The following is a 56,541-nucleotide window of genomic DNA, read 5'->3' as shown; positions in this document are numbered from 1 at the left end:
CGTGTTGGCAACGCCGAAGTGGGCCAGGATGAAGGGCAGGAAGCTGGCAACGATGGCACCGATGCCGATGAAGAAGCTCTGCATCGCATAGCCAGCCGGGCGCTGCCGCGGTGCCAGCTGGTCGCCGACGAAGGCGCGGAACGGCTCCATCGACACGTTGATCGAGGCATCCAGCACCCACAGCGTGCCGGCCGCGATCCACAGCGTTGGCGAGTTCGGCATCACCAGCAGGGCCAGCGTGGTCAGCACCGCGCCGATCATGAAGAACGGGCGGCGCCGTCCCCAGCGCGTCCAGGTGCGGTCGGACAGGTAGCCGATCACCGGCTGCACCAGCAGACCGGTCAGCGGTGCGGCGATCCACAGCCCCGGCACCGCCTCCATGTCCGCACCCAGCGTTTCGAAGATGCGGCTGGCGTTGGCGTTCTGCAGGGCAAAGCCGAACTGAATGCCAAGGAAGCCGAAGCACATGTTCCAGATCTGCCAGAACGACAACTGCGGCTTTGCAGGACGACTCATCGTGCGTCCTCTGCTGCCGCCACCGGCGCGACCTTCAGCGCCTGCACCTGGGCCTGGTTGAGCACGCCGTCGCGCCCGCCCTTGCCGCCGGTGTAGTGCGCGAAGTGCTGCAGCGCGCTCATGTTGAAGCCCTCTTCCAGGGTGACCGTGCAGCGCCCCTTGGGCACCGCGAAGGTTGCGGCGGTCGAGTCCTGCGCCGCCACGCTGTGCGGCAGCGTCACCGTGTGCCGCTGGAGCGGCTGGCCCTTGCACTGCACGGCCAGCTGTTTCACCGCCGCAGTCACACCGGTGTTGATCGGGCCGTTCGAGTTGGTGTACTGCAGGCGCAGGCGCACGTGGCCCGCCTTGGCGGCGTTGAACTGCCACTGCCGGCTGCCACGCAGCACCTGCTGCGGACCGACGCAGACCATCGGGCTGTGCAGTGATTCCAGCCCACCTTCGCGACGGGTCAGGCTCAGGCAGTGCTGCAGGCCATCATCGCCGACGCGCACCTGGCCCTTGCTGACAGTGGCCACGACACCGTCCTGCCACAGCACCTGTCCGGCGGCGACTGCGACGGTCCAGCCCTTGCCACTGCGCTTTGCCTGCGGCGCCAGCGGCGTGGCCGGCGCACGTGCATTGGCATCGGCGCGCGGCACATCACGGTTCGCCGCTGCCGGCGCGGCGACCAGCTGCACGGTCGTCGTGGCGCCGCGCGTGCGCGTCTTGCCCGCGACCAGCAAGCCAGCGCCCACCTGCTTCGGGCGCTCCAGCACATAGCGCTTGCCGCCCGACTCGAGACTGATCCGCTTCTGCTTTCCGAACAGCTCCGGCACCAGCTCGGCCGGCAGCTTGGGCTGCACGCGACCGTCGTCCTGCACGCCGAACACGCCCTCGGTCACCATCGACAGATAGCCGGCCACCGACCACAACTGGCGCTCGGAGTTGACCACCGGACCACTCAAGGCACCTTCGTCCACGTGCACAGCCTGGGTGACCAGCTCGTAGTTCTCCATGTTGGATCCAGCCAACGCCGCCCCCTGCATCAACGAGCGGATCTCGGCGGCAATGCGCGGCGCATCGTCCACCTTGCGCGCCGCGCGCAGCGAGTACGCGCTGACGAACGGCCAGATCGCGCGGTTGTGGTAGATCGGCTGCTGCGCCTCCTGCGGCCATACCACCGGACTGCCGGCAGCACCCATCGGATAGCCCGCCAGCGCACGGCGCGCGCGCTCAGCAGGCAGCACGTCGGCGAGGATGCCCAGCGACAGGCCGAGCAGATCGATCTTGGCGTACGGCACCGGATGCGCCGCTTCGCCGATGTAACTCATGTACTGGCCCATGTCTTCGCGCCAGAACCGTGTGTCGATCTGCACCGCCAGTGCGTCGGCCCAGCCCTTGTACTGTTCGCTGCGTTCGTCGCCCAGCTGCGCGGCCATCTGCTGCGCCAAGCGCAGTGCCTGGTAATGCAGCACGTTGGTGGACAGTGCGTAGGAGTCGCCGATGAAGCGCACGTCCTCGCGTGTCCAGTCCGGATAGGTCTGCTCGCGCCAATCGAGGAACGAGGTCTCACCGCGATACAGGCCCATCTGCGCGTCGAACACCATCGCTCGATCCTGCGCCAGCGTGCCCTGCAGCGCCTGCCAGACCTGCTCGGCAAACGCAGGGTCATCGACCAGGTGGCGTGCGGCCAGGAACCACACCACGCGGTCGCTGCTGATCGGCCAGCTGCCGCCGGAGCCGGTGTCCTGGGCCACGAACAGGCCAGGCGTATGCCCGTCGCGCGCCGCCGACAACTTGAACTGCAGTGACTGCCGGGTACGCTTCGGGTCCAGCTTGGCCAGCGCCAGGTCGGCAGCAAAGCTGACGTCGCGCGTCCACACGTACGGCCAGCGCGCGCCGGTCTGGAAGCACTCGCACGGCACCGGACGGCCTTCGTCGAAGGCCGGATCACGGATGGCATCCACCCGGTCCTGGTCCATTTCCTGCTGGGCCAGTGCGAACAGCGCGTCGAACATCACGCTGCCGGTCTGGCTGCGCATGGGCGCGGCGGCGATGCGCACCTCGCCGCGCCCTTCCGGTGTGCGCGTATGCAGGACGAAGCTGCCCTTGGCAGCGGCTTCGGCGCGCGCCTGGCGGCCGTCGAATGTCAGGTCGGCCGCGTGCGCGGTCGTCCCCAGCGCTGCCCCCAGGGCAGCGGTCAGGCAAATGATCTTCAGCATCGAAGCGGCAGACCGGCTTGCGCCCGTCGACCTCCCTCCCTCTCTGCACCGTTGTGGGTCCGCACTGCCGTTGCCGGCGTGCGGGCGCGGCACCTCCCTCAAGGTGCCTTGGCCCCATGGTAGACGCGGGGCTGTCGGCTGCGTCCAGCTGCATACGTATTCATGGCGCGCAGTACAGGCGCGCCTACCGTGCTGGCTTATGGTCCGGGTCTGTCAACGGCGCCTTGGGAGGGGAAATGCCGACGTCATCCACAACGGTACGCGCAGTGTTCGCGCACGCCTTCGGCCTGGTCCTGCTGGGATTGGCCACGCTGGCACAGGCGGCTGCGCCGCAGATCGCCAGCGTCGAATCACCGGACAAGGTACTGAAGGTCAGCCTGGTGCTGGACGGCGGAACCGCGCGCTACCGCGTCGAGCGCCTCGGCCAGACCGTGGTGGCCGATTCGAAACTGGGTTTCGAACTGCGCGATGGTCGTCTCGACCGCGACTTCAGCCTGCTGGCGCAGGAACGCCGCAGTGTCGACGACCGCTGGGAACAGCCCTGGGGCGAGCGCCGCCTCACCCGCAACCACTTCAACGAACTGACCGTGCATCTGGCCGAAACCACCGGCAGCAAGCGCCGGTTGGACGTGGTGTTCCGCGTCTACGACGACGGCCTGGGGTTCCGCTACGTGTTTCCCGAGCAACCAAACCTGCGCGAAGCGATCATCGATGACGAACTGACCGAGTTCGCCATCGCACCGGAGTCCACCGCCTGGTGGATACCCGCGGGCGAGCCGATCCACTACGAATACCTGTACCAGCGCACGCCGCTGCGCGAAGTTCCGCTGGTGCACACGCCGATGACCCTGCGCAGCCACGACGGCCTGCACGTGGCCATCCATGAAGCGGCCCTGGTCGACTACGCCGGCATGTGGCTGCGCCGCACCGAGGGCCAGCGCCTGCGCGCGCAGCTTTCGCCTTCGGCCGAAGGCTGGAAGGTACGCCGCGCCCTGCCCTTCGCCACGCCATGGCGCACCCTGCAGATTGCCGACCGCGCTGGCGGGCTGGTCGAGTCCGACCTGATCCTCAACCTCAACGAGCCCAATGCGTTGGGCGATGTGAGCTGGGTGAAACCCGCCAAGTACCTGGGCGTGTGGTGGTCGATGCACCTGGATGAAGAAAGCTGGGCGACCGGGCCGAAGCACGCTGCGACCACCGCCAAGACGAAGAAGGTGATTGACTTCGCCGCCGCGCACGGCTTCCGTGGCGTGCTGGTGGAAGGCTGGAACCCCGGCTGGGACGGCAACTGGGTCGGCAACGGCTACGACTTCGACTTCACCCGCGCCACGCCGGATTTCGACATCGAAGCGCTTTCGGCCTATGGGCTGAAAAAGGGCGTGCACCTGATCGGTCACCATGAAACCGGCTGTGCCATCGAGCACTACGAAGACCAGCTGGATACTGCGCTGGACCTGTACGCGCGGCTGGGCGTGGATCAGTTCAAGACCGGCTACGTCTGCGACGACGGTCAGGTTGATCGCCGCAACCCGGCCGGCGGCCCGCTGTGGCGCGAGTGGCACGACGGGCAGTTCATGGCCCGTCATCACCTGAAGGTGGTGCAGGAAGCCGCGCGCCGGCGCCTGTCGGTGAATCCGCACGAGCCGATCAAGGACACTGGCCTGCGTCGCACCTACCCGAACTGGATTTCGCGCGAAGGCGCACGTGGCATGGAATACAACGCCTGGGGCCAGCCACCGAATCCGCCCGAGCATGAGGTCAACCTGGTGTTCACCCGCATGCTGGCCGGGCCAATGGATTACACCCCCGGCATCCTCAGCCTGAAGGGCCGCCACGGCCAGGCCATTCCCAGCACGCTGGCCCGCCAGCTCGCCCTGTACGTGGTGCTGTACAGCCCCATCCAGATGGCCGCTGACCTGCCCGAGCACTACCTGCAGCACCGCGACGCGTTCCGCTTCATCGAGGACGTCGCGGTGGACTGGGAGCAGAGCCGCGTGCTCGACGGCGAGGTCGGCGACTACGTGACGATCGTGCGCCGCGACCGCAACAGCCGCGACTGGTTCCTCGGCAGCATCACCGATGAGAACGGCCGCGTGCTGCCCGTGTCGCTGGGCTTCCTGGAGCCGGGCGTGCGTTACCGCGCCGAGGTCTACCGCGATGGCGACGGCGCGGATTTCCGCAGCAATCCATTCGCCTTCAAGCGCGACACCCGCGAGGTCAGCAGCACCGATTCACTCACCCTGGTGCTGGCGCCGGGCGGCGGCCAAGCCATCCGATTCTCCCCGCTTTGAATATCCCGGTAGTGCCGGCCGCTGGCCGGCAACCATCCGCATCGCAACGATGCCGGCCAGCGGCCGGCACTACCGGAATGATGGTCTGGAATCGATTACAACCCTGCAAACGCCATTGAATACGTATGCAGGGTGATTCCCACGAAGAACGCGCTGCCTACCATAGCGGCGACGACAGCGGCCACCGCGTCGCACGTCCTCGACGTCATCGGGACGACCACGAATCGCACTACAACATTGCCTGGGAGGGGAAAATGTTGAACCACAAGCGCAGTGCGCTGAGCATCGCGTTGGCCGTAGTACTGACGCCGTCGCTGGCAGCAGCACAGTCCACGCAGACCACCGCAACCCCACCGACCGGCACTACCGCCACCAACCTGGATACCGTGCAGGTCACCGGCATCCGACGCGGCATCGAAAGCGCCATCGCGACCAAGCAGGACGCCACCTCGGTGGTCGAAGCCATCTCCGCCGAGGACATCGGCAAGTTGCCCGACGTCAGCATCGCCGAATCGATCTCGCGCCTGCCCGGCCTCGCCGCACAGCGTGTGGCCGGTCGTGCGCAGGTGATCAGCGTGCGCGGCCTGTCACCGGATTTCGCCACCACCCTGCTCAACGGCCGTGAAGTGGTCAGCACCGGCGACAACCGCGGCGTCGAGTTCGACCAGTACCCGTCCGAGCTGGTCAACGGCGTGACGGTGTACAAGACCCCGGATGCGGCACTGGTCGGCCAGGGCCTGTCGGGCACCATCGACATGCAGACCGCGCGTCCGCTCAGCTTCCCCGACCGCGTCATCGCGATCAGCGGGCGCTACCAGAAGAGTTCGCTGGGCCGCGCCGCCGACACCGACCCGTACGGCAACCGCTTCAGCGCCAGCTACATCGACCAGTTCCTGGACAAGACGCTCGGCATCGCCATCGGCTACGCGCACAGCGACATGCCGATCCAGGAAAACCAGGTCGGTCTGTACGAGCCGTGGACCACCGAGCACACCACCAACGGCAACCGCCCGGGTGTTGCCGCTGGCACCTATTTCACCGATGGCATCAAGGCGTTGCGCCGCACCGGCAACAACAAGCGCGATGGCGTGATGGCCACGATCCAGTTCCGGCCGAACAACAGCTGGACCAGCACCTTCGATGCGTTCCACACCGAAGCCGAGCAGATCGACACCGCCAACCAGTTCGAACTGAACCTCAGCAACTACAACGGCAACTACACCCCTGGCCTGCTGGTCAGCAATCCGCAGGTCAATGCCAATGGCACCTTCACCGGCGGCACCGCCAGTGGCGTGTACCCGCTGGTGCGCGGCATGTACAACAAGCGCAAGGACAAGATCGATGCGTTCGGCTGGAACAACGAGTTCACCTTCGGCAGCGTCAAGCTGGTCGCCGACCTGAACTACTCCAAGGCCACCCGTGACGAGCTGAACCTGGAAAACAACCTGCAGCTGACCCCGATGCCGCAGCTGGATACGGTCGGCGTGCAGTTCCGCCAGGATGGCTTCTCGCAGATCAGCCCGGGCCTGAACTACTCCAACCCGGACGCGCTGTTCCTGACCAACACCATCTACGGTTCTGGTTACGGCAAGGTGCCGAAGGTGGAAGACCGCCTGAAGGGCGGCAAGCTGGCCGCGACCATCGCCCTGCCGGAAGCAATGGCGTCCTGGGCACCGGACCTCGATATCGGCGTGAACTATGCCGACCGCCGCAAGGTGAAGACCCAGTCTGAAGGCAACATCCTGCTGGGCGCGCAGGGCGATGCCAACATCGCATCGGATCTGCAGTACCGCCCGGTCAACCTCGGCTTCGCCGGTCTGGGCACCATCCCGGCCTGGAACGTGCCGGGCGCGGTCGGTCGCTACATGACCTTCAATCCGGTCGACAACCTCGACTACCTGATTCCCAAGTCGTGGACGGTGCAGGAAAAGATCACCACCGCCTGGGCACGCCTGAACATCAACACCGACATCGGCGTGGTCGGCGTGCGCGGCAACATCGGCGTGCAGATGCAGCACACCGACCAGAGCTCGGACTCGCGTTACTGGGACAGCTCACAGGCGGCCGGCAACAACATCCAGCCCTACTCGGATGGCCGCAAGTACAACGACTGGCTGCCAAGCTTGAACCTGGCCTTCATGTTCCCGCACGAGCAGACCCTGCGCTTTGCCGCAGCCAAGCAGGTCGCCCGCCCGCGCGTGGACCAGATGCGGGCCGGCCTGGAGTTCGGTGTGGATACCGCTACCGGTCGCCCCGGCGGCAGTGGCGGCAATCCGCTGCTGGATCCGTGGCGCGCCACCGCGCTGGATCTGTCCTACGAGAAGTACTTCGGCGAAAAGGCCTACGTGGCCGCCGCGATCTTCTACAAGGACCTGAAGAGCTACGTCTACACCCAGTCGGTGGACAACTACGACTTCACCGGGCTGCTGGGCAACTATGTGCCGCCGCCGGGCATGGTGGTGCCGGTGCTGCCGACCGGCACCTTCTCGACCCCGGTGAACGGCAAGGGCGGTACGCTGAAGGGCCTGGAGCTGACCGCGTCGTTCCCGCTGGACATGCTGACCGACAGCCTGCGTGGCTTCGGCGTGCAGGCCAGCGCGACCTTCAACAAGAGCGACATCCAGATCCTGGATCCGGAAAGCGCGTCCAGCGTGGGCACCGACCCGATCAGCCTGCCCGGCCTGTCCAAGCGCGTGTACAACTTCACTGCCTACTACGAGCGTAGTGGCTTTGAAGCACGCGTGAGCCAGCGCCGCCGTTCGGACTTCATCGGCGAGATCGGCAACTTCAACGGCAACCGCACCCTGCGCTACGTGGTGGGCGAGAACGTGACCGATGCGCAGATCAGCTACACCTTCAGCGACAGCAGCAGCCTGCGCGGGCTGACCCTGCTGCTGCAGGGAAGCAACCTGACCAACGAGCCGTACCGCACCTACGCCGGCACGCGGGATCGCCCGCTGGAGTACATCGAGTGGGGCCGCACCTACATGCTGGGCGTGAACTACAAGTTCTGACCTGCACGGTACTGCCGGCCGCTGGCCGGCAATCACCCCACCGGTAGCGCCGGGCCATGCCCGGCGAGCCGATCAGTAGTGCCAGGCCATGCCTGGCAATCCCACAGGAAGCAGGACCGGAAACCCGCTGCACAGGCAGCGGGTTTTCTTTTGCGCGCGTGCCGACAGATGATCGGCAAGGCCCATCCACGCATGGCGTGGATCTACCCGATTGGCATCGCATCCATGCATGACCGGGATCCATTCGGCACACCCCAGGTAGATCCGCGCCATGCGTGGATGCCGATCACCGGAACATCGCCTCTCCAGTAGATCCACGCCATGCGTGGATGCTCTGCACCGGAACCGCGCCCACAAAAAAGGGACGGGGCGCTTCGGCCCCGTCCCCGCAAGTACCGCCACCGGAGAAATCGGTCAGCTGCGTCGTGCGCAATACACCGCGCGCGGCGGCAGCTGGAGTTCATTGCCCTGCACCGTCCCCGCATCCGGACCAGGTACGGCCACCTGCTGCCAGGTGCCCGCCGGCAGCGGATGGGTCACCGCCTCGGCCGACAGGTTGAAGGCCAGCAGGAGAGTTTCATCTGCAAGCATACGCTCGAACAGCAGCACTGGCTCGGCACTGTCCAGGAACCGGATGTCGCCGTGCAGCAGGGCCGGCTGGGTGCGGCGCCAGGCCAGGAAGCCACGGAACGCCGACAGCACTGAATCCGGATCCTGCGCCTGCACCGCCACCGCCGCAGCCTGGTGCTCGGCCGGGATCGGCAGCCACGGCTTGCCGGTGGTGAAGCCGGCCAGCGGCGCGTCGATCCACGGCAGCGGCGTGCGGCAGCCGTCGCGGCCCTTGAAGTTCGGCCAGAAGGTGATGCCATACGGGTCCTGCAGCGCCTCGAACGGCACCTCGGCCTCGGCCAGGCCCAGCTCCTCGCCCTGGTACAGACAGACCGAGCCGCGCAGTGAGCACAGCAGCGCCACCAGCATCCGCGCCAGTCGCGGGTCGGCCGGATGCCCGCCCCAGCGGCTGACCGCCCGCTCCACATCGTGGTTGGACACCGCCCAGCACGGCCAGCCCTGGGTCATCGCCGCTTCCAGTCGCGACACCGTGTCGCGGATGTAGCCCGCGCTGTAGTCGTTGACCAGCAGCTCGAAGCTGTAGCCCATGTGCAGGCGGCCATCCTGGGTGTATTCGGCGGTGGTCGCCAGCGAGTCCTCCGAAGAGATCTCGCCCAGGCTCACCGCCCCCGGGTACTCGTCCAGCAGGGCCCGCAGCTGCTCCAGAAACGGCAGGTTCTCCGGCTGGGTGTTGTTGTAATAGTGGTACTGGTAGGCGTACGGGTTGTCCGCGCTGAAGCCGCGGCCGACGCGCTTGTCGGCCGGCTTGGGCGGGTTGTCGCGCAGCTGCGCGTCATGGAAGCAGAAGTTGATCGCATCCAGTCGGAAGCCATCCACGCCCCGGTCCAGCCAGAAGCGCACGTTGTCCAGGGTCGCCTGCTGCACCTCCGGGTGATGGAAATTCAGGTCCGGCTGGTCCACCAGGAAGTTGTGCAGGTAGTACTGCTCGCGGCGCGGCTCCCACTGCCAGGCGCCGCCGCCGAACAGCGACAGCCAGTTGTTGGGCGGGGTGCCGTCCTCGCGCGGATCCACCCACACATACCAGTCCGCCTTCGGGTTGCTGCGGTCCTGCCGGCTCTCGCGGAACCAGGCATGGTCGATCGAGGTATGGCTGAGTACCTGGTCGATCATCACCTTCAGGCCAAGACCATGCGCCTTGGCCAGCAGCCGGTCGAAGTCGTCCAGGCTGCCGAACAGCGGATCGACATCGCGGTAGTCGGCGATGTCATAGCCGAAGTCGGCCATCGGCGATCGGAAGAACGGCGAGATCCAGATCGCATCCACGCCCAAGGCGGCGATATGGTCCAGGCGCTGGATGATGCCCGGCAGGTCGCCTACCCCGTCGCCGTTGGCGTCGAGGAAACTGCGCGGGTAGATCTGGTAGATGACGGCTCCGCGCCACCATGGATAGTGCGACATCGACAGCCCCCCTCCGGGCATGCGGGACCCGCTGCAAGCGGGCTGAAAACCAACTCCCGCAAGCTTAGCGGGGGCCCACGACGATGGCGCTGCCTGCATACGTATTCACGCCGGACACCGTGGTCGGCGGCGTCCGGCGGCGGCCTGGGAACCGGTTTCCTCCCCAATTCACAGGCAACGCCTATAATCAGGGATGAGCCTGAAAGCCTGATCGCATGACCATCACTGAAGACACCCGTCCCGCCCTGGGCCTGTCCCAGATCCAGTCGCTTGCCGCAGCCGACATGGCTGCCGTCGATGCCCTGATCCGCCGCCGGCTGTCCTCGGATGTGGTGCTGATCAACCAGATCGCCGACCACATCATTTCCGCGGGCGGCAAACGCCTGCGGCCGATGCTGGTGATGCTGGCCGGCCATGCGGTCGGCGGCGCCGGCCCCGAGCACCACCAGCTGGCTGCGATCATCGAGTTCATCCACACCTCCACCCTGTTGCACGACGACGTGGTAGACGAATCCAGCCTGCGGCGCGGCCGCAGCACCGCCAATGCACTGTGGGGCAACGCGCCCAGCGTGCTGGTGGGCGACTTCCTGTACTCGCGCAGCTTCCAGCTGATGGTCGAGCTGGACCGGATGTCGGTGATGCAGATCCTGGCCGACACCACCAACCGCATCGCCGAAGGCGAAGTGCTGCAGCTGCTGCACGTGCACAACCCGGACACCGACGAAGCGGCCTACCTGCGCGTGATCGAGCGCAAGACCGCGGTGCTGTTCGCCGCCGGTACCCGCCTGGGTGCACTGGCCAGCGGCGTCGATGAAGCCACCCAGCAGGCCCTGTACGACTACGGCATGCACCTGGGCTACGCGTTCCAGATCGCCGATGACGTGCTGGATTACTCGGCCAACGCCGACGAGCTGGGCAAGAACCTCGGTGACGACCTGGCCGAGGGCAAGGCCACGCTTCCGTTGATCCACGCCATGGCCCATTCGGATGAAGCCACCCGCCAGCGCCTGCGCGAGATCGTGCAGAACGGCGACGCCTCGGCGATGCCGGAAGTGCTGGCTGCGATTCACGCGACCGGTGGCCTGGACTACAGCCGCCGCCGCGCCGAGGAATATGCCGAAGCCGCCGAACGCGCGCTCGACGGCCTGGCCGAGAACGATGCCGTCGCCGCCCTGCGCGGCCTGGCGCGCTACGCGGTACAGCGTTCGCACTGACGGCATTCGGTAGTGCCGGCCGCTGGCCGGCATTCCCGATAGCACCCGCAGCATCGGGAGGTTGTCGGCGAGCGGCCGGCACTACCTCTGTATCGCGTCAACGCGTCTCGAAACGCTCCTCGAAGAACTCATCCAGTGCCTTCCAGGCGCGCTTGGCGGCGCGTTCGTTGTACTGGCAGCCGGGCGGGCTGTTGGCATCGCGCTCGGCAAAGCAGTGCACCGCACCGCTGTAGTTGGTGAACTCCCAGTCCACCTTGGCCGCATCCATTTCCTTCTGGAAGCTGCCGATATCCTCGGCGGTCACGCTCTTGTCGTCGGCACCGTTCAGCACCAGCACCGACGGATGGCTGCCGCCGGCCTGCGCCGGCAATGGCGAGCCGAGCCCGCCATGCAGGCTGACCACACCCGCCAGCGGCGCGCCGGCGCGGGCCAGTTCCAGCACCGTGGTACCACCGAAGCAGAAGCCCACCGCGCCGATCCGGCTGGCGTCCAGCGGCGCCTTGCCCGCTTGTGCCTTCAGTACGTTGACCGCCTCCAGCGCCCGCGCCCGCAGCAGTGGCCGGTCGTTGCGCAGCTTGGTCGCCACCGGACCGGCCTCGGCATCGGTCTTCGGTCGCACGCCCTTGCCGTACACATCGGCCACCAGCACCACGTAGTCATCGCCAGCCAGCTGCTTGGCCTTTTCAATCGCCGATTCGTTCACGCCCTTCCAGTTCGGCACCATCACCAGCCCTGGGCGCTTGTCGTGGTCGCCATCGTCATAGACCAGCACACCACTGAAGGTCGTGCCCTGGTGCTTCCACTCCACCGGCTGCGTCTTCATCGCCGCCCACGCTGGCATCGCCGCCAGCCCCAGGATCACCGCCACACCGCAACGCCAACGGTTCATGAGCTTGCTCCAGAAAAAGGGGACGGAGGGGATTAAGCCGTAATCGCCCCTCCCGCGTCGCATTCTGCATTGGCTGCGTGACGCAGGTGTGGTTGGATACCACCTGATCCCCTCCGCCCCTTTTCTGCATGAACCCTGTCGAACGCTTTCTCTCCGGCCTGATCCCGCGCTTGCCCGAAGACGATGCCCCGCAATGGGCATGGACCGAAGGCGCCAGCGACGCCGATCTGCAACGCCTGCGCGCGCAGTGGCCGCAGGTTCCCGCCAGCCTGGTCGAGCTGCTGTCGCGCGTGGACGGCACGCACTTCCGCCAGTACCCGAAGGGCGAGGTCTGCGTGCTGATGCTGGGCTCGGACGTCGGCGACTATCCGTACTACCTGCGCTCGGTGGCGCAGATCTTCGAAGACCAGCAGCAGTGGGACGACAGCATCCGCTCCATCTACGAAGAATGGCTGGATGAAGAACCGGAGATCCTCGGTGCCGGCATCGATGCCGACCTGCCGATGAGCCGTCGCCTGTGCTTCTCGCACTGCATGAACAACGGCGGCACCTCGATGCTGTACCTGGATTTCGATCCCGCACCCGGCGGCAGCGTCGGCCAGGTGGTGCGCTATCTGCACGACCCGGACAGCTATGCAGTGATCGCACCCAGCTTCGATGCGTACCTGCAGCAGTTGATTGATCGCGATTACGCGTTCATCAACGAAGACGAATGAAGGCAGCCGAGCGTGAGCTCGGCTCTACAGTAGATCCACGCCATGCGTGGATGCGACACCCCGGATTGCCGGCCAGCGGCCGGCACTACCGTCAGGCGATCCCGATCCCCGGAATCGCGCTGATGGTGTCCGGGTCGAACCCGGCCAGTTCGGCGAAATGCCGCCCGCGTGCAACGTAATCGCGGTAGGCGCCATAGCTCGGCGCCCCCGGCGACAGCAGCACCACCCCACCCTGCTCGCCCAGTGCGCGACGCGCCAGCGCCATCGCGTCGGGCAGATCGGCAGCAGCATGCAGGCCGAAACGGCCGGCGTCGGCCAACGGCTGCAGCATCGCGTGGATGCGCGGGCCGTTGCTGCCCATGGTCACGATCTCCACCGGCGGCACGTCGTGCGCCATGTGCTGCATGAAGTCGGTCCAGTCCAGGCCGCGATCATGCCCGCCCACCAGCAGCGCGATGCGCTGGCCGGCGAAGCACTCCAGCGCAGCCAGGCTGGCATGCGGCGTAGTGCTGATCGAGTCGTTGATGTAGGTGAGGCCATCGGCCTCGCCAATCCGCTGCAGGCGGTTCGGCAGCGGCCGGAAATCCTGCACGGCCGGCGCCAGCGCCACCGCATCCAGGCCCAGCGCCTCCAGCGCGGCCAGCACCGCGCACAGGTTGCCGCGGTTGTGGCGGCCCGGCAGTGGCGTGTTGCGGGTATCGAACACCGCCTGCTCGCCGCGATGCACGATGTCGCCGCGCATATGCCAGCCCTGCGGCTGGTTGAACCAGACCACCTCGCTGGCGGGCAGCGACAGCGCCGCCAGATGCGGGTCTGCGGCATTGAGCACGGCAACGCGCGGCGCGGCCCCGGTCACCAGCTGCAGCTTGTCTTCGATGTAGCGCTGTTCACTGCCGTGCCAGTCCAGGTGTTCCGGGAACAGGTTCAGCACCACGGCTACCTGCGGGTGCGCACCGCTACGCGCGACCTCACTGGTCTGGTAGCTGGACAGCTCCACCGCCCAGTACGCAGGCGCGGGTTGCGGGTCCAGCACTTCCAGCAACGGCAGCCCGATGTTGCCGACCAGGCCCGTGCGATTCCCGGCTGCGCGCAGCAGGTGCGCGACCAGCGCGGTGGTGGTGCTCTTGCCCTTGGTGCCGGTCACGCAGATGGTGTCGCGCACGGTGCCATCGTCGTCGGCATGTTCGGCAAACCACAACGCCGTGCCACCGATGAAGACGGTGCCCTGTTCCGCCGCCGCCAACGCGATCGGCAGATACGGGCTGATGCCTGGCGACTTGATCACCACCTCGAAGGAAGCCAGCGCTTCGGCTGTGGGTTCGCCGCGTACATCCAGCGCGCCCTGCGTTTCCGCACGCGCGGCCTCGACCTCACCGGCCGGACAGAACAGGCTCAGGCCAAGCGACGGCAGGCGCGCACGCAACACCGCAAACGCAGCCCGCCCCTCACGGCCCCAGCCCCACAGCGCAACGCGCTTTCCTTCAAGCTGCGAAATCTTCACGCACCCGTTCCCACAGCGTCGCCGGAATACGATGTTCGCCCTGCAGCTGCATCAGTGGTGCCAGCTCCAGTTCTGCCGCATCCAGCTGCGGCCGGATTTCATTGCAGAAGCGCTTCACCAGCGCGTCTTCCTTCCACTCCGGGCGCTGTGCCAAAGTCGCCATCGCCGCACGCGATTCGCGGCCTTCGCCCACGCATTCGAACGGCTTGTGGTCCTGGAATTCCAGCAGCGCGTCGAAGCCACCGGCCTGCTCGATGTCATCCAGCAGGTTGCGGCCAAAGATGCGCACCAGGCGGGTCTTCGGCATGAACGGGGCCAGCGCCAGGAACACGAAGTGGCACTTCGGGCAGACGCCGCACCAGCGGTTCACCGGGCGCTCGCCAAGGATGTGGAAGTTGCGGTTGCAGCTGGAGAAATGCGCGTCGTAGAAATCGCTCTTGGCGAACTGGCGGGCCACCGCCAGCTCCGACATCGGCCGCAGCAGCGAGTAGTACTGCAGGTCGGCGGCCACCTGTTTCTGCACGTACATACCGAAGCCCTGCTCGAACGCCCAGCCCTTCGACCACTGGTGATTGACCTCGCCGGTGCCCGGAATCTGGCTGCCGTAACTGGCTGATCGTTCGTTGGAGAACACCACCTGATCCACGCCCTGCAGCAGCGCGGCCAGCACCATGATCGCCGAATTCACCGCGGTCACCGGGATGTGGCCGTTCCATGCGCCCTGGCGGTTGAGCTCGAACAACTCCGGCGCCAGCGCGCGACCGAGGTTCAACGTCGGCAGCCCGGTGCGCTCGGCACAGGCACGGATCAACTGCGAACCACCAATCCAGGTCACCGTCTCGTCCACGCCGGCGCGACGCAGCGCTTCGATGCTGACCAGCGAATCCTTGCCGCCACCGATGGCCACCAGCGCATGCGCCTGCAGGCCCAGCACCGGTGCCTGCACCGTTTCACCCTGCACCGGCAGGCGGAAACGCCCACGCAGGTTCAGGCCGTTGCGGTAGGCGAACTCACCCAGGCCGTTGAGGTAGATGGTCTCCACCAGCGCCGCGGTATCGGCATCGATGCTGTAGCTGTCGATGCTGACCGTATCGGGCACACCGGCCTTGTAGTAGCTCACACCGGCAATCAGGTGCAGCAGCCGCAGCGCGCGATGCACGGCGTCGGCACGCGCCGGCTCCAGCACGAACGGGGCGCCGGGCACGGTAACGGTTTCCACCATTTCCGGGCCGTCATCGAAGGCGTAGACCAGCTTGGCCACGCCGGTGTCCGCGGCGAATTCGCAGCGGACGAAGCGGAAGCGGGAAACCTGGTGTTTATCGAAAGCAGTCATGGTGAATCCAGTTCAAGCACGGTCAGGCACGTGCCCGCGCGCAGGCGCGGGACGTGTCGGTGGGCGGGTGCAGGGCGCGGAAGGAGGCGATCATTCGATCACGTCCTCGCGCGGCATCGCCCGTTGGTTGTAGGTGTTGGACATCACATAGCCGTAGGCACCGGCGTCGGCGATCAGCATCACATCGTCCGGCGCGGTCGACACCGGCAGCTTGCGGCGCTTGCCGAACACATCGCTGGATTCGCAGATCGGGCCGACCACATCGAACGCCGCTTCGGCGTAACCGCCCTGGCGGCTGAGGTTTTCGATGTCGTGCCAGGCGTCGTACAGGGCCGGGCGCATCAGCGTGTTCATGCCGGCATCCAGGCCGACACGGCGCACGCCGTCCTTCTCCACCACCTGGGTGGCATGGGTCAGCAGCACGCCCGATTCGGCCACCAGGAAGCGGCCCGGCTCGATCGCCAGGCGGAACGCCGGGTGCAGCGCCTTGACCTCGGCCAGGCCCTCAGCCCACGCCTCCAGGTCGAACGGCTCGTCTTCGTCGCTGTACGGAATCGGCAGGCCACCACCGATGTCGATGGTCTGCACGCTGCCGATGCGGCGGGCGAAACCGGCCAGCTCATCGCACATCAGGCGCCAGTGCTGGGCGGTTTCCACGCCACTGCCCAAGTGCGCATGCAGACCGACCACGCGGGTGCCCAGCTCGGTGGCCGCGCGCACGAACTCGTCCACGCGCGCGATCGGCAGGCCGAACTTGGATTCCTTGCCACCGGTGCGGACCTTGGCGTGATGGCCTTCGCCACGGCCCAGGTCCACGCGCAGCCACAGCTCGCGGTTGCGGAACAGGTCCGGCCAGCGTTGCAGGGCTTCGACGTTGTCGACAGTGACAGTCACGCCCAGCGCGAACGCCGCTTCGTACTCGCTGCGCGGGCAGAAGCTGGGGGTGAACAGCACGCGCTTGGGCGACAGTTCCGGAATGGCCTGGAACACATGCTTCAGCTCACCGTGCGACACGCACTCCAGGCCGAAACCTTCGGCTTCCAGCAGCTGCAGGATGGCCGGATGGCTGTTGGCCTTGATCGCGTAGTAACGCTGGTCGATCGGCTTGATCGCCGCCAGCGCACGCGCACGTGCCCGTACCGTCGGCAGGTGATAGACGTAGCGCGGGGTGCCGGCATCGGCCAGCTGCAGCAGGTGCGCACGCTGGCCACGCCACCACGGCGTACCGCGCGGGCGCACGGTGCCGGCGATTTCGCGCCAGCGCGGGCCGAACACTTCGGTCTCTTCCACCGGCATCGCGCCGCTGTCGATCAGCTCGGCGTGCAGAATCGGCAGCAGGCCATCGGCATCGGCCTCGTCGATGACGAAGGTCAGGTTCAGGTCGTTGGACGACTGCGAGATCATGTGCACGCGCTCACGACCGAAGGTCGCCCACACGTCCGACAGCTTGTGCAGCAGCGAGCGCATGCCCAGGCCGACCAGGGTGATCGCCGCGCACGGCACGATCACCTTGACCTTGCAGATCTGCGACAGGTCGGCCGACAGTGCGGCCAGCACATCGGTGTTGACCAGGTTCTCGGACGGGTCCAGCGACACGGTGACGTTGGTCTCGGCCGAACCGATCAGGTCCACCGACAGGCCGTGTTTCTTGAACAGGCCGAATACATCGGCGAGGAAGCCGACCTGCTGCCACATGCCGATGCCTTCCATCGATACCAGCACGATGCCGTTGCGGCGGCTGATCGCCTTCACCCCCGGCACCGGCGCGGCGTTGCCGTCGATGCTGGTACCCGGCAGTTCGGGGCGCTCGGTGTCGAGGATCGCCATCGGCACGCCGGCATCGCGGCACGGCTTGATCGAGCGCGGGTGCAGCACCTTGGCGCCGGTGGTGGCGATTTCCTGCGCTTCGTAATAGTCCAGGCGGGTCAACAGGCGCGCATCCGGCACGTCCTTGGGATTGGCGCTGAACATGCCCGGCACGTCGGTCCAGATCTCCACGCGGCTGGCGCCGAGCAGCGCACCGAAGTACGCCGCCGAGGTATCCGAGCCGCCGCGGCCGAGAATGGCGGTACCGCCGTCGGCATGGCGCGAGATGAAGCCCTGGGTGATCAGCAGGCGGGTGGGCTGCGCACGGAAGCGCTGCGCCCATTCCGCATCGGCACGCCACTGGCAGTTCACCGACAGGCGCTGCGACCAGTCGCTCTGGTTCGGCTGCGGCGGCAGCGCGTCCAGCCACTGGCGCGCATCCATCCAGCCGAAATCCAGGCCGCTGGCACGCAGGTACGCTGCACCCAGGCTGGAAGACAGCAGTTCACCCTGGCCCAGTACTTCGGCCTGCCAGTCCAGCGGTCGGCTGGGCGCACGCGGGTCGTCCAGCAGGCCCTGCAGCGCGGCCAGGCGCTCGGCCAGCACCTCGGTGCCCAGGCCCAGCTCTTCCAGGAAGCCCTGGTGGCGTTCGACCAGCGCAGCCACGCGATCACGGCTGTCCGGCGCGCCATCGGCAATCGCGGTCAGTTCGTTGGTGACCCCGGACAGTGCCGAAACCACCACCAGCACGCGCGCGCCAGTCTCTTCCGCCCGTTTTTTCGCCAGCTTCCCGATCGTGTCCCAGCGGTGGCGACGCGACACCGAGGTGCCGCCGAACTTCAGTACGATCCAACGATCGACAAGGGGGGAAGCTGACATGGATAGGCTATGTGTAATGTGGGGAAGCCGCCCTTGGGGGCGGAACCTTCGATTCTAAGCCCAATACACCCGTCAATGACCGCCTACCGCTACCTGCAGCTCGATGTCTTCGCCCACCACCCCGGTACCGGCAACCCGCTCGGTGTCGTGTTCGACGCGGATGGGCTGTCAACCGAGAGCATGCAGGCCCTGGCCGCCTGGCTGAACCTGTCCGAGACCGTGTTCTTCCTGCGCCCCACCGCTGCCGGCGCCGACTACCACGTCCGCATCTTCACCCCCGCCAGCGAGCTGCCCTTCGCCGGCCATCCCAGCGTGGGCGCCGCCTGGGCCGCGGTCACCTGCGGCCTGGTGCAGCCGCGCGACGGGGCCTTGGTACAGCAATGCGCGGCCGGCCTGCTGCCGGTGCAGGTCACCGGCCCGACCGACGCGCCCATCGTCCAGCTGGCCAGCCCGGTGGCGCGCCTGCTGCCGACAGCCCCAGGCGCCGTTCCTGAAACCCTGCGCGCCGCTACCGCCGAAGGCCAGTGCGCCGAACTGTGGGACAACGGCCCGCGCTGGTGGCTGCTGCCGGTGCGCGATGCCCACGCCGTGCGCACGCTGGTACCGGACATGGCGGCCCTGCGCGACTGGAGCATGGCCACCGATGCGCTCGGCGTAGCCGTGTTCGCGCTCGAACCCGGTGCCGACCATGATCTGGTGGTGCGTGCGTTCTGCCCTGCGGATGCGCCCAACGTGCCCGAGGATCCGGTGACCGGCAGCGCCAATGCGCTGATCGGCGCCTGGCTGCGGCAGCGCAATGCCCTGCCCGGCGAAAACGGCAGCTACGTCGCCAGCCAAGGCCGCGAGGTTGGCCGCGACGGCCGCGTCCAGGTCACCGTCGATGCGCAGGGCTCGGTATGGATCGGTGGCCAGGTGCAGCCGGTGATCGACGGCCACATCCGCTGGTAGCGCCGGGCCACGCCCGGCGGCATGCCGCGCTGCGCGCTCGCGGGGGCATGCCCCCGCGCTACCCTATGCGGCCTGTTTCCTGGAGTTCCCGCCTGATGTCCGCACGCCGTTTCCTGCAGCTGGATGTGTTTTCCCCGCGCCCGGGCGCTGGCAATCCGCTGGCTGTCGTGCTCGATGCCGAGGGCCTGGACGATGCGGCAATGCAGGCCATCGCCCGCTGGACCCGCCTGCCCGAAACCACCTTCGTATTCCCGCCACAGGCGGCCGGCGCCAGCTATCGGCTGCGCATGTTCAGCCCGCAGAAGGAAGTTCCGTTCGCCGGCCATCCCAGCGTTGGCACTGCCCATGCGGCGCTGCAGGCAGGCATCGCCGTGCCGGTCAACGGGGTACTGGTGCAGGACGGCATCGCCGGGGCGCTGCCACTGCGGGTGACCGGCGAAGGCGCACAGCAGCGCATCGCGATCCGTACGCCGCGTGCACAGCTGGCCGAGACCGCGGTTGCCGACGATCCGCGCCTGCAGCCTGCCCTGCAGGGCTGGCCGCTGGGTGCGCTGCCGCCTGCGCGCATGCAGGGCGGACGCAGCTGGTGGGTCGTGCAGGTTGCGGACGAAGCCGCGTTGCGCGCCCTGCGCCCCGATTGGGATGCGATCGCCACGCTGGCTGAATCGACCGACAGCATGGGTGTGTTCGCCTATGCCTTTGCCGATGGCAGCGAAGGCTACGATCTGGCCGTGCGCGCCTTCGTCGGCAATGGACGCCGCTTCGAGGATGCGGCTTCAGGCGCGGCCAACGCCGTGCTGGCGGCTTGGCTGGATCTGCGTAATGCCCTGCCGCGCGGCCGCCAGCCCTTCGAAGTCAGCCAAGGCCGCGAAGTCGGCCACGATGCGCGCCTGACCCTGTTGGTCGACGAAGACGGCGAGGTCTGGTCCGGCGGTCAGGTGCAGACGGTGATTTCCGGCACCATCGACTGGTGAACGCATGGAGGTAGAGCCGGCTGCTGGCCGGCTGCCACCTCACGCTATGTTTCATGGGGTTGCCGGCCAGCGGCCGGCACTACCCTCTCAGCCCAGCTCGGCTTCCAGGCTGATCGGCACTGCGCTCAGTGCCTTCGAAACCGGGCAGTTCTGCTTGGCGTCATCGGCGATCGCGCGGAACTGCGTCGCATCGATTCCCGGCACCACCGCCTTCACTTTCAGCCGGATCTGCGACAGCTGCGGGCCGCCTTCCATCGACAGATCGACCTTGGCTTCGGTATCCAGCGAGGTCGGGGTGAAGCCGGCTTCGCCGAGTTTGGCCGACAGTGCCATGGTGAAACATCCGGCGTGCGCGGCGGCGATCAGTTCCTCGGGATTGGTGCCCTTTTCATCACCGAAACGGCTGTTGAAGCCGTATCGGGTTTTGTCCAGCAGGCCGCTCTGTGGCGTGCTCAACTGGCCCTTGCCCGACTTCAGGTCGCCTTCCCAATGCGCGGTAGCGTGTCGCGAGATTCCCATGTCCTGCTCCGTTGTGGCTGCGATGAACCAATACCCTGGCACGCGCCGCGTTAGCCCTGCGTCGCTCCGCCGCATGCGCCGCGCCTGTCCCGAGCCAGTGAGTGGACACTTCTTCGCCACCAACCCGGCGCTTTTTCCCTTGTTTTCAGTCATTTCGCCAACCCGACCGCAAACACGAACACTGCGGTGCAGTGCACCACGACACCCGTTTCCCGCACGACCGGCCATGTACTGAATCGGCCTGGATATGAAAAAACATGCACTTTCAGCGCTCCAGGCTATTGGCGGCGCCCAAGAGTTGCCCTACATTGCGCTTGCCGACGGGGTTCGGCGCCGACCAAACAACCAACCGTTCACGGAACAGGAAACCATGGCAAAGACCGCTAAGAAGGCTGCCCCGAAGAAGGCAGTGAAAAAAGTCGCGACGAAGGCTGCTGCCGCCAAGCCGGCCGCTCCGAAGCCGATCAAGGAAGTGCTGACCAAGTCGGGCCTGGTTGCACACATCGCTGAAGTCTCCGGCGTTGTCGCCAAGGACGTCCGCGCTGTGCTGGCCTCGCTGGAAGGCGCTGTCGCTGCTTCGGTGCACAAGAAGGGCGCAGGCTCGTTCACCCTGCCGGGCCTGCTGAAGATCAGCACCGTCAATGTGGCAGCCAAGCCGAAGCGCAAGGGCATCAACCCGTTCACCAAGGAAGAGCAGTGGTTCGCCGCCAAGCCGGCCACCACCAAGCTCAAGGTTCGCCCGCTGAAGAAGCTCAAGGACGCTGCGCTCTAAGCGCGCGCCCTGCAGCGGATACCTGACGGGACGGCCTTGGCCGTCCCGTTTTTTTTGCCCCGCTCTCCAGCAGATCCACGCCACGCGTGGATGCCCTCCCCTGCGACCCCGCAACACAGCGTTTCCCGCGCCCACGCAATCACCTGCACAGGCCCGCCGCCCATGGCCTCGCCCCTGTTTTTCCAGTGCAGGAACGAACCCGGTGGAACACTGCGTGCAGCCCCGGCCATCGCCGCCGGTCAATGCCTTGCCTATGGTGGACATATTCCTCCCCACCAGCGCGAGCACCCCTCATGGCCAGCCCCTCGACCCGCTACCGGATCTCGGTGACCCCGATCGAAAAGGACGGGCACCAGTGCACCGGGCGCTGCACCATCGAACTGGAACACCGCGCCAGCCGCGACCTGATGCGCCTGCTGGAATCAGCCCCGCGCACGGCAGGCCTGAGCGGCGACGAACGTGCCACGCTGGTGGTGGCCACCCAGTTGCTGCGTGACATCGTGCAGCGCCATGCGGACACCGACGGCCATGCACTGGCAGCCATCGCCGCCCAGGTTCTGCCGGCATTGGATGCGCTGGAGCAGCTTCCCTCTTCGCGCTGAGCCGGCCCCGCCCGCTACACTGCCGCCTCCCAGGTCGCCTCGGGGAGGAGGCAGACATGCGTGGTTTTCTTTCCTTGTTGATCCCGTTGCTTGCGGTGGGGTGTTCCAACCCGTCCGCTCCAACCGATTCCAGCACGTCGGACTCAGCCGCCGCTGCAACCGCCCCTGCCGTGCCTACGACGAAGGCGGCATCGGAGGCCGACACGGTCGAGGCGATCCCCATCGACCCGCTGTATGGCGCCGTTGCCATCGGCAGCGAATCGCCCGCGGGAATGCTCAACCGCTACATGCTCGACCTGCTCAACCAGAACAAGGCGCGCAGCGATGCGGCCTGGGCCTATGCCCCGGCCGACCCGCGTCACGCTGACGACGCCGTGCTGCGCCTGTTGCCCGACGTGCGCAATCTGCGCTTGGACAGTGATGTGGCGCTGCCACGCGACGATGGCCAACCGCCGCGCCTGCTGGAAGTGCCGGTGAAGATCCGCGCGGTGACCGCCGAAGGCACCTTCCGCTACCACGGCTGGTACCGCGTACAACCCAGCGCCGACGGCCACGCCTGGCAGATCCAGTCGGCCAGCCTGCAGCCAACGCTGGACTGAACCGTTGCAGCCGTGTGTACCCGCGATTCAGCGGGCAAAGCTACTCTGTAGACCTCTCTGATCCTTCTTCCGGTCACCGCCATGCGCCTGCGTTCCCTGATGACCCGCCTTGCCGCCTCGACCGTGCTGATCGCTGCCGCGATCGGTGCGCAGGCCGCCCCTTCGATCTCCGGCCGTGAACTGGCGGTTGGCGCCAGCGACGTGCAGCAGTATCTGGATGGCAGCTTCCCGCGCACCCAGGACGCACTGGGTGGCCTGATCGCGCTGACCATGAGCCACCCGCAGCTGAGCCTGCCGGCAGGCGAGCGATTGAACCTCGGCATGGACGTGGCGCTGGCCACCGCGGGCGGCAACCCGGCCAAGCTGGGCACCGTGAAGCTCAGCAGCGGCCTGCGCTATGACGCGCAGACCCAGGGCTTCCACCTGCAGCAGCCGACCGTAGATGACTTCACCCCGGCCAACCAGGGTGGCCGTCTGGACTCGCGTACCCGCGGCCTGCTGAACGCATGGCTGAGCGACTACGCCCAGCGCGAACCGATCTACAAGCTGGACCCGGCCGTGGCCGGCCTGCTTGGTGCCCTGCAGGTGCAGTCGGCGCAGGTGAAGAACGGCAAGCTGGTGGTGACCTTCAACCAGAACCTGGGCAACCTGGTGCCGGCCGGCGTGCTCGGCAAGTAAGGTCGTGCTCGGCAAATAAGGTAGTGCCGGCCGCTGGCCGGCAATCCTTTCACGCACGTGCCGGCCAGCGGCCGGCACTACCAGACCCGGATCAGCGCTTAGGCTGCAGCATCGTGCCGGTGCACTTGGGCGAACCGCAACGGCACTCCCAGATCTTCTTCAGCTTGGCGGTGTGCCGTTCGGCCAAAGTGATGCCGTAGTTGTAGGTCAGCTCTTCGCCAGCCTTGATATCGCGCAGCGCCTCGATGAAGACCTTGTCGCCACGACTGTCACCGTCCTCGTTTTCCTCGATCACCGCCTCGCAGTTCGGGTCGCAGCTGTGGTTGATCCAGCGCGCGTCGTTGCCCTTGTAGTTGGCATCGATCACCCAGTCGTCGTTGAGGGTGAACAGGAAGGTATGGCCACTTTCCACATCGCCACTGTCATCGGCATCGACATCGCCGTGGCTGCGCAGCAGGCCCTTGTACTGGATCACGCGCTCGCCCTGCTTGATCGGGGCCACGGAAAACACACCGTTGCCGTGGATGGCGGACTTGCGGGCTTGGATCTTCTTGGGCATCGGCAAGAGACGTTTGCAGCGAAAGGAACGTTGATTCTCGCCCATTCCGGGTGATTGCGAAAATCACCCCCATGCCCCAGCATGTCGCCCCGTCGGCCGCCCTCGGCCGCCGACCTGCAGCGGGCCCCAAGCGCCCGCTGAATGGCCGGGTTGGATGCCGGCGAATAAAAGCGTACAATTTCAGTCCGCTTTAAGAACCACTCGCATCCCATGTTGCGCGTCACCAAGCTCACCGATTACGCCACCGTCGTACTGACCGTACTCGCCGCCCGTCCGGGCGAGGTGCTCAGTGCCACCGAGCTGGCCGAATTCACCGGTCTGGAGCCGCCCACCGTCAGCAAGGTGCTCAAGCCACTGGCCCAGGCCGGCCTGGTTGAAGGCCTGCGCGGCGTCCGCGGCGGCTACCGGCTGACCCGCCCATCGATCGAGATCTCGCTGTTTGAAGTGGTCGAAGCCATGGAAGGGCCGTTGGCCCTGACCGAGTGCAGCCACGATCACCACCAGTGCGGCATGGCGCCCAAGTGCGGCGCGCGCAGCAGCTGGCGGCTGATCAACGACGTGGTCTCCGAGGCCCTGCGCGATGTCAGCCTGGCGCAGATCCTGCCCCCTCTTCCCCTTGTCGACGAAGAACAGCGCCGCACCATCGCTGTCGACGTCGTCTCCTGATCCGTAGGCAGCCCCCCATGGCCACCGAAACCATCGAAACCGTCGCCAGCGACGACACCCCCAACCGCGAGATCCACGAGCAGCTCGGCCGCAAGTATGCAGCCGGCTTCATCACGGACATCGAATCGGACTCCCTGCCGCCGGGCCTGGACGAGGACACCATCCGTGCCCTGTCGGCGAAGAAGGAAGAGCCGGAATGGATGACGCAGTGGCGCCTGGACGCCTACCGCCACTTCCTGACCATGCCGATGCCGAACTGGGCCAAGCTGCAGATCGCCCCGATCGACCTGCAGGCGCTCAGCTACTACTCCGCGCCGAAGGGCCCGAAGTACGCCTCGCTGGATGACGTGCCGAAGGAACTGCTGGACACCTACGACAAGCTGGGCGTGCCGCTGCACGAACGCGCCAAGCTGGCCGGCGTGGCCGTGGATGCGGTGTTCGACTCGGTCTCGGTGGGCACTACCTTCCGAAAGGAACTGGCCGAGAAGGGCGTGATCTTCTGCTCGATGTCCGAAGCCATCAAGGAACACCCGGAACTGGTGCGCCAGTACCTGGGCACCGTGGTACCGGTCGGCGACAACTATTTCGCTGCGCTCAATTCGGCGGTGTTCTCCGATGGCAGCTTCGTGTTCATCCCGAAGGGTGTGCGCTGCCCGATGGAACTGAGCACCTATTTCCGCATCAACGCAGGCCACACCGGCCAGTTCGAGCGCACGCTGATCATCTGCGAAGAGAAGGCGTACGTGTCCTACCTGGAAGGCTGCACCGCGCCGATGCGCGATGAGAACCAGCTGCATGCGGCGGTGGTCGAGCTGGTGACGCTGGACGATGCAGAGATCAAGTACTCCACCGTGCAGAACTGGTACCCGGGCGACGAGAACGGCGTCGGCGGCATCTACAACTTCGTCACCAAGCGTGCCGAATGCCGTGGCGCGCGCAGCAAGGTCACCTGGACACAGGTCGAAACCGGCTCGGCGATCACCTGGAAGTACCCGTCCTGCGTGCTGCTGGGCGACGACTCGGTCGGTGAGTTCCACTCGGTGGCGCTGACCCATCATCGCCAGCAGGCCGACACCGGCACCAAGATGATCCACGTCGGCAAGCGCACCAAGAGCAAGATCATCAGCAAGGGCATCAGCGCCGGCCGCGGCCAGAACACCTACCGCGGCCTGGTGACGATCGACCGCAATGCCGACGGCGCGCGCAACTACACCCAGTGCGATTCGCTGCTGATCGGCAAGCAGTGCGGCGCCCACACCTTCCCCTACATCGAGGTGAAGAACCCGGGCGCCACCGTCGAGCACGAGGCCACCACCTCGAAGATCTCCGACGACCAGCTGTTCTACTGCCGCGCCCGTGGCATCAGCCAGGAAGACGCGGTGTCGATGATCGTCGACGGCTTCTGCAAGCAGGTGTTCCGCGAACTGCCGATGGAGTTCGCGGTGGAAGCCAAGAAGCTGCTGGAAGTCTCGCTGGAAGGGTCGGTGGGTTGACCCGCCTGCTGCCTTCGTTCTGATTATTCAGCCACGCATGGCGTGGCTCTACTGGATTCGTATCATGCTGAAGATCGACAACCTCCACGCCCGCATCGGCGACAAGGAAATCCTCAAGGGCCTGTCGCTGGACGTTCAGCCCGGCCAGGTGCACGCCATCATGGGCCCCAACGGCGCCGGCAAGTCCACCCTGGGCAATGTCCTGGCCGGCCGTGACGGCTACGACGTGACTGAAGGCAGCGTGCAGTTCGAAGGCGTCGACCTGCTCGACCAGGACCCGGAAGCGCGCGCCGCTGCCGGTCTGTTCCTGGCATTCCAGTACCCGGTGGAAATCCCGGGTGTGAACAACACCTACTTCCTGCGCGCCGCGCTCAACGCCCAGCGCAAGGCGCGCGGCGAGGAAGAACTGGATTCCATGCAGTTCCTCAAGCTGGTGCGGCAGAAGCTGGCCGTGCTGCACCTGAAGGACGAACTGCTGCACCGTGGCGTCAACGAAGGCTTCTCCGGTGGCGAGAAGAAGCGCAACGAGATCTTCCAGCTGGCCGTGCTGGAGCCGAAGCTGGCGATCCTGGACGAAACCGATTCGGGCCTGGACATCGATGCGCTGAAGAGCGTGGCCGACGGCGTCAACGCACTGCGCAGCGCCGACCGCTCGTTCCTGGTCATCACCCACTACCAGCGCCTGCTGGACTACATCAAGCCGGACGTGGTGCACGTGCTGGCCGATGGCCGCATCGTCAAGAGCGGTGGCCCGGAACTGGCGCTGGAACTGGAAGCGCACGGTTACGACTTCCTGAAGGACCGGGTCGTGCCCGAGGCGGCGGTCTGATGAGCGCCCTGCTCGACTCCATGGCCCAGGCCTTCTGCGGCAGCGATGCGCGCCGCGAAGTGCTCGACAGCGTGCTGCGCGACGGTCTGCCCGGCGCACGCAGCGAAAGCTGGAAGTACACCTCGCTGCGCCAGCTGGAGCGCCGCAGCTTCGCCGCCGCACCGTTGGCCCCGGCGCTGCTGGATGCCGCCGTGCTGGAGGACATCCCGGCGCCGCGCCTGGTGTTCGTCAATGGCCGCCTCAACGACGCGCTTAGCGACGTGCAGGGCCTGCCGGCCGGCGTGCAGCTGGAAACGCTGTCTTCTGCGCTGGCCGCTGGCGAGGACGCCGTGCGCTTCCTCGGCCGCCGTTACGAGCGCAGTGACGACGTGTTCGCCCGCCTCAACGCCGCCCTCGCCGATGAAGGCGTGGTGCTGCGCGTGGACGACGGCATGCAGGTCGAGGTGCCGCTGCAGCTGGTGTTCGCCAGCGTCGCCGGCGACACCGATCTGGCCTGGCACCATCGCCACCTGATCGAACTGCGTGCCGGCGCCAGCCTCGGCGTGGTCGAGCACCGCTTCAGCGTCGGTGATTCGGCGCACCTGGACAACACCGTGCTGCACGCCCATGTCGCCCGCGATGCGGTGCTCAAGCACGCCCGCGTGCAGGCGGGCAGCGCGCGCCAGACCAGCTTCCTGCGCACCGACGCGGTACTGGCCAAGGACGCGCAGTACCACCGCGTGGACCTGGAGCTGGGTGCCGCGCTCAGCCGCCATGAACTGAACGTGCGTCTGGAAGGCGACAACGCCCAGCTGACCGCCAATGGCGTGCTGCTCGGCACCGGCCGTCGCCACGTCGATACGCGCCTGGGCATCGACCACATCGCCCGCGACACCAGCGCCGAGCTGCAGTGGCGTGGCGTGGCCGCCAACCGCAGCCGCGTGGTGTTCCATGGCGGCATCCAGATCCGTGCCGGCGCCGATGGCACCGACGCCAACCTGTCCAACAAGAACCTGCTGCTGTCTGCCGACGCCGAGATCGATACCCAGCCGACGCTGGTGATCGACGCCGACGAAGTGAAGGCCGCACACGGCGCCACCGTCGGCCAGCTCGACGCCAACGCGTTGTTCTACCTGCGTTCGCGCGGCCTGCCGCAGGCCCAGGCGCAGGCGCTGCTGAGCGCCGCGTTCTGCCACGAGCCGCTGAAGGTGCTGCCCGAAGCGCTGCGCGAGCAGCTGGCACGTCGCTTGGACAAGGCACTGGCTGAGGCGGGCGTGGCATGAACCTGTCCACCCCGCGACCGATCGAAGCGCCTGCCGATGCCCCCGACTGGGCGCGCGTGCGCCTGGACTTCCCGCTGCTGATGCGCGAAGTGCACGGCAAGCCGCTGGTCTATTTCGACAACGCCAACACCGGCCAGAAGCCGGTGCAGGTGATCGGCGCGGTGGACGAGTTCTACCGCCGCTACAACGCCAACGTCAGCCGTGCGGTGCACGCGCTGGGTACCGAGGCCACCGACGCCTACGAGGGCGCGCGCAACAAGCTGGCCCGTTTCCTCAACGTGCGCAGCAACGATCTGGTGCTGTGCAGTGGCACCACGTTTGCGATCAATCTCGTTGCCTACTCCTGGGCCCTGCCGCGGCTGAAGGCCGGCGACGTGATCCTGGTTTCGCGCATGGAGCACCACGCCAACATCGTGCCGTGGCAGCTGGTCGCCCAGCGCACCGGCGCCACCATCCGCGTGGCCGAGATCACTCCCGACGGCGCGCTGGACCTGGATGCGCTGCGCGCGGCGATGACCCCCGAGGTCAAGCTGCTGGCCGTGGCCCATGTCTCCAACGTGCTTGGCACCATCAACCCGGTGCGCGAGATCTGTCGCGAAGCCCGCAAGCGCGGCATCGTCACCGTGGTCGACGGCTCGCAGGCCGCACCGCACCGCAAGGTCGATGTCACCGCCATCGGCTGTGACTTCTACGCCATCACCGGCCACAAGATGTGCGGCCCGACCGGTACCGGCGCGCTGTGGGCGCGCCGCGAACACCTGGACGCGATGCCGCCGTTCCTGGGTGGCGGCGAGATGATCAAGGAAGTCAGCTTCGACGGCACCGTGTTCAACGATGCCCCGCACAAGTTCGAAGCCGGCACCCCCAACATCGCCGGCTTCATCGGCCTGGGCGTGGCCGCCGACTATCTGCAGAACGTCGGCCTGGACCACGTGGAAGCGCGCGAAGCCGAGCTGCTGGCCCACTTCACCGAAGAGCTGCGCGGGGTCGACGGCCTGCGCATCATCGGCGAGGCACCGGAAAAGGCCGCAGTGGTGTCGTTCCTGATCGACGGCGCACACGCGCACGATCTGGCCACCCTGCTGGATCTGGAAGGCGTGGCCGTGCGTTCCGGCCAGCACTGTGCGCATCCGCTGCTGCAGTACTACGGCGTGGCGGCGACCTGCCGTGCGTCGTTGGCGTTCTACAACACGCACGAAGAGATCGAGCGGTTCATGACGGCGTTGACGAAGGTGCGGAAGTTGCTGGGGTGAGGCTTCAGTAGCCGCTGGAAAGATACGAACGCCACGGGAGATCGTGGCGTTCTTTTTTGTCGGCTTACTATGCCGAGCTGCAGCACCAAGACCGCAAACGTCAGCTGCCCGATCTGGCACTGTGCAGCGACACGACCTCCGCGATCAATCCGGTGACGTCTGCCGCGGCAGTAGGCCGGGGAGGATCCTGATCTCGCAAGCCGCAGTCCATGCGACCACATGAGCCCCCGGGCGGCGGTTGCGTGTCCACCCGATCAACGCATGCCCTTCAAGCATGAAAAAGTACAAGCGCTGCGCATTGCTGCAGGCTCATGGACAGTATTCATCCAAGGGCCATTTCACAACCCTGCAGTCACTTCAAGTCTTCCAGATCCAGCGCCACTTCCCCGAAAGCGGCACGTGGCACTGGCCCGGGGATCCGCAGAGATCGGACATCAAGCGGAGCATGGATTTCGCCGAGAAGCAGATCGTCAGTCGACGCATCCTTTTTCCTCAGCTTGAACGTCCCGGCTACGGACACCCACGAATACGCATGCTGATCAAACACGCGGCGCTGTAGATCTACTGGCCCTCGGATTCGAACCTCAGTCTCGTCCGTCACTCCAGCCTCGAACGACTCTTCGCTTGAGCTCAATACAAAGAGTCCCCGACTCACCCCGAGATACCCCTCCACCCGAACGGATTTGCCGTCGTACCGGTCGGGATTCGTTGCGAGCGCTCTGAAGCTCACTCGACAAACCGGACGATCACTGACTCCACACGCAGTTGTGCGGGCCACCTGCCCTTCCTCCTGATGCCCACAACCGGTTAGAAGGATCAACACGATGAAAGCCGTGCAGAGCATTTTATTAAACATTATCTCGGAATCCTCCACCCTTTCAGAAACAGCCACGTCACTGACGCAGCACCTTCACAGCGGCACTCGCATTCAACGGCGCGGGAGGCCTTCGAGATAGGGCCCGAGGCCAACAACACCCTCGCCATCACCGATCAGATCCCCTTTGACAATCGTGCATGAAGCTCCCATTGCTCAGCTAACAGAACCGCGACGCCTGCAGAGCTTTTTCAACGTCCTCACGCCCCCCTGTTCGAGCACGTCAAGTACCCCAATCGCGCACAGAGGTGTGGCCCCAGCCACTCTGACGCCGTAGAGGTCCAGGCATCCCATGCCGCAGTCGGAACCCCGTATCAAGCCAGCCCAGAACCCGATCGGCGTTGCATCAGGATTCCAGACAGGATTCCAGCAGTACTCAGAACTGATACTGAGCCTTCTTCCCGAGGAGCAGCGCCATGAGCGGCCCCAGCATCACGCGGATACAATCCACAGCGAGCGCCCTGCCGTGTTGCCCCATTTTTCGTGCGACCCGCGAATAGCCAAAGAATCCAGCGAATCGACCTTTGAGTGCCGCCTTGATGTATAGACGCTTGGCCGCCAAGCCATCCGCGGGCGAACACTCCTCGTAAAATTTTGCAAATCCAAGAATCAGCTCGGGAGCCACCTCAAATTCCGCGGCGCTTTCCAGGTAACGAAGCGCTCTCGAAAAATCGCCCAACTTCATGGATACCCTTGCCAGATTTGAAAAAGCAATCGAACAAGGGGCGATGAGCGAGACGCGCCGATAGCTGTCAAGGGAGGCAGCCAAATCCATATCCACCCCCGCCCCTCCATCCTCATAGACCATCCCTCGGCATAGATATCCATCCAAGCGCTCGGACTCATCTTCTGAAGAAATCATGGCTTCAGCCAACAGAAGAGCTTGACGTGCGCTCCCCTCGGATAGCAGGCCCATTGCGGACTTGAATTGCTCGCTAGCCCGTCTCACGGATTCTTGCTCTCTTTCATTCTCACTTTACTCTCACGAATCGCTCCTTCTTTAGCCTGCTGCAACCTCTCACTCTGCTGAATTCTCTGGAGGGTTGGCGGCTTTCCAGAAGTGCACACGGTGAGCGCAATGCAAGCGCTATACAGACTCTCCCTTGCCGTATTCGATCGTATCACTGCCGAGCCAGCTACGACTGGTGCCCAACTACCGGAGCAGCGCTTCCCGCCAGGCCTGCGGCCGGCGGCCGGCGGCGATGCGGTAACAGTCAAGGCCGGCAAGGTAACTGTCCGAGTGAGCTCACCAGCCGCGATGGCATTTGGAATAGAAGTGTCGCGGCGCAGAACTTCAGGATCGGGGTCAGATTCCGTTCCATCGCGAAAGGAATCTGACCCGGGCTTGTTCGCTAGCGGGTGACGTCTGTGACCTTGCAGACACCTTTTCCGATCTCCACTTCGATGCCTGCCTGCAGATTTCGCGTCAGGTACACATCGCCGTGGCAAGCAACCTCGCGTCCCGCCTCCAGATAGCGAACAGATACTGACGAATCCTGCTCGATCGCAAGCGTCACCGATACCTGTGCATCTGCATTGATCGATCCGATTTCATCGATTCGACCGCCTGCGTCCACCCGCACCGTATCAATGCGGTGGGAGCCCACATTCTTCACGACCACGACGGTGTCCGTCAGCCATCCGCACGCCGAAATCGTGAGAACTGCTACTGGCAGCACTGACCGCCGTAGCATTCGACATGCGATGGCCACGCGATCCCCGCCACACTTCACGCCTATCATTGACTCTCACCTCCCTGCGAATCTACGTCGTACTGCAGCATGGAACATGCACTACCGTCCGCGCATGCCTCGGTGTTGCCTTCTATAGCCTATGGATGATACGCAAAGCGCCGCGGGCCACTAACCGAGATGCCCCTTGCCGAACGGAGCGCCGGGCACCGCCGCCGACACAATCCCGGTCAGCTCAACGGCCTGTTCCGATGGCAGCATCGTCGGCGCAATACCGTCCACCCAGATGCTCGCAGCCGCCCAGGGATCCTGTACCGGCGGACCAGGATGCAGCGCAGACATTTCAAATCCGTCCACAAAGCCACCTCGCACGCGCACCGACCGCCCCTGGTAGCGCGTCGGATGCGCGCGCAGCTCCTCCTGCGCTACCGATAGTGCGCGGACCGGGTCGAAACCCGGGCACCCCATACTCGTGGGCGCAACACTGCCAAATTCGCCACCTCTTGGCATTCGGGCCAGAAGCAGCACGGCCAGTGCGGTCAATGCCAGCGCAGCTCCCTTCGACACATGCATGCACTGACCCCGTGGGGAATTCGATGAACGGCAAGGATAGCCCCTGCCGACGGGTCCCTTTCCCACGTGCAGGGCTCTGACCCCGGCCATTTGCGCTCGCCCGCGCCCCACCTAAAATGCCCCCATGAGCACCCTGACCTTCCGCGCCGCCACGTCGGCCGACATCCCCGCCCTGATCACCCTGGTCACCTCGGCCTACCGTGGCGACGCCAGCCGCGTTGGCTGGACCACCGAAGCCGACCTGCTGGACGGCGCCCGCATCGACGCCGAAGGCATCCAGGGCGACCTGGACCGCCCGCGCTCGACCATCCTGCTGGCCGAACGCGACGGCCAGCTGGTGGCCTGTGCCCACGTCGCCGATGCTGACGGCAAGGGCTACTTCGGCATGTTCTCGGTCGATCCCAGCCAGCAGGGCGGCGGCGTCGGCAAGCAGCTGATGGACGCTGCCGAAGCCCACGCCGCGCGCGAATGGAACGTGCCGGTGATGCAGATGACGGTGATCGACGTGCGCGACGAACTGATCGCCTTCTACGAGCGCCGCGGCTACCAGCGCACCGGCATCAAGAAACCGTTCCCGTATGGCGACGAACGCTTCGGCATCCCCAAGCGCGACGACCTGCGCTTCGAGATCCTGGAAAAGCCGCTGGCCGGAGCCACCGCGTGAGCGAGGCCTGGACCTTTGTCTGCGCCGGCGCCGAACTGCTGCCCGGCGAAATGAGGAGCGTGTTCGACGAAGTCACCGGCACGCCGATCGTGGTGTTCAACCTCGACGGCGACCTGTATGCGCTGGAAGATCAGTGCACGCATGAGGAATTCGAACTGTCCTCGGGCGAGTTCAATACCGCTGAGGGCAGCGTCGAATGCGTGCTGCATGGCGCGCGCTTCGACGTGCGTGACGGCCGCGCCCTGTGCGCGCCGGCCTATACGGCGGTGCCGAAGTTTCCGGTGAAGCGCGAGCACGACGCGGTGTGGACCCGCGACGACCGCGGTTGAAGTAAGGGCATCCACCCATGGGGTGGATCTACTGGCGGGCACCTGGAAGGCCTTTGAGGGGCCCTGCGGGCCACGCGGAACCGGATGCCGGACCCGTACATGCGAATCATTATCGTTGATGTTATCCTACGTAACATCTTCGTAATGCCCCTGCCTGCGCCATGGCTTCGTCCGCGCCCATCGCCACGCTGTGCCAGCTCGCCCGTCAGGGGTGGCCGCTGCTCGTGGCCGCGCTGCTGACGCTGCTGCTGGGCTGGTCGGCGCTGCACGAAGGACGCGGTGGCGGCCACGCCGCCAACGCAGGCTGGCAAGCGCATCTGCACGATATCGAGCAGGTCGCCCCGCTGCCGGCCCCTTCCGGCGACGAATGCCCGCACCACGCCGCCCCCGCCCCGGAACCTCCGGTGGATGGTGAAGGCGGTACGCCCTGCGCCGGCACCGCCCCGCCGCGTGCTGCGCTGGTGGCCCACATCCCGTTGTGGCACTCCGATGCCCTGCGTTGGCAGCTGCACGACCCCTCGCTGCGCCTGAATCCCGGGCACGCACCTCCGGCACCGCACGCCATCTGAGGCGCCCTGCGGCCGTTGCCGCGCGCCTGATTGCGTTTCCGGCCAGCCGAGCATGGCTCGGCTCTACAGAACCCACCTCCTGCCTGCCGCCGCGCGCCCAGCCGTGCTGGCCGGCCCTCGCTCATTCCCTATCCAAGCCACCGCCAACCTACCCATGACCCACATCAAGACCCGCAAGTACGCACCTCGCGTTTCGGTACTGGCCACCGCCACCCTCGCCGCCGGCTTCGCGCCGCTGGCCGCACAGGCGGCCGACGATGCCGGCGCCAGCAAGGCCACCGAACTGGACAAGGTCCAGGTGCGCGGCAGCTGGTTCAATCCGTCCTCGCCGAAGTTCACCGCCGCCCTGCTGGACACCCCGAAGTCGGTCTCGGTCGTCTCGGAAAAGCTGATCGCCGAAACCGGTGCGACCAACCTGCAGGATGCGCTGCGCATGGTTCCGGGCATCACCTTCGGTGCCGGCGAAGGCGGCAACCCGACCGGTGACCGCCCCTTCATCCGCGGCTTCGACTCGCAGAGCAACATGTTCGTCGATGGCCTGCGCGACGTCGGTTCGCAGACCCGCGAAGTGTTCGACCTGGAGCAGGTGGAAGTGGTCAAGGGCCCGAGCTCGGCCTACGGCGGTCGTGATTCCGGTGGTGGCAGCCTCAACCTGGTCAGCAAGACCCCGAAGCTGAAGAACGAGACCACTGCCAGCATGGGCATCGGTACCGACAGCTATGCACGCGGCACCGTGGATGCCAACTACGTGCTGGGCGATGGCATCGCCGCGCGCCTGAACCTGATGAAGCACGAGTCGGACATCGCCGGTCGTGACGCCGCCAACGTCAGCCGCTGGGGCATCGCGCCGTCGATCGCGTTCGGCCTGAACGGCCCGGCGCAGCTGATCGCCAGCCATTACCACATGCAGAGCGACGACCTGCCCGACGCGGGCGGCTTCCCGTACGGCAACCCGAACGGCGCACCGGTGTCGAAGTGGGTCGACGGCCGCCCGATGGTGCCCGACCGCAACAACTACTACGGCCTGGTGGATCGCGATTTCCAGCGCACCCGCGCCGACATCAGCACCCTGGACGGCAGCTACGACTTCGGCGCCCACAAGCTGCGCAACATCGCGCGCCTGGGCAACACCAGCAACGATTACCTGTGGACCCAGCCGGACGACAGCCAGGGCAACCCGAACAACTACGGCACCTTGTGGCGTCGTACCAACAGCCGCGCGGTGGACGTCAAGAGCTTCGCCGACCAGCTGAGCCTGACCGGCGCGTTCCAGACCGGTGCACTGAAGCACAGCTACAGCGCCGGCCTGGAATACAGCGACGAGAAGATGACCCGTGGCAGCTACCTGATGACCCCGGGCACCAACAACCCGCTGACCAACAGCAGCAAGTGCCCGACCACCGGCGCTGCCACCGGCTACAACTGCACCAGCTTCGACAACCCGAACCCAAATGATCCGTGGGCGGCCACCCATGCGGTGTACCGCAGCGACAAGGCACTGGACGTCGAGCAGCGCACCAAGACCAAGTCCGCCTATCTGTTCGACACCATCGAACTGAACGCGCAGTGGATGATCAACGTCGGCCTGCGTTACGACGACTTCTCCACCAGCCTGACCACCCCGGTGGCCGGCAAGGCGCCGACCCGCGTGCGCAACGACAATGACTTCCTGAACTACCAGGCCGGCATTGTCTTCAAGCCGACCGCCAACGGCAGCATCTACCTCTCCTACGGCACCTCCTCCACCCCGCCGGGCATGGACGGTGGCGACGGTTCCGATGGCCTCAGCGCGACCGTGGCCGACCTCAAGCCGCAGGACACCAAGAACCTCGAACTGGGCACCAAGTGGGACCTGTTCGACAACCGCCTGAACCTGACCGCGGCGATCTTCCACACCGTGATGGACAACGCGCGCGTGACCGTGGACAACGGCACCAGCCAGAACGCCGGCAAGAAGGAAATCAACGGCGTGGAAGTGGGCTTCACCGGCCAGCTGACCGATGCCTGGAGCCTGTACGGCGGCTACACCTACCTGGATTCGGAACTGAAGGACAACGGCTTCGTCTGCGCCGTGTCCGGCCGTACCTGCCCGTCCAACGTCTACGTGCCCTCGCCGTACAACGGCAACGTGTTCCCGAACACCGCCAAGCACAGCGCCACGCTGTGGACCACCTACCGCTTCCCGTTCGGCCTGACCGTTGGCGCCGGTGCCAACTACTCCGACAAGCAGTACGGTGATGTGGCCAACACCAAGTGGATCCCCAGCTACACCCGCTTCGACGCGATGGCCAGCTACGCGATCCAGGACAACATCAGCCTGCAGTTGAACGTGCAGAACCTGGCCGACAAGACCTACTTCACCAAGGCCTATGCGTCGCACTACGCGAGCATCGCTCCGGGTCGTTCGGCCACCCTGGCACTGAACGTGAAGTTCTGATGTAACCCGCAGCACCCACACGGTGGCAGGATCTCCTGCCGCCGTTTTTTGTTTCCGGCGATACTCCGCGCATGGCTTCCAACACCCCGTTTGATTCCGACGCCCTGGCAGACCTGCTGCTGCGCGACCCGCAGTCCGCCTTCGCGCACGTGCGCGATGCGGCACAGGCCGGGCAGGTCGAGGCGCAGCTGCTGCTGGCGCAGATGCACATGGAAGGCAAAGGCACGCCCGAAGACGTTGCTGCGGCCCTGCTCTGGTACGAGACCGCAGCCAACAACGGTGCGCCGATGGCGATGAACATGCTCGGCCGCTGCCATGAGCTCGGCCAGGGCACCACCGCCAATCCTTCGCTTGCCGCGGTCTGGTACCGGCGCGCGGCCGACACTGGTCTGGATTGGGGCCTGTACAACCTCGCGAACCTGCTGGCCACCGGCCGTGGCGTGCCGCAGGACCGCGCACAGGCGCTGGCGCTGTATACCCGCGCGGCGCATCTGGGCCACGCCAAGTCGATGAACCTGCTGGCCCGGCATCTGGAGGACGGACTGGACACCGTACGCGATCCGCAGGCGGCGCTGGCGTGGTATCGGCGCGCGGCCGAGGCCGGCGATTTCCGCGGCCAGGCCAATTACGCCTCGATCCTGCTGCAGGCCGGTGAAATCGAACAGGCCGTGCACTGGCTGCAGTTGGCGCTGCAGCACGGCAGCCCCGCCTTCATCGCGCATATCGTGCCCGAGCTCGCCGCCTCCCCCCACCCGCAGGTGCGCGCCCTGGTCGCACCGTCTGCTTGCTGAGGACTTCCGCATGCTGCTGCACATCCCCGACATCCTCAGCGCCGAACAGGTCGCCGACACCCGCCGCAGGCTCGATGCGGCAGACTGGACCGATGGCCGCGAGACCGTCGGCCACCTCGGCGCGCAGGCCAAGCACAACCAGCAGCTGCCGGAAGCTTCGCCGCTGCGCCGCGAACTGGGCGAAACCATTCTGGTCGCGCTGGCACGGCATCCGCTGTTCTTCAGCGCAGCGTTGCCGCTGAAGTACCTGCCGCCGCGCTTCAACCGCTACAGCGGCGGCGGCACCTACGGCTTCCACGTCGATGGCGCGGTGATGAACCTGGCCAACGGCGAGCAGCTGCGCTCGGACATCTCCTGCACGCTGTTCCTGTCCGACCCGGACGAGTACGACGGCGGTGAACTGATCATCAGTGACACCTACGGCGAGCATGAAGTGAAACTGCCGGCCGGTGATCTGATCGTGTATCCCTCCAGCAGCCTGCACAAGGTCAACCCGGTCACCCGCGGTGCGCGCGTGGCCTCGTTCTTCTGGGTGCAGAGCATGGTCCGCGACGATGTGCAGCGGCGCCTGCTGTGGGAGATGGATACCTCCATCGAACGCCTGCGGCAGACCGATGGCGATGCCGACGCGGTGCTGCAGCTGACCGGCGTGTACCACAACCTGCTGCGACGCTGGAGCGAGGTCTGAGCCGATCAGGCCACCCCGGCGACAACTTGGCAATCATTCTCATTTGCAACGGCTAACGGGTCTCATTACAATCACGCCCCGTTGACGCCGGATGTTCCGGCCAGCCAGGGATTTCCGCTTGCGTCGCCCGTTCCGCCCTCGCCCGTTTCGGCTTGTACAGCTCGGCACCGCCATGCGCGGCCGTCGGCCTGCGCTGGCCAGCCTGCTGGCGTGGGTGGCGATGTTGACGCTGTTGCTGGGCACCCTGCCCTTGCTGCCAGTGGCCCACGCTGCTGCCGCTCAGGCGCTGCAGCAACCGCTGGAAGAGCGCGGCGGCGAAGGCCCCCTGCAGGAAGAAGCGCCGGCCAAGCTGCGGCGCTGCGCATCGGCACCGGCCAAGTCCACAGACAAGCCTGCGCCGCCGCTGCTACTGGCCAGCCACTGGCTGCGCACCGAACTTGATCTCGTTCCCTCCGCGTCGGCTCCATCCAGCGCGCGTTCGCACTGGCCATTGGCTGCACCAGACATGCCGTGGGCCGATGCGCCCGGGCGTCGCCAGCAACGCGGCCAAGCGCCGCCGCTCGCCTGATCCACGGCACGCCGTGACCGCCTGAGCGGTTGCACCGGCTCGCCGCAGCCTGCTTCACCTCTGCCGCCCCTGATCGGGCCATCCCTGCCCTGCCGCGCGCGCTCCGCGCCCGGCATCGCGCTGTCTTGCATTCTTCGAGGTATCTGCCATGGCCCAGCGCCATCGTGTCCGTTCGTCCCTGTCCCGCCACCTGTTGACCAGCGCCGTGCTGGCCGCCGTCGCAGCTCCTGCCTACGCCAGTGGTGACGCCAGCGGCGCGCCGCAGACGCTGGACAAGGTGGTGGTGACCGCCTCCGGCTTCGAGCAGAAGGTGGTCGATGCACCGGCCAGCATCAGCGTGGTCAGCCGCGAAGAGCTGAGCAAGCGCCCCTACACCAGCCTGGTCGACGCCCTGCGCGACGTCGAGGGCATCGACGTCGGCCTGGAAGCCACCGACAAGAACGGCCGCGCCACCATCTCCATGCGCGGCCTGCCGTCCGAATACACCCTGGTGCTGATCGACGGGCGCCGCCAGAGCAACGCCGGCCAGCTGTATCCGAACAACTTCGGCGGTGGCCAGTTCGCCTACCTGCCGCCGCTGGATGCGATCGAGCGCATTGAAGTAGTGCGTGGCCCGATGTCCACGCTGTACGGCTCGGATGCGATGGGTGGCGTCATCAACATCATCACCCGCCGCAACCAGGACAGCTGGCACGGCGCAGTCACCCAAGGCTTCACCGTGCAGCAGGACGATCAGTTCGGTGATGCGCGCAGCACCGACCTGTACCTGAGCGGCCCGCTGGTGAAGGATCGCCTGGGCCTGGCCGTGCGCGGCAGCTACTACGACGCCAAGGCATCCAATCCCGAATGGGATGCACTGACCCTGCCCGACGGCACGCTGTGGGAACGCAGCATCGGTTTCGGTGGCGGCGGCAAGTCGGTGGCCAACACCAACTGGAACACCGGCGTGCGCCTGAACTTCCATCTCAACGACGACCACGAGCTGTGGCTGGACTACGACGTCTCTCGCCAGAAGTACGACAACAGCGAGGGCCAGACCGGCACGCTCGACAGCCTGGCCAGCCTGTGGCGCGTCGGCAACGCGGTGGTCCCGAACCCGAATGGCAGCGGCACCGTCACCCGCCGCGTGGTGCAGCCGCGCGTGGGCTACACCGCTTACCAGCGCTATGAGCGCGACCAGCTGTCGCTGACCCATCAGGGCCGCTACAGCTTCGGCACCTGGCAGACCTCGCTGACCCACAGCAAGAGCAGCAACCTCGGCCGCTCGCTGCCGCTGACGCTGGACGAGCGCGCCGGCCTGCAGACCCTGTGGAACGACGTCTGCCGCCGCACCGGCGCCGCCAACAACTGTGCCGCCGGCCGCAACAACGCCCTGGGCGCACTCAACGCCAGCGAACAGGCACGGCTGCAGGCGTTCCTGCCGCGTCCGCTGCGCACCATGGAGCTGGAAGGCTACGTGCTGGACACGATGCTCGACCTGGACTTCGGCGCGCACAAGCTGACCGTGGGCGGCCAGTACAACGACACCGACATGGTGGACGGCGTGTTCGGCATGGACGGTGCCGGCTACCGCAGCAACACCAAGCAGAAGCACCGCATGTGGGCGCTGTTCGCCGAGGACAACTGGTCGCTGACCGACACCCTGACCGCCACCTTCGGCCTGCGCTACGACGACCACAATATCTTCGGCAGCCACCTCAGTCCGCGCGGCTACCTGGTCTGGAATGCCACCGATGCGTGGACCTTCAAGGGCGGCGTCAGCACCGGCTACAAGACCCCGCGTCCGGACCAGCTGTTCCCCGGCATCACCGGCTTTGGTGGCCAGGGCGTGCTGCCGCTGGTGGGGTCGCCGAACCTGAAGCCGGAAACCAGCACCAACTACGAGCTGGCTGCGTATTACGAGGGCCAGCGCTGGGGCTTCAACGTCACCGGCTTCATCAACAAGTTCGAAGACAAGATCGCCAGCGGCGGCACGTTCCCCAACTGCGAGGTGGCACCTGCAGGCAGCGGCTACTGCGTGGACATCGGCCCGGGCTGGGCCTCGCTGGGCTACAGCACGTTCACCCAGAGCGTGAACATCGACAAGGCGGAAACACGTGGCGCAGAACTGGCCGGCCACGTCGATCTGCTGGACAACCTGCAGCTGCGCGGCAACTACACCTGGACCAAAAGCGAGCAGACCGCCGGTTCCGGCAAGGGCCTGCCGATCACCGGCACCATGCCGGCCAAGCACATGGCCAACGCCAGCCTCAACTGGCAGCTCAACGATGCGATCAGCCTGTCGTTGATCGGCGAAGGCCGCTACGACCGCTACCGCGACACGATCCTCGATGCCGCCGGTGCCAGCCACACCCGCTACTACGAGGACTACACGATCTTCCACCTCGGTGGCAGCTGGAAGGCCACGCAGTGGCTGACCGTCAACGCGCGGGTCAATAACCTGTTCGACAAGAACTTCGTCTCGCAGTCGTGCCTGCTGACCAGCCCCAGCGAATACAACTGCGTGGACGACTACGCCACCAAGGACCAGCGCCGCAGCTACTGGATCTCGCTCAACGCGAAGTTCTGACGCCACGACCGGTAGTGCCGGCCGCTGGCCGGCATCGCCCTGCCCTGGTAGGTGCCGACCTTGGTCGGCACCGCTTCATCCACGCATGGCGTGGATCTACTGCCCATACCGAACCTGGACGGCGCTCCATCCACGCATGGCGTGGATCTACCGGTCAGCCGCAGTGGTAGTGCCGGCCGCTGGCCGGCAACCGCGCGATGTTTCCAGGTGTCATGGGATTGCCGGCCAGCGGCCGGCACTACCCCTTCAGAGATACACAACGACATCTAATTGCGAGCAATTCTCATCAATGATGTAATGGCCAGTATTCATCCGTCCCGAACCGTGCCGTGAGCCGTCCCGCATCTTCCACCGTGCAGCAGCAACAGAGCCGCGGCTTCTGGCTGCGTACCCTGCACCAGTGGCACTGGATCAGCTCCGCGGTCTGCCTGATCGGCATGCTGCTGTTCGCAGTGACCGGGCTCACGCTGAACCATGCAGCGAAGATCGAGGCCAAGCCGCAGGTGCAGAACCAGCATCTTGAACTGCCGGCCGACGTGCGCGGCCAGCTCGGTACACGCGAGGACGGCAACGCGCCGATCCCGCGCCCTGCCCGGCAATGGCTGGATGAGCAGCTGGGCATTTCCATCGGCGGCCGACCCGCCGAGTGGTCAGCCGAGGAAATCTACCTGTCACTGCCACGTCCCGGCGGCGACGCCTGGTTGAGCATCGACCGCGAAACCGGCGCAGTCGAGTACGAATCGACCTCGCGCGGCGCGGTGTCCTACCTCAACGACCTGCACAAGGGCCGCAACGCCGGCCCCGCGTGGGGCTGGTTCCTGGACGTGTTCGCCGTGGCCTGCCTGGTGTTCTGCATCACCGGTCTGTTCCTGCTGCACCTGCATGCGCGGCAGCGACGCATGACCTGGCCGCTGGTCGGCCTGGGCCTGATGATTCCGCTGCTGATCGCCCTGCTGCTGATCCACTGAACTTCCACCGTGATTTCCATCCGTTTCTCCGGAGCCGCCCCATGCGCGTCACCCTGACCATCGCCCTCAGCGGCCTGCTGGCCACCTCGCCGGCCTACGCCACCACCCTCGACATCAACGTCGAAGTACCCAAGCTCAACGTGGCCGAATACCACCGCCCGTATGTAGCGGTGTGGCTGGAAGGCGCCGACCAGAAGGTCGCCGCCAACCTGTCGGTCTGGTACCAGCAGACCAGCAACAGCGAAGGCCATGGCACCAAGTGGCTGCCCGACCTGCGCCAGTGGTGGCGCAAGAGCGGCCGCACCCTGCAGGTGCCGGTGGATGGCGTGACCGGTCCGACCCGCCCTGCCGGCAAGCACGCGCTGTCGTTCAACGACAAGCAGCCGGCGCTGAAGCAGCTGGCCCCGGGCAACTACACCCTGGTGGTGGAAGCGGTGCGCGAAGTCGGCGGCCGTGAACTGCTGAAGATCCCCTTCACCTGGCCGGCCACCGCCGCACAGAACGGCCGCGCGCAGGGCGCCACCGAACTGGGCCAGGTCACCCTCGCCGTCAAACCTTGATTTCCTGACCGGGGTCGGATCCCTTCCGCAGGAAGGGCTCTGACCCGATCGCCATATCCTCGGGGTCAGAGCCCTTTCCGTTGGAAAGGGATCCGACCCCTTCCAACTGGAGTCTTCCGCATGAAGCGCACGCTCGTCCTCGCCGCCGCTCTGGCCGCTGCCCTTCCCTTCTCTGCCTTGGCCCACAAGGCTTGGCTGCTGCCCTCGCAGACCGTGATCGCCGGCAATGCGCCGTGGATCACCGTCGATGGCGCGGTCTCCAACGACCTGTTCTATTTCAACCACGTGCCGCTGCGCCTGGAATCGGTGGTGATCACCGCCCCGGACGGCAGCACCGTGCAGGCGCAGAACGCGGCCACCGGCAAGTACCGCAGCGTGTTCGACGTCGAGCTGAAGCAGCAGGGCACCTACCGCATCGCCTCGGTCAACGACGGCCTGTCGGCCACTTATGAACTGAATGGCGAGCGCAAGCGCTGGCGCGGTACTGCCGCTACCTTCGGCGAACTGCCCAAGGATGCCAAGAAGCTGGAAGTGAACCAGTCGGTCGGCCGTGTGGAGACCTTCGTCACCAACGGCGCGCCGAACGACACCGCGCTGAAGCCGACCAACCGCGGCATCGAACTGGTGGCCGTCGGCCACCCGAACGACCTGTTCGCCGGCGAAGAAGCGACCTTCCGCGTACTGGTCGACGGCAAGCCGACTGCAGGCCTGGAATTCGAGATCGTGCGCGGCAGTACCCGCTACCGCAATGCGCAGGACGAGCAGAAACTGACCAGCGACGCCAAGGGCGAGATCAAGGTGACCTGGCCGGAAGCCGGCATGTACTGGCTGGAAACCGGAACCGAGGACAAGAAAACGTCGGTCAAGCAGGCCGCCAAGCGTCGCCTGAGCTACGTCGCCACGCTGGAAGTGCTGCCGCAGTAAAGGCATCGCTGCGATACCCGGCGCGCCCTGGTATCGCAGCCTGCTACGCATGCCCATGACCTCTACCGCACTCGACATCGCCCGGCTGGGCGGCACCACCATGGGCACCACCTGGAGCGTGTCACTGGTGGCAGCGCGCCAGCGCGACCTGCATCCGCTGCATGCGGGCATCCAGGTCCGTCTGGATGAAGTAGTCGCACAGATGAGCACGTGGGAAGCAGGCTCGGACCTGAGCCGCTACAACCGTGCCGACGCGGGGCGGCACTGCGTGCTGCCTGCCGAAACACGCCATGTGCTGACCTGCGCGCAGGCCATCGCCGCCGCCAGCGGCGGTGCCTTCGACCCGACCATCGGCCCACTGGTGGCGCTGTGGGGCTTCGGTGCGCATGCTGGTGAACGACGTGCACCCGATGCCACCACGTTGCAGGCAACCCGTGCACGCTGCGGTTGGCAGCGCCTGCACTGGCAGGACGATGCGCTGTTGCAACCGGGTGGCCTGGAACTGGATCTCTCGGCGATCGCCAAGGGCTTCGGTGTCGACCACGTCGCCGCTTGGCTGCGCAGCCAGGGGATCGATGCCGCACTGATTGAAGTCGGCGGCGAGCTGGCGGGCTACGGCCGCAAGCCCGACGGCCAGCCATGGCGTGTGCTGGTGGAGTCGGCGCCGGAGGAAGATGCCCACACCGATACACCACCGCGTGTACTGGCGCTGGAGGGAAAAGCCGTGGCCACCTCCGGCGATCGCTGGCACCAGTATCAGGACGATGGCGTTGCCTACAGTCACAGCCTCGACCCACGCAGCGGCACGCCAGTGCGACAGGTCGCAGCCGCCGTCACCGTGGTCGCCGACGATGCGATGCACGCTGACGCCTGGGCCACCGCACTGACCGTGCTCGGTCGCGACGCGGGCATCGCGCTGGCAGAACGCGAAGGGCTGGCCGTGCGCTACCTGGAACGCGCCGCCGACGGCCCGCGCGAAACCCTCAGCAGCGCCTTCCAGCGGCTGCTGGATGAGCAGGCCGCATGAGCACTCGTTTCTCGCGCGCAACTCTTGGCAACGTCGTAGTGCTGGCCCTGCTGGCCGCGATCGGCGGGGCCCTGCTGCGCCTGCACCTGGGCGAAGCGTGGTGGCAGGGTGCGCCGCCGTCAGGGCAGTGGGGCATCGCGCTGGCCGCTACCGCGCTGTATTTGCTGGCGTGTGGTGTGCTGTGGTGGCGCAGCCGTCCGCGCGATGACACGACTGAAGGCAGCAACCAACCGATGCTGCTGGTCTGGTCCAGCCAGACCGGCTTTGCCCGCGAACTGGCCGAACGCAGTGCGCAGGCCCTGCGCTCGGCCGGCGTGCCGGTGCGCCTGCGCGGTCTGCACGAAGTGGATGCCGGCGTGCTGACGGGCAGCGCGCGTGCACTGTTCATCGTCAGCACCACCGGCGAAGGCGATGCACCCGACCACGCCCTGCCCTTCCTGCGCCGGGTGATGACCACGCCGCCACCTCTGCACCACCTGCAGTACGGCGTGCTCGCGCTGGGTGATCGCAGCTACGGCCACTTCTGCGCGTTCGGCCACCAGCTTCACGACTGGCTGCGTCAGCAGGGCGCGCATCCACTGTTCGATGCCATTGAAGTCGACAATGCCGATCCGGCCGCCCTGCGCCACTGGCAGCAGCTGCTCGGCCAGCTCGGCGGCGACGCCAGCGAACTGCCCGATTGGACACCGGCCGAGTACCAGCCGTGGACGCTGCTGCAGCGCATCCACCTCAACCCGGGCAGCGTCGGTGGTCCGGTCTACTGGCTGCGCCTGCAGCCACCGACCGACAGCAGCGCGCACTGGCAGGCGGGCGACATCGCCGAGATCGGTCCGCAGCACGCCGAACAGAGCACGCGCGACTGGCTGCAGGCGCAGGGCTTCGATCCCGACACCATGTTGGACGACGGGAATACGCTGCTTGCACGCGTCGCCCGCTCGCATCTGCCGTCCTTGGTTGCAGCGGGCGATCTGCCTGGATTGTTGGCGGCACTGCAGCCACTGCCGCATCGCGAATATTCCATCGCCTCGGTGATGGACGACGGCGCGGTGGAACTGCTGCTGCGCCGTCAGCTGCGTGCCGATGGCACACCGGGCGTCGGCAGTGGCTGGCTGTGCGACCACGCCGCCATCGGCGAGCCGGTGCAGATACGCCTGCGCCGCAACGAGAATTTCCACGGCGTCGCCATCGATGTTCCGCTGCTGTTGATCGGCAACGGCACCGGGATCGCCGGCCTGCGCGCACACCTGCACGAGCGCGCTCGGGCTGGAGGCAGTCGCACCTGGCTGTTGTTCGGCGAACGCTCGGCTGCCCATGATTTCCACTTCGGCGACGAACTGCAGGCGATGCTCGCCAACGGCGCGCTGAGCCGTCTGGATACGGTATTCAGCCGTGATGGCGGCGCGCACCGCTACGTGCAGGATCGCCTGCTGGCCGAAGCATCCGCGCTGCGGCAGTGGGTTGATGAAGGCGCAACGATCCTGGTCTGCGGCAGCCTGCAGGGCATGGCCCCGGCCGTGGATGCGGTGATCGAACAGGTCCTCGGTGCCGACGGCAAGGAAGCGCTGCTGCTGGCCGGTCGTTACCGGCGCGATGTGTATTGAGGCGAACCGTCTCCAGGTGGGTGCGAACCGACTTCTGGTGGGTGCGCACCTTGGTTCGCACCATGCCGCGGTATCGGCCGCTGCATCCACGCATGGCGTGGATCTACGGAAAAAACCGCGCAATCTGCTTCAGTAGATCCACGCCATGCGTGGATGATTGTCTCCGAGCGCCGACGATGGCTCAGCCGCCCGCGGCGCTCACCCGTATCGCCAGCAACTCCCCGCCGCCCTGCAGCGCATGCCGCTGACGCTCGCCGGCGGCCAACCACGCAGTGTCGCCGGTCTGCATCGCAGGCAATCCACTGTCCGCACCAAACGTAGCCTGCCCACCCAGCAGGTGCAGGGCCCACGCCACACCCGGCTCGCAGAAGAAGAACATCGGCCCGACCAGCGGCCGGTGCAGCAGTTCGGCCTGCAGCTGCTCGCGCTTCCACATCAGGTTGAAATCGTGGGTGGTGCCGTCGATCAGTTCGCCATGCAGCGCGGCTTCGCCGGCAAAACGCACACGCCCATGCGGTGGCAGCACTTCGGCGACGCGGCCGTCCTCGAAACGCAGGCGCACGCCATTGCCCTGCAGCAGTACCAGTTCGCGCTCGACACCGGGGAACGCGGAAAACGCAGCGTCCTGTTCGATTTCGGCCACTGACAGGCGCAACGCCCAGTCATCGCCCTGCGCTGGCAACCGCAGGATCTCGCGGGTCCAGCCAAGGCCGTTGCGCCAGCGTTCGCGGCGGTAATCCAGGCTGGAAATCACCTGGCTCGGGGTCTGCAGCAGGGAGTCGATGTTCATGCGCGCATTGCATCATGCCGCGCGCCACAACGCATCACCGCGTTGCAAGACCCGCGGACGTACCGCAATCGCCACCCAGCAGTTGCGAGTGTTTGAGCCAATCCTGGTCGGGGTAGTACGCGAACACCATCGTGCCGCCTCGCAGCGCGTCGATCAGCGGCTTGGCCACCGACAATCGCACCGCCGGACAGCCGAGACTGCGCCCCAACCGACCCTGCAACTGTGCGGTGGAGGGATTCACATACGGCGCACCGTGGATGACGATGGCGCGCTCGCGTGCACGATCATTGAAACCCGGCTCCAAACCCGCCAAGCGCAGCGAATAGCCGTTGCCGCCCATGTAGGTTTCCTGCGCGGTGAACGCGCCGAGGCTGGACATGAAGCTGCCATCGCGGTTGGAGAAATGCTCCGTGCGGTTCTCGCCGCTGTTGCGGCCGTGCGCCACCCACTCCTCGAACAACAGCCGCTGGCGGGCCAGGTCGAAGACCCACATCCGCGGCTCGGTGGACGGCCGCGAGTAGTCGATCACGCTCAGGCGTTCACCGCTGACACCCAGTTCGGGCCGCTGCAGCGCGCAGCGCATGGCGTGGGCGGCCAACTGCAGCACCCGGCGGTCGGCCTTGGGCGCGCTGCGGGCCAGCTGCGCAGCGAGATCGTCGGCGCTGATCGCGGTGGCAACGCGCGTCTGCGCCCCGGCCGGGGCACTGGCAGTGGTCGCCAGCAGGCCAAGGGCGGCCAGCCGGCACAGGCGGAAAGCAGACATGGGCACGTGGGAAGGTCTCAGGATCCCTTGAGGGTGGACGCTGGCGGCTCCGATTCCAAGACCGGCTGCATACCCGATTCAGCCGCGCTTGGGCGCACCGCCGGCAGCGAGGTGACCAGCAGGGTCGTGCCCGGTACCAGCACCTGGTACAGCTGGCGGGCGAAATCGGCCGGCAGCGCCATCGGCAGCGATGGCGTGGCCAGCAGGTCCGGCGTGGCCTGGGCGCGGTCCTGGCCAAGCAGCGGATAGGCCGTCCACTGGTGCAGGCGCTGCTGCGCATCAAGCGGGCTGGGCGTATCGCTGTAGCCCTGGCCCATCACGAACAGGGTGGTGCCCTGGAACGCCGGCAGCGCGTCGGCCTTCAATGGCGACTCGCCGATCATCACGCCGTCGCGCAGTACGTACAGGCGCTGGTCGTGCAGGCTGACCAGGATGCCGACCTGCCCGCTGGGGGCGGCCGCATCATCCCACCACGCCTTGTCCGGGGCGCCGGCCTCGCCTTCCGGCAGGGCCTGTCCGCGTGCATTCACCGGCGCCAGCACCGCCGGATAGGCCAGCGTCATCGGCGCGCTCTTGGCATCGGCCACGACCACCGTATCGCCGCGCTTGGTTTCGCTGAACAGCTTCTGCGCGAAGGCCTGCGGCAGGCGCACGCAGCCATGCGAGGCCGGGTGCCCGGGCAGGCTGCCGCCGTGAAGCGCGATGCCGTCCCAGGTCAGCCGCTGCATGTACGGCATGGGTGCGCTGTTGTAGAGGTTGGAACGGTGGTCCTTGTCCTTCTGCAGGATGGTGAACACACCGGTCGGCGTCTCATGGCCGGTCTTGCCCGAGCTGATCGTGGTCAGGCCGATGGCGATGCCGTTGCGGTACACATAGGCGCGCTGCTCATCCAGGCTCACCACCAGCACGATCGGCCCGGCCGGCGAAACCTCCGGGTGCCACAGGTACTCGCCGGGCTTGAGGTCGGTCGGACCGCGTACTTCGGAAGTCGTCGCCGCGACCGGCTTGAAAGGTGCGGCCGCGTGCGCAGCGCAGGGCAGTGCCAGGGCAGCGGCGAGCATCAAGGTCAAACGGTGCAGGTGCATCCAGCCGATTCCATTCCATGCGAAGGCCTCACCGTACACCATGCGCGCGTGGTGGCTGCGCCAAAAGAAATTGCCCGGCGACACAGCCATGTGTCGTACCGGGCAATCGTCACGTCCCTGTCGGCCTGCTGCCACCCCCTCGCATCCTGCGAAGCGGGGGCGGCGTTGCATCCTGCACGCGGCCGCGTCTGTCCTGTTTGTATCTCAGCCCCTTCCACAGGTCTGTGATGCCACCATCCTGGTGATTGGTGCCGCATCCCTGCGACGGTCGGTGGTTACGGGCATCCTGTCCGCAGCCAGTGAACCTGCATCCTGCCGGTCCCGACGTTTCCTGTTGTCAGCGCCTGGGTACGGTTCGCACCGGTACCGATCCGGGTACCGGATCCGCGGGCAACATCCTGCTGCCAACGGTGATCCGCCGTCGATTCCGTTCGACGATCGATGTCCCTATCCCCTTCACCTGCGTCAGGTCCTCGACGCGGTGAAACGGGCCGTGTCTGCGCCGGTGCTCGACGATCGCCGCGGCCTTGGTGGCCCCGACCATCGTCAATCCCTGCTGCAGCGCTTGGGCATCGGCCCGGTTGATGTCGATCGGCTCGGCAGCTTGCGCTCCCGCGATCCACACTCCCAGCACCAGCGCCCTAAACACGACAAACCAAGGCACGACGTGTATCTCCTTGTGGTTCTGACCGTCCCGACCGGCAATCCCGTCGGTCGAAACAGTGTCCGTCACCACATGCACACAGCGTATCGGGTTCACGGATTTCTAAAAGCCAGCCAACTACCCGACGTGATGTAGGGAAAACCCTACCCTTGGCCGAGGCGTAGAATGGGCGGATCAGCCATGCAACCGGAGTTTCAGATGGACAGCGCCAAGCTCGGCCAATTCGTCAATGACAAGTGGGACAGCGAAATCGTCCCGCAGTTGGTCGACTACATCCGCATTCCCAACAAGTCGCCGATGTTCGACGCCAATTGGGTGCAGAACGGCTACATGGAGCAGGCGGTCACCCTGATGGAAACCTGGGCCAAGGCGCAGGAGCTGCCCGGCCTGAAGGTCGAAGTGGTGCGCCTGGAAGGCCGTACCCCGCTGATTCTGCTGGAAATTCCGGCTACCGGCGCCGAAACCGGCGACGACACCATCCTGCTCTACGGCCACCTGGACAAGCAGCCGGAGATGACCGGCTGGGACGACGACCTGGGCCCGTGGACCCCGGTCCTGCGCGGTGACAAGCTGTATGGCCGTGGCGGTGCCGATGACGGTTACGCCATCTTCGGCTCGCTGGCCGCCGTGCTGGCGCTGCAGGCCCAGGGCCTGCCGCATGCCCGCTGCGTGGTGCTGATCGAAGCCTGTGAAGAGTCGGGCAGCTACGACCTGCCGGCCTACGTCGACCACCTGGCTGACCGCATCGGCAAGCCGTCGCTGGTGGTCTGCCTGGATTCGGGCTGCGCCAACTACGACCAGCTGTGGTGCACCACCTCGCTGCGCGGCCTGACCGGCGGCAACTTCTCGGTGAAGGTGCTCAACGAAGGCGTGCACTCCGGTGATGCCTCGGGCGTGGTGCCGTCCAGCTTCCGCCTGCTGCGCCAACTGCTGTCGCGCATCGAGGACCAGGACACCGGCCGCATCCTGATCGAGGGCATGAACGTGGAGATCCCGGCCGAGCGTCTGGAACAGGCAAAGCGTGCCGCCGACGTGGTCGATACTGCGATCTTCGAGAAATTCCCGTTGGTCGACGGCCTCAAGCCGATGAACGACGACCTGACCGAGCTGGTGCTGAACCGTACCTGGCGCCCTGCCCTGTCGGTGACCGGCATCGGCGGCATGCCGCCGCTGGAATCGGCCGGCAACGTGCTGCGCCCGCATACCGCGGTGAAGCTGTCGCTGCGCCTGCCGCCGACCGCCGATGGCAAGACCTGCGGCGAGCTGCTGAAGGAAGCACTGCTGCGCGATCCGCCGAACGGCGCGCAGGTCACCCTGGACCTGGAAAAGGCCTCCACCGGCTGGAACGCGCCGGCGATGGCACCGTGGCTGACCAAGGCCATCGACGATGCCAGCCAGACCTTCTTCGGCAAGCCGGCGATGTACATGGGCGAAGGCGGCTCGATCCCGTTCATGGGCATGCTCGGCGAGAAGTTCCCGGGTGCCCAGTTCATGATCACCGGCGTGCTCGGCCCGCACTCCAACGCCCACGGCCCGAACGAGTTCCTGCACATTCCGATGGGCAAGAAGGTCACCTCGTGCGTGTCCAAGGTGATCAGCGAGCACTACGCGGCAAGCCTGCGTGGCGAGACCAGCGGTTCGCCGGTGGCCGCCGACAGTGGGACCCGCAACGGCGACCACGGCTGCTGCTGATTGCGTCATGCAGTGACGGACGCAGCCTGGCCTTGCTAGGCTGCGTCCATCCTTTGAAGGCGCAGATCGCATGAACGGTTTGTTTGGCAGCACCAGCTGGCTCTACATCATCCTGGTCGGCTTCTTCGTCGGCCTGCTGGGACGCTTCTTCATGCCCGGCAACAACCGCATGGGCTGTCTGCTGACCATCGTGCTGGGCATCATCGGCGCGCTGCTGGCCGGCTGGTTCGGCCAGTACATGGGCTGGTACGCGCCCGGTGAACCGGCCGGCTTCCTCGGCGCGGTCGTGGGCGCGGTCGTCGTGCTGGCGATCCTGCGCCTGTTCAGCGGCCGCCGCTGAGCCGCCACCCCCTTCCCGCTTCTGTCCCTGACGTTGGCGCGCCCGGCGCGCCCGGATATGCCTGCATGACCGAACCCGCCTCTGACCCCCAGCGCAGCGCACAGCGCCTGCAGTGGGCCCGTACCCAGCTCGATGATGGCAACACCGTGGTCGAACGCGCCTCGGTCGACGCTGGCATGCGCAGCTACTGGCGCACCACCAGCCAGCGCGGCAGCCACATCGTGATGGATGCCCCGCCGGGGCTGGAAGACCCCACGCCTTGGCTGCGCATGCGCGGCCTGCTGCACGATCACGGCCTGCGCGTGCCCGCCTTGCTTGCCCAGGACCTCGACGCCGGCTTCCTGCTGCTGGAAGACCTGGGCGGCCCGACGCTGGCGAAGATCCTCGACGAACGCAATGCCGACGAGTGGTTCAGCCGATCCATCGATCAGCTGCTGCGCCTGCAGGCCATTCCGGTGCCTGCCGATTTCGGTCAGTTCGGCGAAGCGCTGCTGCAACGTGACGCCGGCCTGTTCGATGAGTGGTTCCTGCAACGTCATCTTGGCCTTGAACTGGACTGCGGCGAGATCGAAGGCCTGCAACTGGTCCACCGCCGGCTGATGGACAACGCGCTGGGCCAGGCCCAGCTGATGACCCACCGCGACTACATGCCGCGCAACCTGATGCCGGTGGACGGCGGCCCGGCCGTGCTGGATTTCCAGGACCTGGTGCGTGGTCCGATCGCCTACGACGCGGTGAGTCTGTTTAAGGATGCCTTCCTGAGCTGGCCGCTGCAGCGCGTGGACGACTGGCTGGCGCAGTATCACCAGCGCGCGCGCGACGCCGGCCTGCCGGTACCCGACCGCGCCACCTTCCTGCGCGACGCCGACTGGATGGGCATCCAGCGCCACGTGAAGATCCTCGGCCTGTTCTGCCGCCTGCGCTACCGCGACAACAAGGGCCACTACCTGGACGACGCACCGCGCTTCATCGCCTATCTGGATGAAGTGCTGCCGCGCTACCGCGAACTGGCGCCGTTGCAACAGTTGCTGGAAATGCGGATCAAACCGGCACTGGCCGAGCTGGCCGCGCCGATGCGCGTGCTGCGCTGAAGGCCGCATCGATGAAGGCTCTGATTTTCGCCGCCGGTCTGGGCGAGCGCATGCGTCCATTGACCCTGCACACGCCGAAGCCGCTGCTGGCAGTGGCCGGCAAACCCCTGATCGTGTGGCACCTGGAACGGTTGGCTGCGTTCGGCATCCGCGACGTGGTGATCAACACCGCATGGCTCGCCGAGCAGTTCCCGGCCACATTGGGCGATGGCCGCCAATGGGGCCTGCACCTGCATTTCATGCACGAAGGCGATACCCCGCTGGAAACCGGCGGCGGCATCCTCAATGCGTTGCCGGCGCTGGGGGACGATCCGTTCCTGGTGGTGAACGGCGATATCTGGACCGATTTCGATTTCGCCACGCTGCCGCGTGAACCGGCCGGCGAAGCGCATCTGGTGCTGGTCGACAACCCGGCGCAGCACCCCAACGGCGACTACCGGCTGGACGCGCACGGCGTGCTGCACCACGACCGCGAAGGTCCGTGCCTGACCTATGCGGGGATCGGCGTCTATCGTCCGTCGATCGTGGCCGATTGGCGCGCGGTGATCGGCGAGGCACCTGGCAGCGAGCGCGTGCCACCGAAGTTCTCGGTGGTGCCGTTGCAGAAGCATTTCATGGCACAGGGGCGGATCAGCGGTCAGCATCATCGCGGTCGCTGGACGGATGTCGGGACCGTTGATCGCCTGCGCGCGCTGGACGATGAGTTGGCCGCGAACGGCTGAGCCGCTCGTGGTTGGACGTCTTCAGAGCAGAAGCCTTGCTTGGCCGGGCGGGATGGGCTGCGCAGGGGACGCTGCAAGTACGTCCATGTAAGCTCGGTCGCCGCATCCATGCGGCTCACGCCCCTGCGCAACCCACCCCGCCCGGCCTCTGACAGTTTCCGTGTGCGTCCAGCCACGGAAGAAAGAAAGAAAAGCAGAAGCGGGTCGCTTCGCTGCGCTTGCTCTGGTGACGACCAACGGTCGTCACCCACCACAAGCAAGACACGTGTCGACCAAGGTCGACATCTACCCACAGCCGCGGCCAATTGTCGAAGGCGGGGCGCTGTGGGTTTGCGGGGTGTGAGCCGCATGGATGCGGCGACCAAGCCCCCATGGACGGGTTCACGGCGTCCCCGCAAACCCACAGCGCCCCGCCATCCCACGGATAGCCCGCTTTTGACGTTGACGTTGATTCGGCTTCGGCGGGTGCAGGGCGCAGCCCTGCCGAACAACATCCCTCAGTAACGGGGACGACCTTCTTCCAGTACCTGGCGCAGGAACGGCACGGTGATCCGCCGCTTCGCCGCCAGCGATTCTCGATCCAGCCAGTCCAGCAGCGTGATCAGCCCACCCAGCTCGCGCCCGGTGTGCGACAGCAGCCACTCGATGGCGGCCTCGTCGATCGCCAGCCCACGGCGCAGCGCGCGCTCGCGCAGCACCGCCGCGCGGCCTTCCTCGTCCAGCGGCTGCAGCAGCACCCGCACGCATTGGCCCAGGCGCGACCGCAGATCCGGCAACACCAGACCCAATTCACCGGGCGACTTCTGCGCGGTGTACAGCACCGTCACGTCGGCAGCGCGCGCGCGGTTGTGGAAATCGAACAGCGCGATCTCGTCCTCGCGGTTGCCCGCCACCGCATCCAATCCATCCAGCGCCACCAGTTCGCGCAGCTCCAATCCCTCCAGCGCCACCCGCACCCGGCCGACCACACTGGCCAGCGGTACGTAGGTCGGCAGGCGCCCGGCCTGCTCGGCGCTGGAACACATCGCCAGCGCCTGATGGGTCTTGCCGGTGCCGGCCGCGCCTTCCAGGTAGATCCAATCGTGGCTGGCCCCTACCGCGATGGCGCGCAGCTGCGCCAGCGCGCCGTCCGGCGCACCGATGAAGCTCTCCAGGCGCTGGTCCCGCGGGTAATGCAGGGCCAGCGGAAGTTGCGGCACACCAATCACTTCAGTTCCGGACCCTTGTCATTGCCAGGCACGATGATATGGGGCTGGTCGATCACGCCATCAAGCACGATCGCGGGCTTCTCGCCGGCATACAGCTCGCTCTGCCGGTAGCGCTGGTGCGCATAGCGCAACAGGACGTTGGTCACCGCCGCCACCGGCAGCGCCAGCAGCATGCCCAGGAAGCCGAACAGCTGGCCACCGGCCATCACCGCGAAGATCACCGCCACCGGGTGCAGGCCGATCTTGTCGCCGACGATGCGCGGGGTCAGCACGTAGCTTTCCAGCAGCTGGCCGACGGTGAACACCACGCCCACCAGGATCAGCAGCTTCAGGTCGAACCCCTGCGCCTGCACCAGCGCCGCCACGATCGCCATCAGGATGCCGGTGGTCGCGCCCAGGTAGGGAATGAAACTGATCAGGCCGGCGATCAGGCCAATCAACAGGCCCAGCTTGAGCCCGACCAGCGACAGGCCACCGGCGTAGATCACGCCCAGCGCCAGCATCACCAGGAACTGCCCGCGGATGAACGCACCGAGCACTTCATTGGATTCACGCGCCAGCGCGGTGATCGTGCCGATCTGGTTGCGCGGAATCACCGATGCCACGCGCTCGACCAGCTTGTCCCAATCACGCAGGAAGTAGAACGCCAGGATCGGCAGCAGCAGCAGGTTGACCACCCAGGTGACCACCGTGAAGCCCGAGCGCGAAACATAGCCCATGAAGGTCGTTGCGAACCCGCCGGCCTGCTGCCAATGGCTGCGCACCCACTCGATCAGGCGGTCCGGGTCCATCCACTGCATCACTTCCAGCCCGGTCTTCTGCTCGAACCAGGGGATGCCCTTCTCCATCAGCCAGGCCTGCGCCTGCGGGGCCGCTGCGATCAGCGTGGTGATCTGGCGCTCGATCATCGGCACCAGCACCAGCAACAGTGCCGTGATCACCAGCACCATCGCCACGAACACCAGCACCACACCGGTCATGCGCGAGCGGCCAGTGGCCTCGATGCGGTCCACCAGCGGGTCGCCCAGCCAGGCCAGCGCCAGCGCCAGCACGAACGGGGTCAGGATCGGTGCCAGCAGCCAGACGATCCAGCCGATCAGGCCCGCCAGCAGGATGTACTTCAGCCGTCGCAGGAACTGCGCGATTTCCGCTTCCGGGGACAGGATCATCGCAGGCGGTACTCGTTGCTGACCGGCGCCGGTGCCGGTGCACCGGTCGTATCGTCGATCGGGGTCGGCAAGGCCGGCAGGGTCGCCGACGGCACCAGCACGCCGTTGTCGCCGAGCATGCGGTTGAAGCCGGCCAGGCCGGTGGTCAGTTCCAGATTCAGCTCCAGATGGTCGGCGGTCGCGCGCAGCGGGGTGACGTTGCGCACCACCGCGACTTCACGCAGGCCGGCGGCCAGGCGCAGGTATTCGTCCGCGCTGTTGATGCCGGTCACCACCACGCGGTAGGTGCCTGCCTGGCCGGTGGCCGCACCGGCCTTGGCATAGCGCTTGACCAGCGCGTCGGCAGCGCCATCGGCACCGGCGGCCATCGCGCGCATCGCGTTGGCGTCCTTGCTGGTCCACTTGTTCAGTTCACGGCCGTTGTCGACGAACACCCAGTCCGCCTGCCAGCCGCCATTGGCGCGGTAGAGCTTGCCGATCAGCTGCATCGGCGGCGAATAGCGCGACGAGGCGCGGGCTACGGCGGCGCTGTCCTGGCGCCAGATGGCACCCGCCAGCGCCTGCTCGGCGGCGCCACCACTGGGCAGGCCGAGCTTGTAACCACGCTCGATGGCCCGGCTCAGCAACGGCCGCGCGGCATTG

General features: G+C 66.4%; 52 protein-coding genes (2 of these 52 cut by a window edge). 33 read left to right on the top strand and 19 right to left on the bottom strand.

Features of this window, described 5'->3' with window-relative positions; all coding sequences use genetic code 11:
* Positions 1–516, bottom strand: the beginning of a protein-coding gene (locus tag ACQ5SA_RS07235; RefSeq protein ID WP_406779112.1) for an MFS transporter. 972 nt of this gene lie to the left of the window's left edge; 516 of the gene's 1,488 nt are visible here — the first part of the coding sequence; the start codon lies at positions 514–516; the stop codon falls past the left edge of the window.
* On the bottom strand, positions 513–2,717 hold the full coding sequence (locus ACQ5SA_RS07230) for a glucosidase family protein (protein ID WP_499313709.1): 2,205 nt from the start codon (positions 2,715–2,717) through the stop codon (positions 513–515). Before ACQ5SA_RS07230 ends, ACQ5SA_RS07235 begins: the two co-directional genes overlap by 4 nt.
* A gap of 236 nt (positions 2,718–2,953) precedes the next feature.
* Between ACQ5SA_RS07230 and ACQ5SA_RS07225 the strand changes: the two genes are divergently transcribed.
* Together ACQ5SA_RS07225 and ACQ5SA_RS07220 are read left to right on the top strand one after the other, a co-directional pair.
* Positions 2,954–5,008 (top strand): glycoside hydrolase family 97 protein, encoded by a 2,055-nt coding sequence (locus ACQ5SA_RS07225; RefSeq protein ID WP_499313705.1) that lies wholly within the window; start codon positions 2,954–2,956, stop codon positions 5,006–5,008.
* 254 nt (positions 5,009–5,262) lie between these two features.
* Positions 5,263–8,022: a TonB-dependent receptor gene (locus ACQ5SA_RS07220; protein WP_499313703.1), complete on the top strand. Its 2,760-nt coding sequence runs from the start codon at positions 5,263–5,265 to the stop codon at positions 8,020–8,022.
* A 414-nt stretch (positions 8,023–8,436) separates the two neighbouring features.
* Here ACQ5SA_RS07220 and ACQ5SA_RS07215 read toward each other — a convergent pair whose 3' ends face one another.
* On the bottom strand, positions 8,437–10,050 hold the full coding sequence (locus ACQ5SA_RS07215) for an alpha-glucosidase family protein (protein ID WP_499313700.1): 1,614 nt from the start codon (positions 10,048–10,050) through the stop codon (positions 8,437–8,439).
* Positions 10,051–10,265: 215 nt separating this feature from the next.
* Here ACQ5SA_RS07215 and ACQ5SA_RS07210 point away from each other — a divergent pair, with 215 nt between their 5' ends.
* Complete coding sequence (locus ACQ5SA_RS07210) at positions 10,266–11,264, top strand: polyprenyl synthetase family protein (protein ID WP_499313698.1); 999 nt, start codon at positions 10,266–10,268, stop codon at positions 11,262–11,264.
* A 97-nt stretch (positions 11,265–11,361) separates the two neighbouring features.
* Here the strand turns inward: ACQ5SA_RS07210 and ACQ5SA_RS07205 are convergent, their stop codons facing one another.
* Entirely contained in the window at positions 11,362–12,153 is a 792-nt protein-coding gene (locus ACQ5SA_RS07205; protein WP_499313696.1) for a dienelactone hydrolase family protein, read from the bottom strand.
* A gap of 128 nt (positions 12,154–12,281) precedes the next feature.
* Here ACQ5SA_RS07205 and ACQ5SA_RS07200 point away from each other — a divergent pair, with 128 nt between their 5' ends.
* Positions 12,282–12,869 carry an SMI1/KNR4 family protein gene (locus tag ACQ5SA_RS07200; protein WP_499313694.1) on the top strand — a complete coding sequence of 196 codons (588 nt, stop codon included), beginning with the start codon at positions 12,282–12,284 and terminating at the stop codon, positions 12,867–12,869.
* Positions 12,870–12,960: 91 nt separating this feature from the next.
* Here the strand turns inward: ACQ5SA_RS07200 and murD are convergent, their stop codons facing one another.
* The 3 genes from murD to ACQ5SA_RS07185 all read right to left on the bottom strand — a co-directional run bounded on the left by murD (position 12,961) and on the right by ACQ5SA_RS07185 (position 18,388).
* Positions 12,961–14,370: a UDP-N-acetylmuramoyl-L-alanine--D-glutamate ligase gene (murD, locus tag ACQ5SA_RS07195; RefSeq protein WP_499313692.1), complete on the bottom strand. Its 1,410-nt coding sequence runs from the start codon at positions 14,368–14,370 to the stop codon at positions 12,961–12,963.
* Positions 14,351–15,703, bottom strand: coding sequence for a UDP-N-acetyl-alpha-D-muramoyl-L-alanyl-L-glutamate epimerase (murL, locus tag ACQ5SA_RS07190; protein ID WP_499313689.1), 1,353 nt, complete (start codon positions 15,701–15,703; stop codon positions 14,351–14,353). The genes murD and murL overlap by 20 nt, the downstream gene beginning before the upstream one ends.
* A gap of 90 nt (positions 15,704–15,793) precedes the next feature.
* Positions 15,794–18,388 (bottom strand): bifunctional aspartate kinase/diaminopimelate decarboxylase, encoded by a 2,595-nt coding sequence (locus tag ACQ5SA_RS07185; protein WP_499313686.1) that lies wholly within the window; start codon positions 18,386–18,388, stop codon positions 15,794–15,796.
* A gap of 75 nt (positions 18,389–18,463) precedes the next feature.
* Here ACQ5SA_RS07185 and ACQ5SA_RS07180 point away from each other — a divergent pair, with 75 nt between their 5' ends.
* Positions 18,464–19,336, top strand: a complete 873-nt coding sequence (locus ACQ5SA_RS07180) for a PhzF family phenazine biosynthesis protein (protein WP_499313685.1) — start codon at positions 18,464–18,466, stop codon at positions 19,334–19,336.
* A gap of 95 nt (positions 19,337–19,431) precedes the next feature.
* Positions 19,432–20,310, top strand: a complete 879-nt coding sequence (locus tag ACQ5SA_RS07175) for a PhzF family phenazine biosynthesis protein (RefSeq protein ID WP_499313683.1) — start codon at positions 19,432–19,434, stop codon at positions 20,308–20,310.
* Between the two features lie 87 nt (positions 20,311–20,397).
* Here ACQ5SA_RS07175 and ACQ5SA_RS07170 read toward each other — a convergent pair whose 3' ends face one another.
* Positions 20,398–20,829 (bottom strand): OsmC family protein, encoded by a 432-nt coding sequence (locus ACQ5SA_RS07170; protein WP_019659396.1) that lies wholly within the window; start codon positions 20,827–20,829, stop codon positions 20,398–20,400.
* Between the two features lie 370 nt (positions 20,830–21,199).
* Here ACQ5SA_RS07170 and ACQ5SA_RS07165 point away from each other — a divergent pair, with 370 nt between their 5' ends.
* The 4 genes from ACQ5SA_RS07165 to ACQ5SA_RS07150 all read left to right on the top strand — a co-directional run bounded on the left by ACQ5SA_RS07165 (position 21,200) and on the right by ACQ5SA_RS07150 (position 23,480).
* Entirely contained in the window at positions 21,200–21,601 is a 402-nt protein-coding gene (locus ACQ5SA_RS07165; protein ID WP_089239384.1) for an HU family DNA-binding protein, read from the top strand.
* Between the two features lie 293 nt (positions 21,602–21,894).
* Positions 21,895–22,203, top strand: a complete 309-nt coding sequence (locus tag ACQ5SA_RS07160; protein WP_099819298.1) for a DUF3861 family protein — start codon at positions 21,895–21,897, stop codon at positions 22,201–22,203.
* A 170-nt stretch (positions 22,204–22,373) separates the two neighbouring features.
* Complete coding sequence (locus tag ACQ5SA_RS07155; RefSeq protein WP_343245325.1) at positions 22,374–22,802, top strand: hypothetical protein; 429 nt, start codon at positions 22,374–22,376, stop codon at positions 22,800–22,802.
* Positions 22,803–22,883: 81 nt separating this feature from the next.
* Entirely contained in the window at positions 22,884–23,480 is a 597-nt protein-coding gene (locus ACQ5SA_RS07150; protein WP_089239378.1) for a YceB family lipoprotein, read from the top strand.
* A gap of 91 nt (positions 23,481–23,571) precedes the next feature.
* On the opposite strand, the gene ACQ5SA_RS07145 is transcribed toward ACQ5SA_RS07150, so the two are convergent.
* Positions 23,572–24,039 carry an SET domain-containing protein gene (locus tag ACQ5SA_RS07145; RefSeq protein ID WP_089239376.1) on the bottom strand — a complete coding sequence of 156 codons (468 nt, stop codon included), beginning with the start codon at positions 24,037–24,039 and terminating at the stop codon, positions 23,572–23,574.
* A 210-nt stretch (positions 24,040–24,249) separates the two neighbouring features.
* On the opposite strand from ACQ5SA_RS07145, the gene ACQ5SA_RS07140 reads away from it, so the two are divergent.
* The 6 genes from ACQ5SA_RS07140 to ACQ5SA_RS07115 all read left to right on the top strand — a co-directional run bounded on the left by ACQ5SA_RS07140 (position 24,250) and on the right by ACQ5SA_RS07115 (position 30,101).
* On the top strand, positions 24,250–24,705 hold the full coding sequence (locus ACQ5SA_RS07140) for an SUF system Fe-S cluster assembly regulator (protein WP_025873978.1): 456 nt from the start codon (positions 24,250–24,252) through the stop codon (positions 24,703–24,705).
* A 17-nt stretch (positions 24,706–24,722) separates the two neighbouring features.
* A complete protein-coding gene (gene sufB / locus ACQ5SA_RS07135; protein WP_499313679.1) occupies positions 24,723–26,198 on the top strand; it encodes a Fe-S cluster assembly protein SufB in 1,476 nt (491 codons plus the stop codon).
* A 64-nt stretch (positions 26,199–26,262) separates the two neighbouring features.
* Positions 26,263–27,027, top strand: a complete 765-nt coding sequence (gene sufC / locus ACQ5SA_RS07130) for a Fe-S cluster assembly ATPase SufC (RefSeq protein ID WP_499313677.1) — start codon at positions 26,263–26,265, stop codon at positions 27,025–27,027.
* Positions 27,027–28,289, top strand: coding sequence for a Fe-S cluster assembly protein SufD (gene sufD, locus ACQ5SA_RS07125; protein WP_499313675.1), 1,263 nt, complete (start codon positions 27,027–27,029; stop codon positions 28,287–28,289). Before sufC ends, sufD begins: the two co-directional genes overlap by 1 nt.
* On the top strand, positions 28,286–29,542 hold the full coding sequence (locus ACQ5SA_RS07120; protein ID WP_499313673.1) for a cysteine desulfurase: 1,257 nt from the start codon (positions 28,286–28,288) through the stop codon (positions 29,540–29,542). The genes sufD and ACQ5SA_RS07120 overlap by 4 nt, the downstream gene beginning before the upstream one ends.
* Positions 29,543–29,816: 274 nt before the next feature.
* Positions 29,817–30,101, top strand: coding sequence for a hypothetical protein (locus ACQ5SA_RS07115; protein WP_353099645.1), 285 nt, complete (start codon positions 29,817–29,819; stop codon positions 30,099–30,101).
* Positions 30,102–30,792: 691 nt separating this feature from the next.
* Here ACQ5SA_RS07115 and ACQ5SA_RS07110 read toward each other — a convergent pair.
* The 3 genes from ACQ5SA_RS07110 to ACQ5SA_RS07100 form a co-directional block, all read right to left on the bottom strand.
* Positions 30,793–31,332, bottom strand: a complete 540-nt coding sequence (locus ACQ5SA_RS07110) for a hypothetical protein (RefSeq protein WP_499313671.1) — start codon at positions 31,330–31,332, stop codon at positions 30,793–30,795.
* 436 nt (positions 31,333–31,768) lie between these two features.
* Entirely contained in the window at positions 31,769–32,038 is a 270-nt protein-coding gene (locus ACQ5SA_RS07105; RefSeq protein WP_353099641.1) for a hypothetical protein, read from the bottom strand.
* A gap of 240 nt (positions 32,039–32,278) precedes the next feature.
* Positions 32,279–32,680, bottom strand: a complete 402-nt coding sequence (locus ACQ5SA_RS07100) for a hypothetical protein (protein ID WP_499313669.1) — start codon at positions 32,678–32,680, stop codon at positions 32,279–32,281.
* A 124-nt stretch (positions 32,681–32,804) separates the two neighbouring features.
* Here ACQ5SA_RS07100 and ACQ5SA_RS07095 point away from each other — a divergent pair, with 124 nt between their 5' ends.
* The 13 genes from ACQ5SA_RS07095 (at position 32,805) to ACQ5SA_RS07035 (ending at position 46,375) form a co-directional block, all read left to right on the top strand.
* Entirely contained in the window at positions 32,805–33,344 is a 540-nt protein-coding gene (locus tag ACQ5SA_RS07095; protein WP_353099638.1) for a GNAT family N-acetyltransferase, read from the top strand.
* Entirely contained in the window at positions 33,341–33,673 is a 333-nt protein-coding gene (locus tag ACQ5SA_RS07090) for a non-heme iron oxygenase ferredoxin subunit (protein WP_499313666.1), read from the top strand. Before ACQ5SA_RS07095 ends, ACQ5SA_RS07090 begins: the two co-directional genes overlap by 4 nt.
* Positions 33,674–33,834: 161 nt before the next feature.
* Entirely contained in the window at positions 33,835–34,242 is a 408-nt protein-coding gene (locus ACQ5SA_RS07085) for a hypothetical protein (protein WP_499313664.1), read from the top strand.
* 154 nt (positions 34,243–34,396) lie between these two features.
* The gene (locus tag ACQ5SA_RS07080; RefSeq protein WP_499313662.1) at positions 34,397–36,679 is read left to right on the top strand and encodes a TonB-dependent receptor; all 2,283 of its coding nucleotides are present in this window, start codon (positions 34,397–34,399) and stop codon (positions 36,677–36,679) included.
* A 71-nt stretch (positions 36,680–36,750) separates the two neighbouring features.
* Complete coding sequence (locus tag ACQ5SA_RS07075; protein ID WP_499313660.1) at positions 36,751–37,470, top strand: tetratricopeptide repeat protein; 720 nt, start codon at positions 36,751–36,753, stop codon at positions 37,468–37,470.
* A 10-nt stretch (positions 37,471–37,480) separates the two neighbouring features.
* Positions 37,481–38,158, top strand: coding sequence for a Fe2+-dependent dioxygenase (locus ACQ5SA_RS07070; RefSeq protein ID WP_499313658.1), 678 nt, complete (start codon positions 37,481–37,483; stop codon positions 38,156–38,158).
* Between the two features lie 172 nt (positions 38,159–38,330).
* Positions 38,331–38,726: a hypothetical protein gene (locus ACQ5SA_RS07065; RefSeq protein WP_499313656.1), complete on the top strand. Its 396-nt coding sequence runs from the start codon at positions 38,331–38,333 to the stop codon at positions 38,724–38,726.
* Positions 38,727–38,874: 148 nt separating this feature from the next.
* Positions 38,875–41,295, top strand: coding sequence for a TonB-dependent receptor domain-containing protein (locus ACQ5SA_RS07060; protein ID WP_499313654.1), 2,421 nt, complete (start codon positions 38,875–38,877; stop codon positions 41,293–41,295).
* A 329-nt stretch (positions 41,296–41,624) separates the two neighbouring features.
* Positions 41,625–42,263 carry a PepSY-associated TM helix domain-containing protein gene (locus tag ACQ5SA_RS07055; protein ID WP_100551751.1) on the top strand — a complete coding sequence of 213 codons (639 nt, stop codon included), beginning with the start codon at positions 41,625–41,627 and terminating at the stop codon, positions 42,261–42,263.
* A 41-nt stretch (positions 42,264–42,304) separates the two neighbouring features.
* Positions 42,305–42,823, top strand: coding sequence for a DUF2271 domain-containing protein (locus ACQ5SA_RS07050; RefSeq protein ID WP_032975835.1), 519 nt, complete (start codon positions 42,305–42,307; stop codon positions 42,821–42,823).
* Positions 42,824–42,943: 120 nt separating this feature from the next.
* Entirely contained in the window at positions 42,944–43,747 is an 804-nt protein-coding gene (locus ACQ5SA_RS07045; RefSeq protein ID WP_499313651.1) for a DUF4198 domain-containing protein, read from the top strand.
* 55 nt (positions 43,748–43,802) lie between these two features.
* Complete coding sequence (locus ACQ5SA_RS07040; protein WP_499313649.1) at positions 43,803–44,774, top strand: FAD:protein FMN transferase; 972 nt, start codon at positions 43,803–43,805, stop codon at positions 44,772–44,774.
* Positions 44,771–46,375, top strand: a complete 1,605-nt coding sequence (locus ACQ5SA_RS07035) for a sulfite reductase subunit alpha (protein ID WP_499313647.1) — start codon at positions 44,771–44,773, stop codon at positions 46,373–46,375. Before ACQ5SA_RS07040 ends, ACQ5SA_RS07035 begins: the two co-directional genes overlap by 4 nt.
* 181 nt (positions 46,376–46,556) lie before the next feature.
* Here the strand turns inward: ACQ5SA_RS07035 and ACQ5SA_RS07030 are convergent, their stop codons facing one another.
* The 4 genes from ACQ5SA_RS07030 to ACQ5SA_RS07015 all read right to left on the bottom strand — a co-directional run bounded on the left by ACQ5SA_RS07030 (position 46,557) and on the right by ACQ5SA_RS07015 (position 49,773).
* Positions 46,557–47,165, bottom strand: coding sequence for a HutD/Ves family protein (locus tag ACQ5SA_RS07030; protein WP_499313645.1), 609 nt, complete (start codon positions 47,163–47,165; stop codon positions 46,557–46,559).
* A gap of 34 nt (positions 47,166–47,199) precedes the next feature.
* Positions 47,200–47,928 (bottom strand): murein L,D-transpeptidase catalytic domain family protein, encoded by a 729-nt coding sequence (locus ACQ5SA_RS07025; RefSeq protein WP_499313644.1) that lies wholly within the window; start codon positions 47,926–47,928, stop codon positions 47,200–47,202.
* Between the two features lie 17 nt (positions 47,929–47,945).
* Positions 47,946–49,013 carry a L,D-transpeptidase gene (locus tag ACQ5SA_RS07020; protein ID WP_499314007.1) on the bottom strand — a complete coding sequence of 356 codons (1,068 nt, stop codon included), beginning with the start codon at positions 49,011–49,013 and terminating at the stop codon, positions 47,946–47,948.
* 337 nt (positions 49,014–49,350) lie between these two features.
* The gene (locus tag ACQ5SA_RS07015) at positions 49,351–49,773 is read right to left on the bottom strand and encodes a ComEA family DNA-binding protein (protein WP_499313642.1); all 423 of its coding nucleotides are present in this window, start codon (positions 49,771–49,773) and stop codon (positions 49,351–49,353) included.
* Positions 49,774–49,875: 102 nt separating this feature from the next.
* Here ACQ5SA_RS07015 and ACQ5SA_RS07010 point away from each other — a divergent pair, with 102 nt between their 5' ends.
* The 4 genes from ACQ5SA_RS07010 to murU all read left to right on the top strand — a co-directional run bounded on the left by ACQ5SA_RS07010 (position 49,876) and on the right by murU (position 53,522).
* Complete coding sequence (locus ACQ5SA_RS07010) at positions 49,876–51,369, top strand: M20 family metallopeptidase (protein ID WP_100463586.1); 1,494 nt, start codon at positions 49,876–49,878, stop codon at positions 51,367–51,369.
* A gap of 70 nt (positions 51,370–51,439) precedes the next feature.
* A complete protein-coding gene (locus ACQ5SA_RS07005; RefSeq protein WP_089239335.1) occupies positions 51,440–51,709 on the top strand; it encodes a GlsB/YeaQ/YmgE family stress response membrane protein in 270 nt (89 codons plus the stop codon).
* A gap of 65 nt (positions 51,710–51,774) precedes the next feature.
* Entirely contained in the window at positions 51,775–52,800 is a 1,026-nt protein-coding gene (locus tag ACQ5SA_RS07000) for an aminoglycoside phosphotransferase family protein (RefSeq protein WP_230112804.1), read from the top strand.
* A gap of 11 nt (positions 52,801–52,811) precedes the next feature.
* A complete protein-coding gene (gene murU / locus ACQ5SA_RS06995; protein WP_499313640.1) occupies positions 52,812–53,522 on the top strand; it encodes an N-acetylmuramate alpha-1-phosphate uridylyltransferase MurU in 711 nt (236 codons plus the stop codon).
* 497 nt (positions 53,523–54,019) lie between these two features.
* Here murU and hda read toward each other — a convergent pair whose 3' ends face one another.
* The 3 genes in view from hda to ACQ5SA_RS06980 are tightly spaced (each overlapping or abutting the next) and all read right to left on the bottom strand, a layout consistent with a single transcriptional unit that may run on beyond the window.
* Positions 54,020–54,727: a DnaA regulatory inactivator Hda gene (gene hda / locus ACQ5SA_RS06990; protein ID WP_230112814.1), complete on the bottom strand. Its 708-nt coding sequence runs from the start codon at positions 54,725–54,727 to the stop codon at positions 54,020–54,022.
* Entirely contained in the window at positions 54,727–55,899 is a 1,173-nt protein-coding gene (locus ACQ5SA_RS06985; protein WP_165376456.1) for an AI-2E family transporter, read from the bottom strand. Before ACQ5SA_RS06985 ends, hda begins: the two co-directional genes overlap by 1 nt.
* Positions 55,896–56,541 carry the 3' portion of a DUF2066 domain-containing protein gene (locus ACQ5SA_RS06980; protein WP_230112806.1) on the bottom strand. The gene runs 482 nt beyond the window's last position, so only the last 646 of its 1,128 coding nucleotides appear in the window; its start codon lies beyond the right edge, outside the window; the stop codon is at positions 55,896–55,898. The genes ACQ5SA_RS06985 and ACQ5SA_RS06980 overlap by 4 nt, the downstream gene beginning before the upstream one ends.

The organism is Stenotrophomonas indicatrix (assembly GCF_050573115.1).
GTDB classification, from domain to species: Bacteria; Pseudomonadota; Gammaproteobacteria; order Xanthomonadales; family Xanthomonadaceae; genus Stenotrophomonas; species Stenotrophomonas lactitubi_A.
Note: the sequence above shows the minus strand (reverse complement) of the source record. Positions and strands in the feature narration are given on the sequence as shown.

Bases quoted from the DNA above. Each gene is read 5' to 3' on its own strand.
- ACQ5SA_RS07230 (WP_499313709.1), bottom strand. From the start codon at position 2,717: ATGCTGAAGATCATTTGCCTGACCGCTGCCCTGGGGGCAGCGCTGGGG.
- ACQ5SA_RS07225 (WP_499313705.1), top strand. From the start codon at position 2,954: ATGCCGACGTCATCCACAACGGTACGCGCAGTGTTCGCGCACGCCTTC.
- ACQ5SA_RS07220 (WP_499313703.1), top strand. From the start codon at position 5,263: ATGTTGAACCACAAGCGCAGTGCGCTGAGCATCGCGTTGGCCGTAGTA.
- ACQ5SA_RS07215 (WP_499313700.1), bottom strand. From the start codon at position 10,050: ATGTCGCACTATCCATGGTGGCGCGGAGCCGTCATCTACCAGATCTAC.
- ACQ5SA_RS07210 (WP_499313698.1), top strand. From the start codon at position 10,266: ATGACCATCACTGAAGACACCCGTCCCGCCCTGGGCCTGTCCCAGATC.
- ACQ5SA_RS07205 (WP_499313696.1), bottom strand. From the start codon at position 12,153: ATGAACCGTTGGCGTTGCGGTGTGGCGGTGATCCTGGGGCTGGCGGCG.
- ACQ5SA_RS07200 (WP_499313694.1), top strand. From the start codon at position 12,282: ATGAACCCTGTCGAACGCTTTCTCTCCGGCCTGATCCCGCGCTTGCCC.
- murL (WP_499313689.1), bottom strand. From the start codon at position 15,703: ATGACTGCTTTCGATAAACACCAGGTTTCCCGCTTCCGCTTCGTCCGC.
- ACQ5SA_RS07185 (WP_499313686.1), bottom strand. From the start codon at position 18,388: ATGTCAGCTTCCCCCCTTGTCGATCGTTGGATCGTACTGAAGTTCGGC.
- ACQ5SA_RS07180 (WP_499313685.1), top strand. From the start codon at position 18,464: ATGACCGCCTACCGCTACCTGCAGCTCGATGTCTTCGCCCACCACCCC.
- ACQ5SA_RS07175 (WP_499313683.1), top strand. From the start codon at position 19,432: ATGTCCGCACGCCGTTTCCTGCAGCTGGATGTGTTTTCCCCGCGCCCG.
- ACQ5SA_RS07170 (WP_019659396.1), bottom strand. From the start codon at position 20,829: ATGGGAATCTCGCGACACGCTACCGCGCATTGGGAAGGCGACCTGAAG.
- ACQ5SA_RS07165 (WP_089239384.1), top strand. From the start codon at position 21,200: ATGGCAAAGACCGCTAAGAAGGCTGCCCCGAAGAAGGCAGTGAAAAAA.
- ACQ5SA_RS07160 (WP_099819298.1), top strand. From the start codon at position 21,895: ATGGCCAGCCCCTCGACCCGCTACCGGATCTCGGTGACCCCGATCGAA.
- ACQ5SA_RS07150 (WP_089239378.1), top strand. From the start codon at position 22,884: ATGCGCCTGCGTTCCCTGATGACCCGCCTTGCCGCCTCGACCGTGCTG.
- ACQ5SA_RS07145 (WP_089239376.1), bottom strand. From the start codon at position 24,039: ATGCCCAAGAAGATCCAAGCCCGCAAGTCCGCCATCCACGGCAACGGT.
- ACQ5SA_RS07140 (WP_025873978.1), top strand. From the start codon at position 24,250: ATGTTGCGCGTCACCAAGCTCACCGATTACGCCACCGTCGTACTGACC.
- sufB (WP_499313679.1), top strand. From the start codon at position 24,723: ATGGCCACCGAAACCATCGAAACCGTCGCCAGCGACGACACCCCCAAC.
- sufC (WP_499313677.1), top strand. From the start codon at position 26,263: ATGCTGAAGATCGACAACCTCCACGCCCGCATCGGCGACAAGGAAATC.
- sufD (WP_499313675.1), top strand. From the start codon at position 27,027: ATGAGCGCCCTGCTCGACTCCATGGCCCAGGCCTTCTGCGGCAGCGAT.
- ACQ5SA_RS07120 (WP_499313673.1), top strand. From the start codon at position 28,286: ATGAACCTGTCCACCCCGCGACCGATCGAAGCGCCTGCCGATGCCCCC.
- ACQ5SA_RS07115 (WP_353099645.1), top strand. From the start codon at position 29,817: ATGAAAAAGTACAAGCGCTGCGCATTGCTGCAGGCTCATGGACAGTAT.
- ACQ5SA_RS07110 (WP_499313671.1), bottom strand. From the start codon at position 31,332: ATGGGCCTGCTATCCGAGGGGAGCGCACGTCAAGCTCTTCTGTTGGCT.
- ACQ5SA_RS07100 (WP_499313669.1), bottom strand. From the start codon at position 32,680: ATGCATGTGTCGAAGGGAGCTGCGCTGGCATTGACCGCACTGGCCGTG.
- ACQ5SA_RS07095 (WP_353099638.1), top strand. From the start codon at position 32,805: ATGAGCACCCTGACCTTCCGCGCCGCCACGTCGGCCGACATCCCCGCC.
- ACQ5SA_RS07085 (WP_499313664.1), top strand. From the start codon at position 33,835: ATGGCTTCGTCCGCGCCCATCGCCACGCTGTGCCAGCTCGCCCGTCAG.
- ACQ5SA_RS07080 (WP_499313662.1), top strand. From the start codon at position 34,397: ATGACCCACATCAAGACCCGCAAGTACGCACCTCGCGTTTCGGTACTG.
- ACQ5SA_RS07075 (WP_499313660.1), top strand. From the start codon at position 36,751: ATGGCTTCCAACACCCCGTTTGATTCCGACGCCCTGGCAGACCTGCTG.
- ACQ5SA_RS07070 (WP_499313658.1), top strand. From the start codon at position 37,481: ATGCTGCTGCACATCCCCGACATCCTCAGCGCCGAACAGGTCGCCGAC.
- ACQ5SA_RS07065 (WP_499313656.1), top strand. From the start codon at position 38,331: ATGCGCGGCCGTCGGCCTGCGCTGGCCAGCCTGCTGGCGTGGGTGGCG.
- ACQ5SA_RS07060 (WP_499313654.1), top strand. From the start codon at position 38,875: ATGGCCCAGCGCCATCGTGTCCGTTCGTCCCTGTCCCGCCACCTGTTG.
- ACQ5SA_RS07050 (WP_032975835.1), top strand. From the start codon at position 42,305: ATGCGCGTCACCCTGACCATCGCCCTCAGCGGCCTGCTGGCCACCTCG.
- ACQ5SA_RS07045 (WP_499313651.1), top strand. From the start codon at position 42,944: ATGAAGCGCACGCTCGTCCTCGCCGCCGCTCTGGCCGCTGCCCTTCCC.
- ACQ5SA_RS07040 (WP_499313649.1), top strand. From the start codon at position 43,803: ATGACCTCTACCGCACTCGACATCGCCCGGCTGGGCGGCACCACCATG.
- ACQ5SA_RS07035 (WP_499313647.1), top strand. From the start codon at position 44,771: ATGAGCACTCGTTTCTCGCGCGCAACTCTTGGCAACGTCGTAGTGCTG.
- ACQ5SA_RS07030 (WP_499313645.1), bottom strand. From the start codon at position 47,165: ATGAACATCGACTCCCTGCTGCAGACCCCGAGCCAGGTGATTTCCAGC.
- ACQ5SA_RS07025 (WP_499313644.1), bottom strand. From the start codon at position 47,928: ATGTCTGCTTTCCGCCTGTGCCGGCTGGCCGCCCTTGGCCTGCTGGCG.
- ACQ5SA_RS07020 (WP_499314007.1), bottom strand. From the start codon at position 49,013: ATGCACCTGCACCGTTTGACCTTGATGCTCGCCGCTGCCCTGGCACTG.
- ACQ5SA_RS07010 (WP_100463586.1), top strand. From the start codon at position 49,876: ATGGACAGCGCCAAGCTCGGCCAATTCGTCAATGACAAGTGGGACAGC.
- ACQ5SA_RS07005 (WP_089239335.1), top strand. From the start codon at position 51,440: ATGAACGGTTTGTTTGGCAGCACCAGCTGGCTCTACATCATCCTGGTC.
- ACQ5SA_RS07000 (WP_230112804.1), top strand. From the start codon at position 51,775: ATGACCGAACCCGCCTCTGACCCCCAGCGCAGCGCACAGCGCCTGCAG.
- murU (WP_499313640.1), top strand. From the start codon at position 52,812: ATGAAGGCTCTGATTTTCGCCGCCGGTCTGGGCGAGCGCATGCGTCCA.
- ACQ5SA_RS06985 (WP_165376456.1), bottom strand. From the start codon at position 55,899: ATGATCCTGTCCCCGGAAGCGGAAATCGCGCAGTTCCTGCGACGGCTG.